Genomic DNA, 57510 nt, shown 5'->3' on the forward strand with positions numbered 1-57510 from the left:
GCGGCGATGGCGTCGGCCATGACCGCCGGTGGGGCGCTGTGGTCGACCGGCGCCGGTCCCGACCCGGACTCCCCGACCGGGATGGTCGTCGGCGAGGTCGTGACCGGTCGGGTGGGCGCGCCGCTGGCGACGGCGGTGCTGCGCGAGGTCGACCGTCTCGCGCCGCGGCTGCGGCCGGAGGCGCTGCCGACGGTGACCGGTGCGTTGCTGGATCTCGGGGTGCAGTGGGGTCCGTCGGTGATGCGCCGGTTGCGGCCGCGGCTGCTGGCCGAGCACGGCCTGCCGGGCGAGCTCGACGGGCTCCAGGACCGTCTGGCCTCGGGCGCCCTGTTGTCGGCGCCGGTGGTGGAGTCCGGTGACCTGACGGAGTACCGGCTGCTGATGACCCCGGAGCAGTCGGCGGTGCTGGAGGCGGCGATCGGGCCGCTGTCCGCGCCCGCACCCGACGACGCGACGGGCCAGCGGGACCTTCGCCCGGCCGGGCAGCGCCGGGTCGAGGCCCTGACGACGGTCTGCCGCCGCTCCAGCGCCCTGGGCGCCGCCGGAGCGGACGGGGCGGCGGGGTCGGCGGCGGCGCTGCACGTGACGATGGCCCTGACCGACCTGCAGGAGCGCACCGGGTGCGCCGAGGTCCTCGGCTCGGTCGCGGCCGGCACCCTCCTGGCCCCGGGGACGGTCCGCCGGGTCGCGTGCGACGCCGACCTCGTCCCGCACGTCCTCGGCAGCGCCGGTGAGCTGCTCGACCTCGGCCGCACGGTCCGGCTGTTCACCCGCGCGCAACGACGCGCCCTGTGGCTGCGGGACCGGTGCTGCACCTATCCCGGATGCGGCGCCCCCGCAGCGTGGACCCAGGCCCACCACGTCGTGCACTGGGCCGACGGCGGCGCCTCCGACCTGGCCAACGCGGCCCTGCTCTGCCAGCGCCACCACACCCTCGTCCACACCCGCGGCCTCGTCGCCGACGTCCTTCCCGCCCCCGACGAGCACGGCCGGACCGTCGTGTGGGACCTCACCCCCGGCAGCTACGACCGACATCTCACGCGCCTGCGGGCGCGAGCAGACGACACCGACCGACGACAACGCGCCCGCCGGCTCCTCCTCGACGCCTTCGGCGACCCCCGCGACGACACCCGCCCCTACGAGCTCCCGCCCGACGACCCGAGGCCCCACGTGGCTGCCTGAGGTCTGCGTGTCTGCTCGCAGCCGGATGTCCGTCGTGTCTGCGGGCGGGCATACGGTGAGGACATGGACTTCCGATACCTCGGCAACAGCGGACTCAAGATCTCCGAGATCACCTACGGCAACTGGCTCACGCACGGCTCGCAGGTCGAGAACGACGCGGCGACCGCCTGCGTGCGCGCCGCGCTGGACGCGGGCATCAGCACCTTCGACACCGCCGACGTCTACGCCAACACCAAGGCCGAGACCGTGCTCGGCGAGGCACTCAAGGGCGAGCGGCGCCAGGACCTCGAGATCTTCACGAAGGTCTACTGGCCCACCGGCCCAGGCGGGAAGAACGACGTCGGCCTCTCCCGCAAGCACATCATGGAGTCGATCGACGGCTCGCTCTCCCGCCTCCAGACCGACTACGTCGACCTCTACCAGGCGCACCGGTACGACACCGAGACCCCGCTCGAGGAGACGATGCAGGCGTTCGCCGACGTCGTCCGCCAGGGCAAGGCCCTCTACGTCGGCGTCAGCGAGTGGACCGCCGACCAGATCCGCGCCGGCCACGCGATGGCGAAGGACCTCGGCATCCAGCTCATCTCGAGCCAGCCGCAGTACTCGATGCTGTGGCGCGTCATCGAGGACGAGGTCGTCCCCACGAGCGAGGAGCTCGGCATCAGCCAGATCGTCTGGAGCCCCATCGCCCAGGGCGTCCTCACCGGCAAGTACAAGCCGGGCGAGGCCCCGCCCGCCGGCTCGCGCGCCACCGACGAGAAGGGCGGTGCCGACATGATCAAGCGCTTCATGGACGACACCGTCCTCGAGCGCGTCCAGAAGCTGCAGCCGATCGCCGACGAGGCGGGCCTGTCGATGGCCCAGCTCGCCATCGCGTGGGTGCTGCAGAACGACAACGTCGCGGCGGCGCTCGTCGGGGCCTCCCGCCCGGAGCAGGTCCACGACAACGTCAAGGCTGCCGGCGTCCGCCTCGAGCCCTCGGCGATGCAGGCCATCGACGACGCCCTCGGTGACGTCGTCGAGCGCGACCCCGGCAAGACCGCCGAGACCGCCCCGCAGACCCGTCCGGTCTGACCCGACCGACCTCGTGCCGAACGGCCGGGCGACACCCCGGCCGTTCGGACGATGGAGGGTCGCCGTACGTCCAAGCGTGGGTAAAGGGAACGCAAAGACCCTGGGCTGCCCGAGGGTCCTGCACTAGCGTTGTCGGTGCAGGGAGAAGGCAGAGGGTCAGGTGGAATTGTCGGTCGGTCTCGTCAGCGCGACGAGCTTCAGGGTCCCGAACCCCGGCGTCGCGGACGTCTTCGGCGTGGGTCGCACGGGTCTTCCGGATCCGGCTCCAGGAGTGGACGTTCCGGCCGTCGCTGTGTCCGCCGCCCCGGGAGCCTCTCCGACTGCGACCACCGACCTCGACCCCCCGGACGAGCCCACCGCCCTGGCGACCCTCAAGGAGGAGCGCGCCCAGGCCGTCATCTCCGAGCAGGAGGCCTACACGTCCCTGCACCGCGTCGACATCGAGCCCCTCGTCCGGCCGACCGTTCCCGACGCCGACGCCATCCACCTCGCGTCCGTCACGCCGATCGCCGGTGACGGGCCGGCCGACGCCACCGCGGCGCTCGAGCCGGACGCCGAGTCGCTGCTCACCGACGACCTCGAGCGACGGCTCGACGGCTGGTGGGACGCCCTGTGCGGCAACGACCCCGAGACCCTCCTCGAGCACCTGACCCGCACCTTCGCGACGTCGCCGCTGCCCGTCGTCCCCGTCCGGGTCCGTGGCCGCGTCCTCGACCTCGCCGTCCTCACGCCCAGCCGCCACCTGCTGCCGCGCTCGACGGTCGGCCTGCAGGGCGGGACCCTCTCGATCCGCACCGCGACCGCCGGCCACAGTGCCTGGCTGCACCGCCAGGTCGTCGCCGGCCTCTCCCTCTGGGCCGCGCGTCAGGCCCTCGCCGACGCGCCGGGTGTCTCGTCGGTCCGGGTCCACGCCCTGAGCGTCGAGCACCGCGGGCACTACGACGACGTGTCGGTCCTGGGCGTCACCCAGCTCGACCGCGACGTCGTCGAGCGCGTCGACCTCGGCCTCGACGCCGAGACGCTGCTCATCCTGCACAGCCGCGAGCTGCAGTGGCAGACCGGCGGCCTCAACGCGTCCCTCCAGCCCCTGCAGCTCGCCGAGCTGCCCGCCCTCGCGCCGCTCCTGGCGCGTCTCTGTCGCACCACCACCGCCGCACTGGCCTGACCGCGGCGGTCCGGTGTCCGCCGGACCCACCGGTCGCGCCCGACGATCCCTGTCGAGCAGATCGTCGTGTGACGCGACCGGACGAAGCGGACCGGGGGTGGCGTGGAACGGGAGCCGCCCCTGTGCTCCGGCCCACGTCACCCCCGGGTGGGGGTCCTCGGGCTCAGGCGGGGCTGGCCGCGCGCAGTGCTGCGACGGCCGCCCGCACGACGTCCTCCATCGCCTCGGGGCGGCGACCGATGAGCCGCTCGAGGTCCGCGGTCGGCACCTCGAGGTCCCCGCGCGCGATGCCCTCGTCGGAGTCCGCGAGCATGGACGCCACGGGCGCCGGGAGCCCCGCCCCCTCGAGCACGGAGGTGAGCTCGGCCGGCGGCAGGTCGCGGTACACGACCTGCGAGCCGGAGGCGTCGGCGACCGTGGCGGCGAGGTCGGCGAGGGTGAACGCCGGTCCACCCAGCTCGTGGACCGTGCCGGGGGTCACGTCGTCGGCGAGCAGGACCGCGGCCGCCGCGTCGGCGTAGTCGGACCGCGTCGCCCCGCTGACCTTCCCGTCCCCGGCGGCCCCGACGACGGCGCCGGTCTCGAGGTAGGTCGGGATCTGCGGCGTGTAGTTCTCCAGGTACCAGCCGTTGCGCAGGAAGACCCACGGCAGGCCCGCGTCACGGACGAGCTGCTCGGTGGCCCGGTGCTCCTGGGCGAGCTGCATCGGGGAGGAGTCGGCGTGCGTGATGCTCGTGTACACGAGGAGGCCGACGCCGGCGTCGCGGGCTGCCTCGACGGCCGTCGTGTGCTGGGGGACCCGCTGACCGACCTCGCTGCCCGAGACGAGCAGGACGCGGTCCGCGCCCTCGAGGACGGCGCGCATCCGCGCCGCGTCGGAGTAGTCGGCCTGCTCCACACGCACCCCGCGCTGCTCGAGGTCGGCGGCCTTGGTGACGTCGCGCCCCGTGGCGACGACGTCCTGCGGGTCCGCGCCGCGACGCAGGAGGTGCTCGACGACGAGGTGGCCCAGCTGGCCGGTGGCTCCGGTGACGACGATGGTCATGGTGTGTTCCTCTCGGAGGTGGACGGTGGTGTCGTCCGGCGCAACGAGAGGTCGTCCGCGGTGCTTCCCGAGGGAGAGTACGCACTTTCGAGTAAGGTCCTGACGTGACGGTGAGTGACGAGGTCGGACCGGTTCTGGCGCAGTACCCGGACGGCGTCATCCCCGCTGGATGCCCGTCGCGGGCGGTCCTCGACCACGTGACGAGCAAGTGGGGGCTGCTCGTCCTCGTGTCCCTCGTCGACGGCCCGCACCGCTGGAGCGAGCTGCGGCGACGCGCGCAGGGCGTGAGCGAGAAGATGCTGGCGCAGACGCTCCGGACGCTCGAGTCGGACGGGTTCGTGCACCGCGAGGCGTTCCCCGTCATCCCGCCGCGCGTCGAGTACAGCCTGACGCCGCTGGGGGAGGGGCTGGCCCGCCACCTCGTCCCGCTCGTGGAGTTCGTCGCGGACCACGCCGAGGAGGTCGTCCGGCGGCGGTCCTGACCTGCGGCGACGTTTCCCGGCCGGGAGACGGTGGCGTGGCCTGTGGATGCTCGGGGTGCGGGGCCGCCGGATCCCGCTACCGTGGTGGGCAGTTCGGGGGCCGCCAGGGGGTGGTCGGGAAGGTGTCGTGATGGTGCGCGCGATGCGTGGGGCCGGTGTGGCACTCGGGGTGACGGGGCTGCTCCTCGTCGGTGGGTGCTCCGAGCCGGAGGGGACGGATCCCTCGCCGTCGGCGTCGCCGAGTGCGAGTCCGACGGCCAGCGAGTCGCCGAGTGACAGTCCGTCGCCGTCTCCGAGTCCGAGCGAGACCTCGGACGTGCCCGCGGCCGCACGCGAACAGACCCCCGAAGGCGCCGAAGCGTTCGCTAGTTACTACATGGACGTGCTGAACCAGGCCATGACTTCGGCCGAGCCAGATGGCCCGGAAGCCCTATCGGCGGATTCTTGCCGGTTTTGCGGCAGGGCGCTTGAGACTGTCCGGCAATTGTCCTCCGATAACCAGGTGTACGAAGAAGCGCCTGCCCGCCTCGAGAATCTGAGGCCCGGAGGCGACGCACCACAGGATCAAGTGTTCATCCGCGCCCGCTTGGTACAGGTAGGTGCCAACGTCCTTGATGACGACGGTGAAGTAGTCAGTACTGATCAGTCGGGCACTGCCGAGGTACTCGTTGGTGTCGGGTGGACGGACGATGGGTGGCGGCTACTGGACGTTGAATCCGCATCATGAACAGAGTTGCGGGAGTTCTGGTAGCGGGGTCGCTGCTTATGGTCTTGGGGAACGGTGCGAGGGCGGCAGAGGGTGACCCAGGCAATGACAATCTCTTGGGCGACGTGACCGATGCAGGTACAAGCTTGACGATTCTCGATCGCACCTCGACTCGCGGCGTAGTCGAAAGGGCTCAAACTGTTGCCGGCGAGGGTCCGTACTTCGAACTTGGGACAGCCTCAGTGTGCGGCGATGCACCCGATGAGCCGTCGTTTGACAACTCCTGCGGAGCGTTCAGTGCCTGTAACGGCAACACGCCGGAAGAGGGAATGGGTCCGCCGATCGCGCTGTGGCTCAGGGAGGTGAACGCCGCCGGAAATCCACTACCGGGCGCGACATGGAACTGGCAAGGGAACACCTGCTATCCGCAGCTGGTGCCGGGCGCGCCGGCGCTCACGATGGACATGATCGAGGACGCGTTCCACGAGACCGACTTCGCCGTCCCGAGCGTGAACATCCAGCCCGAGAACGACGTCACCCTCGTCAACCTCCCGACGTTCTTCGAGGTCAACATGCCGGACGAGGGCTTCGGCCCGGACGAGGTCGACCGTCCCGACCCCGCTTCCTTACTCGGCTACGACGTGGAGGTCCGGCCGCGGCTGAAGGAGGTCACCTACCACCTCGGCGAGACGACGATCGCTCCGACGGACGACTTCGGCGGCCCGTACCCGGACGGCACGATCACCCACACCTACGCGCAGCCCGGCGAGCACCAGGTCCGCGTCGACATCGTCTACACCGGCCAGTTCCGGGTCGGGGGCTCGGGCTGGATCGACATCCCGGGCGAGGTCGCCCTCGACGGTGACCCGGTGACGCTCACCGTCCGCGAGGCCCGGGCCCGCCTCTACGGCGGCTGACCCGCACGCGCCGAGGGCGCCGGCCGTCGTGGCGACGACTGGCGCCCTCGAGCGTGACGCAGCTCAGCCGAAGAGGTTGGCCGCCGTGAGCAGCGTCTGGCTCACGCCGTACGCCAGCAGGGCGACCATGAGGCCCCACGACGCGTAGACGCGCACGGTGCTGCCGCTGCCGCCCGAACCCTCCGCGGCGTCGGCCGCCTCGGCCGCCTTCTTGTCCCGGGCAGCCGCGGCGTCGACGGTCTGCTTGTCCTCGTGGAAGCGCGAGTCGACCGGCGTGATGAGCAGGTTCGCCACGAACCCGACGACGAGCACCCCGACCATCGTGAACAGCGCCGGCCGGTAGTCGGCCGCCGTCAGCTGACCGGGCGTGCCGGCGGCGTCGAGGAAGCCGTTGATGATGAGCGGTCCCGCGATGCCCGCCGCCGACCACGCGGTCAGCAGCCGGCCGTGGATCGCGCCGACCTGGAAGGTGCCGAAGAGGTCCCGCAGGTACGCCGGCACGGTCGCGAAGCCACCGCCGTAGAAGCTGATGATGATCGCCGCGAGCAGCACGAACACCGCCGTCGACGTGCTCCCCGCGAGCGCCAGCAGCACGTAGAGGACGATCCCCACGCCGAGGTAGACCATGTAGATCGGCTTGCGACCGATCTTGTCCGACGTCGACGACCACACGAACCGGCCGGCCATGTTGAACAGCGACAGCAGTCCGACGAACCCACCCGCCGCCGCGGCGGCGACCGTCGACGACCCGTCGGCGTCGCGGAAGAAGTCCTGGATCATCGGCGACGCCTGCTCGAGGATGCCGATGCCGGCCGTGACGTTGCAGAACAGCACGACCCACACGAACCAGAACTGGCGCGTCTTGATCGAGTTCGCCGCCGAGACGTGCTCGTCGGTGATGAGGCCGCTCTTCTTCGTCACCGACGGGTCGTAGCCCTCCGGCTTCCAGCCCGGCGCCGGCACCCGCACGTTCGCGACGCCGATCATCATGACGAGGAAGTAGATGACGCCGAGGCTGACGAACAGCCCGGTGAGCGCGGTCCCGTTGGCGAGCGAGCCCGGGGTCGACGGGTCGTACTCGCCGTCGAACGCCGACATGAGCTGCCGGGAGAGCGGGGAGGCGACCATCGCGCCGCCGCCGAAGCCCATGATCGCCATGCCGGTCGCGAGTCCGGGACGGTCCGGGAACCACTTGATGAGCGTCGAGACCGGCGAGATGTAGCCGATCCCGAGCCCGATGCCGCCGATGACGCCGTAGCCCAGGTACACGAGCCACAGCTGCGACGTCGCCATGCCGACGGCCCCGACGAAGAAGCCGAGGGCCCACGCGCAGGCCGCGGCGAACATCGCCATCCGCGGTCCGACGCGGTCGACCCACGTGCCGAGCACCGCGGCCGCGAGCCCGAGCATGACGATGGCGATCGAGAAGACGATGCCGACGGCCGTCAACGAGCTCTCGAAGTGGTCGACCATCGAGGCCTTGTAGACGCTCGTCGCGTAGACCTGTCCGATGCACAGGTGGATCGCGAGGGCGGCCGGCGGGATGAGCCACCGGTTGTAGTCGTGCGGGGCGACGGTGTGTCGCCGGTCGAGGAAGGCGAGCGGTCCGCTCGCGGCTTCGTCGGTGGTGGCCGTGCTCATGCAGGTCCTCCTGGTCACTCGTGCAGCGCTGCGTCGTGCGACCCGGAACGGGCCGAGATGACCCTAGGCCCGTGCGGGGGGCCAACGGCGGCAGCGGCGCACGCGAGTTCCTCGGCCGTGGAGGTCCGGGGCGAGGCCCGTCGGTGACGCGTCGCCGCAGGTCCGCCGGGGTGTCGGTGCTCGCCTCTAGGTTCGTGTCAGGTCGCAGGACGGACGTGACGGACGCGAGCAGCGGGACGGAGGTGGTCACGGTGGAGGTGCAGCGAGCCCTGGCGATGGGGCGGGCGCTGATGCACGAGCACGGTCTCGAGGACTGGCGGCTCGTCACCGACCGCGCCAAGACCCGCGCCGGGGTGTGCCGTTTCGCCCGGCGCGAGATCGGGATCAGCGAGCCTGTCACCCGGATCACCCCCGAGGACGAGGTCCGCGACACCCTGCTGCACGAGATCGCGCACGCCCTCGTCGGCCCGCAGCACGGCCATGACGAGGTGTGGCGGGCCAGGGCGGTGAGCATCGGCTGCACGGGGCAGCGCTGCTCCTCCGCCGACGCGCCACGGGTTCCGGGGGACTGGGTCGGACGGTGCGCCGCCGGTCACGAGCGGATGCGGCACCGGGCGCCGACGCGGTTGATGTCGTGCGGCAGGTGCTCGCGGCGCTTCGACTCCCGGCACCTGTTCACCTGGTCCTACCGCGGCCGGCCCGCGTCGTTGCCACCGTCCTACCTCGCCGAGCTCGCCGCCCTGCGGACCTCGGAGCATCCGGCCACGCGGGTACTGCCGCGGATCGGTGACGTCGTCCGGATCACCGGCGGCACCTGGGCGGGCCGGGTCGGCGAGGTCGAGCTCGTCGGGGCCAGCCGCCTCCAGGTCCGTGTCGACGACGACCTCGTGAGCCTGCCGCTGGAGGTCGTCGCGCCGGTGGGGGAGCGGCCCGAGGTCGCTTGAGCGAACGCTGCGGCGGGGGCGCAGACCCGTGGTCGCCCGAAGCCGAGCGCCGAGGTGAGCGCCGTCACCGGCCGCGGGTTTCCGGTCCGGGGGTTCCCGGGCTGACAATCGAAGCGTGGAGAGGATCGATCCCCGGGTGAGCGTCGACGACGGCACGGCCGGCGACGACGCCGAGCCGGACGCCGTGAGCCCCGCCGAGGCCGTCGACGAGATCGCCCCGGACACCCCGCCGGTCGGCGCCGACTTCGGCCCCTGGCAGCCGCCCGAGACCGACCTCGGCACCGCGCTCGTCCTCGCGGGCGGCGGGGTCACCGGCATCGCCTGGGAGTCCGGCATCGTCCTCGGCCTGCGCGACGAGGGCGTCGACGTGCGCGACGCCGACACGGTCATCGGCACCTCCGCCGGGGCCATGGTCGGCGCCCACCTGCGGCTCGGCACCGACGACGAGGCCTTCGCCCGGATGCGCGACAGCGGTCCGATCACCGACGTGGGTCGGCTCGGTCCCGCGGACGCCGGCCGCTACCTGCGCGCCCAGCTGACCCGCGACGCCCGCGGCGGACGCGCCCTCGTCGGACGGGCCGCCCTCACCGCGACCACGACGACCGAGGAGGCGTGGCTCGAGACGGTCGGCTTCGGCCTCGTCGGCAAGGAGTGGCCGCGACGGCGCCTCCTCATCACCGGCGTCGACGCCGAGACAGGCACCTCCGTCGTCTTCGACGGTTCGCGCGGCGTCGCCCTCGACCGGGCCGTCGCCGCCAGCTGCGCCGTCCCCGGCGTCTTCCCCGCGGTCGAGGTCGCGGGGCGCCGCTACGTCGACGGCGGGCTGCGCTCGATCGCCAACGCCGACCTCGCGGCCGGCCACGAGCGCGTCCTCGTCCTCGCGCCCTACCCCGTCGGGGCGAAGGTCGAGGAGCTGCCGCGCGTCCAGACCTGGGCCCTACGCCGCGGCGCCCGCAGCCACCTCGTCGTCCCCGACGCCCGCGACGCGTGGGCGATGGGTGCCAACCCCCTCGACACGACCCGCGCCGAGACGACGCTCGAACGCGCCCGCGAGCACGGCCGCCGCATCGCCGCCCGTGTGGGCGACCTCTGGGCTGGGTGATCCACCCGGCCCCGTGGTAGCAAGGAAGCAGTAGCCACCCCCTCCGGCGGGCGCGCCGACGCGTCCCGCCCCCGTAGCCCCGAGCAGCCCGGGCTACCCACCCGGACCGCGAAGGAGGACCGACGATGACCGACGTGACCCGTCCCGACACCGCCAGCCCGACCCCCACCCTCGACACCGCAGGCCACATCGCGATGACCGAGCGGTACGGAGCGCACAACTACCACCCGCTCCCCGTCGTCATCAGCCACGGCGAGGGCGCCTGGGTCACCGACGTCGAGGGCAAGCGCTACCTCGACTGCCTCGCCGGCTACTCGGCGCTGAACTTCGGCCACGGCAACCCGCGGCTGCTGCAGCGCGCGCACGCCCAGCTCGACCGGCTCACCCTCACGAGCCGCGCGTTCTTCAACGACACCCTCGGCCCGTTCGCGCAGGCCCTCTGCGAGCTCACCGGTCACGACGCGATCCTGCCGATGAACACCGGCGCCGAGGCCGTCGAGACGGCGCTGAAGGTCAGCCGCAAGTGGGGCTACCGCGTCAAGGGCGTCCCCGAGGACCAGGCGAACATCGTCGTCATGGAGGGCAACTTCCACGGCCGGACGACGACCATCGTCAGCTTCTCCGACGACAAGGACGCCCGCGACGAGTACGGCCCGTACACCCCCGGCTTCCGCACCGTCCGCTACGGCGACGCCGACGCCCTGCGCGCGGCCGTCGACGACTTCACCGTCGCCGTGCTCCTCGAGCCGATCCAGGGCGAGGGCGGCGTCGTCATCCCGCCCGAGGGCTACCTGCGCGAGGTCCGGTCCATCTGCGACGAGCTGGGCGTCCTCATGGTCGCCGACGAGATCCAGTCCGGCCTCGCCCGCACCGGGCGCACCTTCGCCGTCGACCACGAGGACGTCCGCCCCGACGTCTTCGTCCTCGGCAAGGCCCTCGGCGGCGGCATCTACCCCGTCTCGGCGATCACCGCGCCGACCCGCATCCTCGAGGTCATCACCCCCGGGACCCACGGCTCGACGTTCGGCGGCAACCCGCTCGCCGCGGCGATCGGCCACGAGGTCGTGACGATGCTCCAGGAGGGCGAGTTCCAGGCCCGCGCGACCCACCTCGGCGGCGTGCTCGAGGAGGGCCTGCGTCCGCTCGTCGGCAACGGCCTCGACGCCGTCCGCGTCCGCGGGCTGTGGGCCGGGCTCGACGTCTCGCCGGGCGGCCCGACCGGGCGGCAGCTGTGCGAGCGGCTCATGGAGCGCGGCATCCTGGCCAAGGACACCCACGGCTCGACGATCCGGCTCGCCCCGCCGCTCGTCGTCGCCGAGAGCGAGATCGCGCTCCTCGTCGGAGCCGTCGCCGACGCCCTCGACGCCTGAGCCGACCGGTCGCTGCGCCGGCGCGCGTCCGGGTCAGGCCCGGGCGCGCGCCGCGTTCACGGCGATCGCCTCGACCATCTCGCCGCGCCGCGACGCCGGCAGGTCGTGCCCCATGTCGGGGAAGACGAGCATCCGCGACCCCGGAACCGCCCGCGCGGTCGCGACGCCCCCGCTCGCCTCGACGAGCGGGTCGGCGAGCCCGTGGACGACGAGGGTGGGGGCGGTGACGCCCCGCAGGCCCTCGGTCCGGTCCTCGCTCGTGAGGATCGCGAGCAGGTGGCGGGCGCCGCCGTAGGGGCTCTGGCTGCGCTCGACGGCGGCGCGGACGCTGCGCTCCATGTCCTCGGCGTCGAACAGCGGACCGCCGATGACCCGCCAGCCCTCGACCCCGAGCCGGACGGCCTCCTCCGGGTCCGACGGACGCGGCGCCGACAGCGACCGGGCCATCGTCGGCAGCAGCCGTCGCGCCACGCGCCCGTTCCGCCGGTCGCCGGTGTTCGACATGATCGAGCACAGGCTGAGCACGCGCTCGGGGTGGTCGATCGTCAGCTGCTGGGCGACCATCCCGCCCATCGAGGCCCCGACGAGGTGCACCCGGCCGATCCCCAGGTGGTCCAGCAGCGCCACCGCGTCGGACGCGAGGTCGGACATGCGGTACGTCGCGCCGCGGACCGGACGTCGCGCGAACGCCCGGACGAGGTCGGCGCGGGACGGGGGAGGTCCGTCGGTGAAGGACGACAGGCCGATGTCGCGGTTGTCGACCCGGACGACGCGGAACCCGCGAGCGACGAGACCGTCCACCATGTCCTGCGGCCAGGCGACGAGCTGGGTTCCGAGCCCCATGACGAGCAGCATCGGCTCGCCGTCGTCCGGCCCGTCGACCTCGTACGCCACGTCCAGGTGCTCCAGGTGCGCGATCGGCATGTCAGCAGTCTCGCACCGCCGGAGCCCCGCTCCCGGCCCCGGGCCCGCCCGGCGACTACTGTGGAGGCGTGGTGGAGCCCCTGACGATCGCGGTCATCGGGTTGTCCGTGCTGCTCCTCGTCGTCGCCGTCGGCTACGCCGCCCGCGACCGCCTCATCGACGACTGGCTGCTCGCCGTCGCCGGCCTCCTCGAGCTCTCGCTGCTCGTCACCCTCGTCGTCGGGCTCAGCGACCTGGGGCACATCGGGGACTCCACCGAGCGGGCGACGTTCATCGCCTACCTCGTGAGTCTGCCGGTCATCCCCGTCGGCACCGCGTTCCTCGCCATCAAGGAGAAGTCGCGCTGGGCCATGGGCTCGATCGCCGTCGGCGCCTTCGCCGTCGCGGTCATGACGGCCCGCCTGCTGCAGATCTGGACCTCGCATGGCTGACCGGTCCGACCCGGCCCGCACCCTCGGCGGGCCCGGGGTGCTGCTCGTCGTCGTCTACGGCGTGCTCGCGCTCGCCGCGACGGGGCGCTCGGTGCTCCAGATCAGCGAGTACTTCGAGCGCGCCCCCGTGTCCTACGTCCTGTCGGCGGTCGCCGCGCTCGTCTACGTCCTCGCCACGTGGTGCCTCGCCCGCGGGGGGCGCTGGGTGCGCGTCGGCCTCGTCGCGTGTGCCGTCGAGCTCGTCGGCGTCGTCGCGGTGGGCATCGCCTCCTACGTCGAGCCGTCCGCGTTCCCCGACAAGACGGTGTGGTCGCACTTCGGCGAGGGCTACGGGTTCGTGCCGCTCGTCCTGCCCGTGCTCGGCCTGCTGTGGTTCCGGCGGGTGGAGCGGGCGGCGACGGCCGCCGCCGCCACGCCCCACGTGCCGCGCTGAGTCAGGAGGTCGCGGGCTCCAGGACGAACACCGGGATGAGCCGGTCGGTCTTCTCCTGGTACTCGGCGTAGGGCGGGTACGCCTCGACGCAGCGGTCCCACCACGCGGCCCGCTCCTCGCCCTCGATCTCGCGGGCGACGGCCGACCACGACTCGGTGCCGTCCTGAAGGGTGAGGTTCGGGTCGGCGAGGAGGTTGCCGTACCAGACCGGGTGCTCCGGGGCGCCGCCCTTGCTCGCGACGGCCGCGTAGACCCCGTCGTGCTCGACCCGCATGAGCGGCACCTTGCGGATGGCACCGGTCTTGCGCCCGCGCATCGTGAGGAGGACGACGGGCCGGTCCATGATGCCGACCGACCGGGTCGTGCCGGTCTCCTCGATCTTCTCGACCTGCTCGCGGACCCAGTCGCTGGGGCTCGGGATGTAGTTCTCGCTCATGTCGTCCTCAACTCACTTCTCGCTGGAGGTCTTCCACAGGTTGATGCCGGCGTCGACGGCGTGCCGGTCGATCGCGGCGAGCTCGTCGTCGGTGAACGCGAGGTTCTTCGTCGCGTCGAGGCTGTCGTCGAGCTGCTCGACGGACGAGGCGCCGACGAGCACGGAGGTCACCCGCTCGTCGCGCAGCGCCCACGCGAGGGCCATCTGGGCGAGCGACTGGCCGCGCTCCTTCGCCATCGCGTCGAGCTTCCGCACGTGGTCCAGCGCCTCGTCCGTGAGGAGCGACGGGTCGAGCGACTTGCCCTGCGACGCGCGTGAGCCCTCCGGGATGCCGCCGAGGTACTTGTCCGTCAGCATCCCCTGCGCGAGCGGGGAGAACGCGATGCAGCCGACGCCGGTCTCGCCGAGCGCGTCGAGCAGGCCCTCGGTCTCGACCCAGCGGTTGAGCATCGAGTACGACGGCTGGTGGATGAGCAGCGGCGTCCCCATCTCGCGCAGGATCCGCACCGACTCCCGGGTCTTCTCAGCCGAGTACGACGAGATGCCGACGTAGAGCGCCTTGCCGGCCCGCACGAGCGAGTCGAGCGCGCCGAGGGTCTCCTCGAGCGGGGTCGTCTCGTCGAAGCGGTGGCTGTAGAAGACATCGACGTAGTCCAGGCCCATCCGCTGCAGCGACTGGTCGCAGCTCGCGGTGACGTACTTCCGCGACCCACCGCCCTGGCCGTACGGGCCCGGCCACATGTCGTAGCCGGCCTTGGAGCTGATGACGAGCTCGTCCCGGTAGCGGGCGAGGTCGCGGGCGAAGAGGGTGCCGAAGTTGCGCTCGGCGGACCCGTAGGGCGGGCCGTAGTTGTTCGCGAGGTCGAAGTGGGTGACGCCGCGGTCGAACGCCCGGCGCAGCGTCGCCTGCTGACGCTCCAGCGGCACGTCGTCGCCGAAGTTGTGCCACAGCCCGAGCGAGATCGCGGGCAGGTCGAGGCCGGACCGGCCGACCCGGCGGTAGGGCATGCCGGCCTCGTAGCGGTCCGGCGCGGCCTGGTACTCGTCGACGTGGAAGGTCATGCCGCCATCCTGCCCGACCGACCGGTGAGACGACCGCCGACGGTCCGGGCGCGCTCGGGCTAGCCTGGGGACAGGTCATGAGTGCCAGCGCCAAGCCCCGGCTCGCTGGCCGGCAACCCTCCTCCGCGGTGGGGTGCCCCGGGTGAGGACCTGGCGAGCGACACCCGTCGCTCGCAAGCGCGGGACCCCACCGGGTACCCCCGCCGAGCACACGACCACGTGCGCCCGGCCGTCGCCGGACGCACCACCGCAGTTGGGAGCCAGAGATGACCGACACGACGAGCTGGGGCTTCGAGACCCGCCAGGTGCACGCCGGACAGCAGCCGGACAGCGCCACCGGGGCCCGGGCCCTGCCGATCTACCAGACGACGTCCTACGTGTTCGACAGCACCGACCACGCCGCGGACCTCTTCGCGCTCAAGGAGTTCGGGAACATCTACACCCGGATCATGAACCCGACCCAGGACGCCGTCGAGCAGCGGATCGCCGCGCTCGAGGGCGGGGTCGGCGCGCTCCTCGTCTCCTCGGGGCAGGCGGCGACGACGCTCGGCCTGCTCAACGTCGCGGAGGCGGGGGACCACGTCGTCTCCAGCGCCGCCCTCTACGGCGGGACCGTCAACCTCCTCAAGTACACCTTCGCCAAGCTCGGGGTCGAGGTGACCTTCGTCGCCGACCACACCGACCCGCAGGCCTGGCGCGACGCCGTCCGCCCGAACACCAAGGTCTTCTTCGGCGAGACGATCGCCAACCCCAAGGCCGAGGTGCTCGACATCGAGGCCGTCGCCGCGGTCGCCCACGAGGTCGGAGTGCCGCTCGTCGTCGACAACACGATCGCGACGCCGTACCTCATCCGCCCGCTCGAGCACGGCGCCGACGTCGTCATCCACTCCGCGACGAAGTACCTCGGCGGCCACGGCACGTCGATCGCCGGCGTCATCGTCGACGGCGGGACGTTCGACTACGCCAAGGACCCGGAGCGGTTCCCGAACTACAACACCCCCGACGAGAGCTACCACGGCCTCGTCTTCGGCCGGGACCTCGGTGTGGACGGCATCCTCGGCGCGAACCTCGCGTACGTCCTCAAGGCGCGCGTCCAGCTGCTGCGCGACCTCGGCACGGCGGTCAGCCCGTTCAACGCCTTCCTCATCGCGCAGGGGCTCGAGACGCTCAGCCTGCGCATCGAGCGGCACATCGAGAACACCCGCAAGGTCGCGGAGTACCTGCAGGCGCACCCGCAGGTCGAGGCCGTCCGCTGGGCCTCGCTCGAGGGCAGCGACGGCAAGGCGCTCGCGGACAAGTACGCCCCGAAGGGCGCCGGCGCCGTCCTCGCCTTCGAGATCGCGGGCGGCATCGAGGCGGGCAAGCGGTTCGTCGAGGGCCTCACCCTGCACAGCCACGTCGCGAACATCGGCGACGTCCGCAGCCTCGCCATCCACCCCGCGTCGACGACGCACAGCCAGGGCGGCGACGAGGACCGGCTCGCGGCGGGCGTGACGCCCGGCCTCGTCCGGCTCGCCGTGGGCATCGAGACGGTCGAGGACATCCTCGCCGACCTCGACGCCGGGTTCGCGGCCGCGCTCGGTGGCGACGGGGCGGGTGGCTCGTCGTCGGCCCCGGAGCTCGTCGGCGCCGACGCCTGAGGTCGTCCCCCGACCTCCGTCGCCTCGGGTCGAGGTGTCGCCGCGTGGGTCCCCGCGCGGCATCACCTCGACCCGGCGGGATCCGGACGGCGCCTGTGGAAAACCCCGCGGCGGCATCGGCCCGTCCGCCTAGCGTGGCCGGATGACGACGTTCCGCGTGGACCCGGAGCAGGTCCTGGCCCTCGGCGCGGGGCTCGCCGACCTCGCGGAGTCGCTCGCCCTCATGGGCGACCCGGCGCAGGACCGGTCGGCCATGGGTCCGGGGGAGGTGGGACCGGCGCTCGAGACCCTGCTCGGCGGCTGGCGGCGCGCCCGGACGGCCGTCGCCGCCGACCTCGCGCGGCTCGCCGACGCGACGGTCGACGCGGGCGGGCTCTACCTCGACACCGAGACCGGGGCGCACCGGGCCTTCGACGGAGGCCCGCGGCGGTGACCCGGGTCCTCGAGCCGGTCCCAGGGAGCGGTGAGGGCCTGCGACGGCTCGCGGACGCGCTCGGGGCGACGGGGCAGCGGCTCGCCGACACCGCGTCCGACCTCGTCCGGCTGCGGGACGCGGCGGTGTGGGACGGCCCGGCGGGGGAGGCGTTCGGCGAGCGGGTCGGGCCGGTCCCGACCGTCCTCGACCGCGCGGCCCGGCGCTTCCGCGGCGCCGTCGGTCCGCTGCACACCTACGCCGAGGAGCTCGAGATCGAGCAGCGGGTCGTCCAGCGCGCCGTCGACCGGCACGCCGAGGCGAGTGAGGAGTACCGGCTCCTCGAGGACCGCGCCTGGGCCCTCGTCTCGTCCGGGGTCGACGAGACGGACCCGTCGCTGCGGCAGGTCCGGGCGCTGCAGCAGGACCGGGCCGGGGTCATGCTCGAGGCCGAACGGGAGCACGCCGGGGGGTGGGAGCGGCTGCGCGAGGCCGACGCCCGGTGCGCGGCGACCCTGCGGGCGCTCGCCGACGACGACCTCGCCGACGGGCTCGGGTACCGCGGGCTGCACGCCGTGAGCAGCACCGGGCACGCCACGGCGACCGCGGCCGTCATGCTCGCGCGCAAGGGTGGGGGGACGGCCGCGGCCGTGGGCCTGGGCGCCGAAGGGCTGGCGCTCGGCGCCGACGGTGTGCTGCTGCTCGGCTACGGCGAGGGGGACTGGGGCGAGGTGGCGACGGGCGCCGGCCTCGCCGTCGCGGGCGGGGTGGGCCGCGCGGCCACGCAGGGCGCGCGGCTCGGTGCGTACGTGCGGGCGGACGGGACGGCGGCCCGGGTCGCGCACATCTCGACGGGGGACCGGGTCGCGCTCGGGCTGTCGATGGAGGCGCACGCCCGCGTCGACCGGGCCCGGGCCGCGCTCCGGCTCCAGGCGCCGCCCCGTCCCGCTCGGCCGGGCGGGACGGCCGAGGCGCCGGCGGGGACACGGCCGGCCGCCGCGCCCGCCGGGACGGTCGTCGGGAAGGGGCTGGCGGCGGCGCGGGCCAGGGTCGACGACACCGTCCGGCGCGGGCGGCAGGACTGGGCCCTCGCCTCCGTCGGTGGCGTCCCGACCCAGCGGCTCTACGCGGCCGGGATGACGCTGCGGGCGGGGTCCTGGACCGCCGGCAAGGTCCCGGACGCGCCGGCGCCGCGCCCGGTGCCGTTCGCCGCCCCCGCCCCGGGACGCCCGACGACGGGAGGGGGCGAGGCCACCCGCTGACGCCCACCTATCCTGAGAGCCATGCCCGCTCCCGCCGACGCGCTCACCCCGGCGGACCTGCGCTACCCCGAGCACCTGCCGGTCGTCGAGCGGCGCGAGGACCTGCTCGCCGCGATGCGCGAGCACCAGGTCGTCGTCGTCGCGGGGGAGACCGGGTCGGGCAAGACGACCCAGCTGCCGAAGATGCTCCTCGAGCTCGGCCTCGGCGGCGACGGCCGTCAGATCGGGCACACCCAGCCGCGCCGGATCGCCGCCCGCTCGGTCGCCGAGCGGATCGCCGAGGAGATGGAGGTCGACCTCGGCGGAACGGTCGGCTACCAGGTGCGCTTCGGCGACCACAGCAGCGACCGCACCCGGGTCAAGGTGATGACCGACGGCATCCTGCTCAGCGAGATGCAGCGCGACCGCGAGCTGCGCCGCTACGACGCGATCGTCATCGACGAGGCCCACGAGCGCAGCCTCAACATCGACTTCATCCTCGGCTACCTCAAGCAGCTCCTGCCGCGCCGCCCGGACCTCAAGGTCGTCATCACCTCGGCGACGATCGACCCCGACCGGTTCGCCCGGCACTTCGGCACCGACGAGCGCGGCGAGACCGTCCGCGAGGTCCCCGTCGTCGAGGTCTCCGGGCGCACCTTCCCCGTCGAGGTCCGCTACCGCCCGCTCGTCGAGGCCGACCCCGAGGGCACGCACGTCGTCGCCGAGAAGGACCAGACGCAGGGCGTCGTCGAGGCCGTCGAGGAGCTGTGGACCGAGGAGCCGCCGAGCCCGCACGCGACGGACATCCTCGTCTTCTTCTCCGGCGAGCGGGAGATCCGCGACGCCGCCGACGCCCTCACCGCGCTGAAGCTGCCGAACACCGAGGTGCTGCCCCTCTTCGCCCGGCTGTCGGCCGCCGAGCAGCACCGGGTGTTCCGCCGCGGCGGCGGGCGCCGGATCGTCCTCGCGACGAACGTCGCCGAGACCTCCCTCACCGTCCCCGGCATCGGCTACGTCGTCGACACCGGGACTGCCCGGATCAGCCGGTACAGCCAGCGCACGAAGGTCCAGCGGCTGCCGATCGAGCCGGTGAGCCGGGCGAGCGCCGCCCAGCGCGCCGGTCGCTGCGGCCGCGTCGCGCCGGGCGTGTGCATCCGGCTGTACTCGCAGGAGGACCACGAGTCGCGGGACGAGTTCACCGAGCCGGAGATCCAGCGGACCTCGCTCGCCTCCGTCATCCTCCAGATGACCTCCCTCGGGCTCGGCGACGTCGCCCGCTTCCCGTTCGTCGACCCGCCGGACTCCCGGCAGGTCGCCGACGGCATCCGCCTCCTCGAGGAGCTCGGCGCGTTCTCCACCGACGAGCGCGGGCCGGGGCGCCATCGCGGCCGCGGCCGCCGGCTCACCCGCACCGGTCGCACCCTCGCCCGGATGCCGCTCGACCCCCGGCTCGCGCGGATGGTCGTCGAGGCCGGCCGGCTCGGCTGCACCCGCGAGGTTCTGGTCCTCGTGGCGGCGCTGTCGATCCAGGACCCGCGGGAGCGGCCGGTCGACAAGGAGGCGCAGGCCGACCAGCAGCACGCCCGCTTCAAGGACGACCGGTCCGACTTCGCCTCCTACCTCTCCCTCTGGCGCTACCTCAAGAAGCAGCAGAAGGACCTGTCGCACAGCGCGTTCCGGCGTACCTGCAAGAACGAGTACCTCCACTACCTGCGCATCCGCGAGTGGCAGGACCTGCACGCCCAACTGCGCCGCGCCACCCGCTCCGCCCGGATCGACCCCGACCTCGCGACGGCCGCCAAGGACGCCGAGCCGGACTGGGACACCGTCCACCGGGCCCTGCTGTCCGGGCTGCTGTCGCACGTCGGCGTGCGGGACGAGAGCAAGCGCGAGTACCTCGGCGGCCGCGGCGCCCGGTTCGGCATCAGCCCCGGCTCGACGCTGTTCCGCCGCAAGCCCGACTACGTCATGGCCGGCGAGCTCGTCGAGACGAGCCGCCTCTGGGCGCGCACGGTCGCCGTCATCGAGCCCGAGTGGGCCGAGGAGGCCGGCGCCCACGTCGTCTCGCGGAGCATCTCCGAGCCACGGTGGAGCAAGAGCGCGGGCGCCGCCGTCGCCACCGAGCGGGTCACCCTCTACGGCGTCCCGCTCGTCACCGACCGGATGATCCAGTTCGCCCGCGTCGACCCGCAGGCCGCCCGCGAGATCTTCGTCCGCTCCGCGCTCGTCGAGGGCGACTGGGACCCGCGGCACGACTTCTGGCAGCGCAACCTGCGCACCCTCGCCCGGGTCGCCGAGCTCGAGGAGCAGGCGCGGCGCCGCGACATCGTCGTCGACGACGACGTCGTCTTCGCGTTCTACGACGCCCGCATCCCGCCCGACGTCGTCACCGAGCGGCACTTCGACCGCTGGTGGCGGGGCGAGCGGACGAAGCGCCCGGACCTGCTCACCCTCACCGAGGAGCTGCTCACCTCCGCCGCCGGCGGCGCGGTCTCCGCGAGCGACTACCCACGGACCTGGGTCCAGGACGACGTCGAGCTCGACGTCACGTACCAGTTCGCGCCCGGCCAGGCCGCCGACGGCGTCACCGTCCACGTCCCCGTCGCCGTCCTCAACCGGCTGCGACCCGACGGCTTCGACTGGCAGGTCCCGGGGTTGCGCGACGACCTCGCCGTCGCCCTCATCCGCTCCCTGCCGAAGGCGACCCGCCGTCACTTCGTCCCCGCGCCCGACCACGCCGCCGCGGCGCTCGCTGCCGCCGACCCGACGGCCGGGCCGATCACCGACGAGCTCGCCCGGGTCCTGCGCGAGCGGACCGGGGTGCGCATCGACCCCGCCGAGTTCGACCTCGCCCGCGTCCCGGACCACCTGCGGGTCACCTTCTCCGTCGAGCGACCGGGGCGCCGCGGGCCGCAGGTCGTCGCGACGGGCAAGGACCTCGACGCGCTGCGCGAGCGGGCCGGGGGAGCGGTCCGCGAGGGGATGTCCCGGGCCGGCCGCTCGCTCGAGCGCTCCGGCATCACGACGTGGGACGTCGGCACGGTCCCGGAGACCTTCGAGGGGCGGGCCGGCGGCCAGACCGTCGTCGGGTACCCGGCGCTCGTCGACACCGGGGACGCCGTCGCGCTGCGGGTCCTGCCCGACCCGGGGTCGGCGCAGGCGGCCCACCGGCGGGGAGTGCGCCGGCTCCTGCTCCTGAACACGTCGGCGCCGTGGAAGCGGGTCCTCGCCCGGCTCACGAACGCCCAGAAGCTCGCGCTCGCCGACAACCCGCACGGCTCGGTCCCCGCGCTGCTCCAGGACTGCCTCGACGCCGCCGTCGACGACCTCGTCGCCGAGCACGTCACCGGCCCGGTCCGGACCCCGGAGGCCTACGAGGCCGCGCTCGCGGCGGTCCGCACCTACGCCGCCGCCCGGGTCCTCACGGTCGTCGAGGCGGTCGAGCCGGTGCTCGGGCTCGCCGCCCAGGTCCGGCGCACCCTCGACGCGCTCGGGGCAGGCTCGGCGGCCCGAGCGACGGCGACGACGCGCGCCGACGTGCGGGCCCAGCTCGACGGGCTCGTCCGGCCCGGCTTCGTCGCCGCGACCGGCGCCCCCCGGCTGCGCGACCTGCAGCGCTACCTCAGGGCGATGGAGCACCGGCTCGAACGGGCGGCCTCGAACGCCCGCGAGCCCGTGCTCCAGGAGGAGGTCGACGCCGTCGAGAGCGCGTACGCCGACCTGCTCGACGGCCTGCCCGAGGCCCGGCGCGGCGCCCCCGAGGTCACCGACATCGCGTGGATGGTCGAGGAGCTGCGGGTCGGCCTCTTCGCGCAGTCCCTCGGCACGGCTTTCCCCGTGTCCGAGAAGCGGGTGCGCCGGGCCATCGCCGCGGTCGCCGCCGACGCCTGACCGCCCGCCTCCACGCCCCGCGGCCGGGGAATCCCCACGGGCGCGCCGTCGTTGACAACACTGATGACATCGCGTGAAAGGCTTGGTGCCGTGATGGACCCCTCCGACCTCTACACCCTCGAGCCCGCCGTCCAGGACGGCCCGGCCCGCCCCGGCGTGCTGCTCGTGCTGCTCGGGGGCTTCGTCGACGCCGGTCAGGTCCAGCAGACCCTCGGCGACCACCTCCTCGAGTCCGGTGAGTCCGAGGTCGTCGTGTCCTTCGACGTCGATCAGCTCCTCGACTACCGCGGCCGCCGTCCGGCGATGGTCTTCGACTCCAGCCGCTGGGTGGAGTACGACGACCCGTCGATGCTCGTGCACCGGCTCACCGACCGTGACGGCCAGACGTACTACCTCCTCACGGGTCCGGAGCCGGACTTCCAGTGGGAGCGGACCGTCGAGGCCGTGACGCAGGTGTCCGACCACCTCGGCGCGACGCTCGTCGTCAGCGCCCACGGCATCCCGATGGGTGTCCCGCACACCCGTCCCGTCGGGATGACGGCGCACGCCACCGACGACGCGCTCGTCGGGGAGGCCCGGTCCCCGTTCGGTCGGGTCCAGGTGCCGGCGTCCTTCTCCGCGCTCCTCGAGCTGCGGCTCGGCGAGTCCGGCCGGGACGCCCTCGGGTTCGCCGTCCACGTCCCGCACTACCTCGCGAACGCCGAGTGGGCCGAGGGGGCGCTCGCCGCCCTCAACGCGGTCACCGACGCCACGGGCCTCAACCTGCCGAACGACGACCTCGTCGCCAAGGCGCGCGTCAACCAGCGCGCCATCGCCGCCGAGGTCGAGAGCAGCGACGAGGCGCGCCAGGTCATCCACGCCCTCGAGCAGCAGTACGACGCCTTCGTCGAGGGCCAGGAGCGGCCGAGCCTGCTCGCGACCGAGGCGCCCGAGATCCCGTCCGCCGACGAGCTCGGCGCCGAGTTCGAGGACTTCCTGCGGCACGTCTCCGACGACGACGCCTCCTGACCGACCCGGTCGCACCACCGACGCCCCGGCCACCGCTGCCGGGGCGTCCGTGCGTCCGGGTGGGGGAGCCGGTCAGTCCTTGGCGTCGGACCAACGGGCGACGACCTGGGTGTCGGAGACGAACCGGACCGGGGCGCCGCCGGACCAGCGTCGCGCTGCGTCGTCGAGCGCGGTGTCGACCCGGCGGGCCGCCTCCTGCGCGGCGCCCTCGGGGACGTGGAGGAGCAGCTCGTCGTGGAGGCACAGGACGACCGCCGCGCCGAGGTCGGCCGTCGTGGCGCGGACCGTCGCCGCCCACACCTTGAACAGCTCGGCCGCGGACCCCTGGATGACGGCGTTGCGGGCGAACCGGCCGCGGGCGGCGTCGAGCCGGTGGTCCGTGCCCGGCGCCTGACCGGCGAGGAACCGCCCGGTCGGGACGAGCCGGCCGCCGTACGTGCGCAGGGGCTCGCCGCGTCGTCCGGTCTCGTAGGCCCGGTCGAGCAGGCCCATCGCCGTCGGGTACGCCGCCTCCAGCCCGCGCAGCGCCTCGCCCGCGGCGCCGCTGCGCTGGCCGTACATCGCCGCGAGGACCGCGACCTTCGCGACGGGACGCTCGACGCCGAGCCGAGCCGCGACGGGGGCGTAGAGGTCGTCGGCGCGGGTCGCCTCGGCGAACGCGCGGTCCTGCGCGACGACGGCGAGGACCCGTGGCTCGACCTGCCCGAGGTCGGCCCGGACGAGGACGTGGCCCGGGTGGGCGGCGACGCCCGGACGCAGGAGCGCCGGGAGGTTGTGCAGCCCGTTGTCGGCCGTCATCCGCCCCGCGGCGCCGTCGCAGGCCGCCCACGGGCCGCGGAGCCGGTCGTCCGCGCCCACGTGGGCGTCGAGCCAGCGGTAGCCGTACGTCGTCGCGATCCGCTCGTCCCGCCGCCACGTGAGGAGGGCGTCGACGACGGGGTGGACGTCGCGGTAGGCCTCGAGGACCCACTTGCGGGTCGTCGGGACGTCGACCCCGACGGACGCGAGCATCGCCTTGACGTCCGCGGGGTTGCGCAGGTCGGTGCGGGTGCCCTCGGGCAGGTGGCGCAGGACGGTGGCGTCCCGCTCGCGGCGGGCGGCGAGCTCCGCGGCCGGGTCGGCGGCGCGGGGCCCGGCGGCGGCGGCGACGAGCGCCTCGGTGCGGGCGCGGTCCAGCGGCAGCCCGTCGCGCTCGAGCTCGAGGCAGAGCAGCGCGGCGGCGGACTCGGACGCGACGGTCCCCGCCAGCCGTTGCGAGACCGCGGGGGCCGCGGCCAGCTGGGCCCGCGCCGTGTCGAGGGCGGCCCGCGCCCAGGCCCCGAGGTGCCGGGCGTCCTCGAGCCAGCGGGCGTGGTCGGCGCGCAGGTGGCCCGCCGCGTCGACGAGGACGTCGTCCGGCGGCAGGTCCGGGGCGTCGACGAGGTCGAAGAGGTCCCCCGACGGAGCCGCGGGGACGCTGTCGGCGGCCAGCCCGTGCGCGGCCGCCCAGGCGAGCGGAGGGTCGGCGGCCAGACCACCGTGGAGCAGCCGGTGCGCCTCGGCGACGTCCCACGTGCGGGCGAGGCGGACCCCGTCCTGCACGACCCGCGCGGCGTCCCGCCCCGCCGACCACCACACCCACCGCGGGCGCGCGTCGGCTTCGAGCCGCGCGACGAGCCCGGCGACGTCGTCCGCGGGCACGGTCGTGGCCCGGTCGTCGTGCAGGACGAGGTGCGGCGCGTCCGGGCCAGGGCCCGCGACGAGCACCGCGACCTCCTCCCGTGCCAGCACGAGGGGAGCGTACGACCCCGCGCCGACGGACGGCCCCGTCGACCGGCCCCGTCGACCGCGCCCCACCGCGGTCCCGTCGCCCGTGACCTGCGACGCCGTGGCAGGATGAACGAGCCGGACGACGCGCGGCCCGCACGGGCGCCGCCCCGGCCGACCGACGGAGGACGACGTGGGACTGCTCGACCGGGGCCGCCGTATGAAGGACGCGACGACCGACACCCGATCCGCCCTCGAGCGCGCCGAGGACGCCCCGGCCGACGACGGCGTGCTCGGGGCCCAGGCCGTCCGGGTCGTCGACCAGATCCTCGACGTCGGCATCGACGGCAAGGGCTGGTTCTCGCCGGCGGCGGAGATCGCCGACGCCGCCCTCCGGCGCAGCGGCGGCGACGTCGAGAAGGCCGTCGACGCGGTCGTCTCGCAGCACGTCCGGCTCGCGGCCGCCGAAGGCTTCGTCACCGGTCTCGGCGGCTTCGTCACCCTTCCCGTCGCCCTGCCCGCGAACGTCGTCGCCTTCTACGCGCTCGTCACCCGGATGACCGCGGCCATCGCCCGGCTGCGCGGTCACGACATCCACCTGCCGCAGATCCGGGCCGCCGTGCTCCTCACCCTCGTGGGCGCCGACGCCGACGACCTGCTCCGCAAGGCACGGATCGCGGCGCCCGCCGGCGGACGTCTCGTCAACCTCGCCGCGCAGCGCCTCCCCGGCCCGGCGGCGATGGTCGTGAAGAAGGGCGTCTTCTTCCGCCTCGTCGCCGGCTCCACGAAGGGGGTCCTGTCCCGATTCGGTCGCGGCGTTCCCTTCGTCGGAGGGGCCATCGGCGCCGGCATCGACGTCGTCCTGCTCCGCCGGGTCGCCGTCGACGCCAAGCGCGAGTTCCCGCCGGCGGCCGAGCTCGAGTCGGTCTGACCCCACGACGCCCGACGCCCCGGACCGGCGACACGCAACGACCCCGCGGAACTGCCGCAAGCCCTCGACCGTCCCAGCGGGGAGGACCCGCAACCCCAGGAGGAACCCATGGCCAAGTCCCGAGCCCGCACCGTCGCCTACGTCGGGGCGCTCGCCCGCGCGGCACGCCTCGCCACGAAGCCCGGCGGCCCGTCGCTCGGCGACCGTGCCGTCGCCGTGCCCCGGATGGTCAAGGCCATCCGGTCCGGGGACTACACGGGGACATCGATGGCCAAGCTCGGCCTCCTCCTGGCCGGCACCGCCTACGTCGCGTCCCCGGTCGACCTCATGCCGGAGGCGGTGCTCGGGGTGCTCGGGCTCGCCGACGACGCGATGGTCCTGGGCTGGGTCGCGACGACGCTCGTCGAGGAGACCGAGAAGTTCCTCGACTGGGAGTCCACGGTCGGCTCGGCCGGCGGCGCCGACACGGTGCCGTCCGACGTCGTCGACTGAGCGGCCCGAGCCGCCCGACCGGGACGGACCGCCCGACCGTCCCGACGCCCGCCGGGGCGCCCGACCGCGTCCGGCGGTCGGCCCCCTCGGTCGTTGTCCACAGCCGCCGGCGACGGGCCTGCGTCGTCCACAGATCCTCACCGCGCCTTCTCCCCGCCGCCCTCGCGCAGCAGCGTGGCGGCATGACCTCACCGATCCGGATCCACCACCTCGCGGACATCGTCACCGTCCTGCCCTACCGCCTCGGCTACCACCCCGACCGCAGCCTCGTGCTCCTCGCCCTCGACGGCCGGCGGCTCGGGATGACGGCCCGGGCCGACCTCACGACCGACGCCCGCGCGGCCGAGGCCACCGTCCGCGCGATGCTCGCGCCGCTGCAGCGGGTGCCGGCCCTCCGCGTCCTCCTCGTCGTCTACGAGGACGTCGAGGGTGAGTCGGACGCCGTCCTCGCGGCGGCCCTCGACGGTCTCGAGCCGGGTGGGTCACAGGTACTCGACGTCGTCGTCGTCCGGGACGGGTGCTGGAGCGTCCCGACGTGCGCAGAGGGCTGCTGCCCGGCCAGGCCGACGCCGCTGCCCGACCCCGCCGACGTCCCGGCGGTGGCCGAGCTCGTCGCCCGCGGGGTCAGCCCGCTCGCGGACCGGCGTGCCCTCGACCGGGTCGTCGAGCCCGTCGACCCGGACCTCCACCCGTGGCGGGGGCGGCCGGGCCGGCCCCGGCGCCGGACCCGCCGTCCCTCCGGGGCCCGGGCGTGGGCCGAGGTGCTCGGCACCGACCCTCCCGGACCGGGGGAGCCGCGGAGCCCGTCCCGGCCCGTGGCGCTGCGAGCCGTCGACATCCTCGCCGACGTCCGCTTCCGCGACGCCCTCGTCGGCTGGCTCGCGCCGGGGGTGCTGCCGCGGGAGGCCGTCGACGCCACCGTGCTCGCCCTGCTGGAGGAGACGCTGCCGCGGTGGGGCGGCATGGGCTCGTGGACGCCGCGGGCGGGCTCGCCGGAGGCACGGCGGGCCCTGCTCGAGACCGTCCTCGCGCTGGCCCGCCGGGTGCCCGAATCCGACGGCGAGGGAGCGGCCGCGGTCTGCAGCCTCGCGGCACAGCTCGCGTGGGCGGCCGGCGACGGGGCGCTCGCCCGGTCCGCCGTCCTGCGCGCCCGGGCGGCCGACCCGGGCTACCGGCTCGCCCTGCTCGTCGAGCGGCTGCTCGACGCGGGGGTTCCGCCGCCCGGGACCCGTGAGGAGGGGGAGGACCGTCTCGCCGCGGGCTGACGGACGCGGGTCACCCCGGATCCGACTGGCGGACGGGGACGGCGCCGGGCCACCCGTCGTGGTTACCATCGAGGCGGTCATGAGTCCCAGCGCCAAACCCCGGTTTGCTGGGCGGCAACCCTCCTCGCGGTGGGGTGCCCCGGGTGATGACCGGGCCGCGGCGTCCGTCGCGGCAAACGCGAGATCCCGAGGAGCCCTGCGATGACCGCCACCCCCGACCTGTGGGACGGCGCCACGTGGCGTCCGGGGGACCCGCCCGGGGACCGGCAGTTCCTCGACGTCGGCCCGGTCGCCCTCGAGCGTGGCGGCACCCTGCCCGCGGTCACCGTCGCCTACGAGACGTGGGGGACGCTCTCGCCCTCCGGTGACAACGCGGTCCTCGTCGAGCACGCCCTCACCGGGGACAGCCACGTCGTCGGCGACGTCGGTCCCGGCCACCCGACGCCCGGGTGGTGGCCGGGCCTCGTCGGCCCCGGGGCGCCGCTCGACACCGACCGCTTCTTCGTCGTCGCGACGAACGTCCTCGGCGGCTGCCAGGGCACGACGGGTCCGTCGTCGGACGCCCCGGACGGGCGGCCCTGGGGCGGGCGCTTCCCGTACACGACGATCCGGGACCAGGTGGCCGTCGAGGCCGCCGTCGCCGACCGGCTCGGCATCGGTCGCTGGCACACCGTCCTCGGCGGCTCGATGGGCGGGATGCGGGCGCTCGAGTGGGCCACGGGGCGACCCGACCGGGTCGAGCGGGCCCTCGTCCTCGCGGCGTCGGCGGCGGCGACGGCCGACCAGGTGGCCTGGTGCCGGCCGCAGCTGCTCGCCATCCGCTCCGACCCGAGCTACCAGGGCGGCGACTACTACGGGACCGGTCGCGCGCCGCTCGACGGGCTCGGCATCGCCCGGCGCATCGCGCACACGACCTACCGGCACGAGGCCGAGCTCGACGACCGCTTCGGCCGGCGCCCGCGGTCCGGCGAGGAGCCGATCGGCGGGGGAGGGCGGTTCGACGTCGAGAGCTACCTCGACCACCACGCCGAGAAGCTGTCCCGCCGCTTCGATGCCGGAAGCTACCTCGCCCTGTCCGAGGCGATGAACAGCCACGACGTCGGCCGCGACCGCGGTGGGGTGACCGAGGCGCTGCGGGCCTTCGACGGCCACCTCCACGTCGCGGGGGTGACGACGGACCGGCTCTACCCGTTGCGGCTGTCCGAGGAGATCGCCGACCGGCGTCCCGGGACCGCGCTGACCGTCATCGACTCGGCCCACGGGCACGACGGCTTCCTCGTCGAGACCGCCCAGGTCGGCGCGGTCATCCGCACCGTGCTCGACGCGCGCTGACCTGGACCGGGCCGGGGTGCCCGGCGCTGCGGTACGGTCGATCGGAGGAACCCGTGAGCAGGAGGACCCCATCGTGACGATCGTCGTCGGCTACGTGCCCACCAAGGAGGGCCGCGCGGCCCTCGTGCGGGCGGTCGACGAAGCGCGGACGCGGGCGCGGCGTCTCGTCGTCATCAACTCCACCCGCACCCACCGCGACACCGACGAGGACGCCGCCCGGGCCGCCGAGGCCGAGATGCGCGCGGTCCTGGACGAGATCCCGCAGGACGGGCTCGACGTCGACGTCCGCCAGCTGGAGCGGGGCAGCGAGCCGGCCGAGGGGCTCATCGCGGTCGCGGAGGAGACCGGGGCCGACCTCATCGTCATCGGCCTGCGGCGACGCACCCCGGTCGGGAAGCTCATCCTCGGCTCGAACGCGCAGCGGATCCTGCTGGACGCGCCGTGCGCGGTCCTCGCGGTCAAGGGCTGACGTCGCGAGAGGCTCTGTGCCACAACCGTTCACACGTCGGAGAGGCGCGTCCCGACCCCCTCGGGGCGGCCCCGGAATAGGCTCCGGACCTCTCAGCGATTTATAATGGAAGGGCGCACCTGGTCGTACGGCCCGCCGGACGGCCCGAGGTGCTCGCCCCGGACCCCAACGCCACCCTGGATCCTCGTGTCCCCGTGTGGTCATCCGCGACGAAAGGTAGTCGGTGTCGCCTGTGTCCACCAAGATCCCCGAGCCGAGCGCCCTGCCCCCGGAGTTCGCCCACGAGGCGCTCCAGACCCTCGTACGTCAGGGACGCACGACCGGCTCGGTGACCGGCGGACAGGTCATGGACGCCATCCAGGCGGCGCAGGTCAAGGCCTCGCGCGGACGGATCGTCCTTCGGGCCCTCGCCGACCAGGGCATCGAGGTCAAGGCCGACGACACGACCGGCGTGGCCGCCGCGGCGACGCGGACCGCGAAGAAGTCCTCCGCCACGTCCTCCGCGAAGAGCGCGAGCGGGACGAAGAAGGCGGCCTCGTCGGGGGGCACGAGCGCGAAGAAGGCTCCGGCCAAGAGCGCGTCGACCACGACCCGCAAGGCCGCGTCCGCCGCGAGCGGGACGACCGCCGCCGCGAAGAAGACGGCGGCAAAGAAGACCGCGGCGGCGAAGAAGGCCGCCGAGGGCCCGACCGAGACCACGGCTCCCGACGCGACCGACGACGGACCGGAGGAGGTCGACCTCGCGACCGAGGACGCCCCCGAGACCGGGCCCGCGAAGGGCAAGGAGGCCGAGGAGACGGCCGGCGGCTTCGTGATGAGCAACGACGAGGAGGACGCGCCGGCCCAGCAGGTCGTCACCGCCGGTGCCACCGCGGACCCCGTCAAGGACTACCTCAAGCAGATCGGCAAGGTCGCCCTCCTCAACGCCGAGCAGGAGGTCGAGCTCGCCAAGCGGATCGAGGCCGGCCTCTTCGCCGAGGAGAAGCTGAACTCGGGCGAGAAGATCGACATGAAGCTCAAGCGTGAGCTGTGGTGGATCGCCCAGGACGGCAAGAAGGCCAAGAACCACCTGCTCGAGGCCAACCTGCGCCTCGTCGTCTCGCTCGCCAAGCGGTACACCGGTCGCGGCATGCTCTTCCTCGACCTGATCCAGGAGGGCAACCTCGGCCTCATCCGCGCGGTCGAGAAGTTCGACTACACCAAGGGCTACAAGTTCTCGACGTACGCGACGTGGTGGATCCGCCAGGCGATCACCCGGGCGATGGCGGACCAGGCCCGCACCATCCGCATCCCGGTGCACATGGTCGAGGTCATCAACAAGCTCGCTCGCGTCCAGCGCCAGATGCTCCAGGACCTCGGCCGCGAGCCCACCCCGGAGGAGCTCGCCCAGGAGCTCGACATGACCCCGGAGAAGGTCGTCGAGGTCCAGAAGTACGGCCGCGAGCCCATCTCGCTGCACACCCCGCTCGGCGAGGACGGCGACAGCGAGTTCGGTGACCTCATCGAGGACTCCGAGGCCGTCGTGCCGGCCGACGCGGTGAGCTTCACCCTGCTCCAGGAGCAGCTGCACTCCGTCCTCGACACCCTCTCCGAGCGCGAGGCGGGCGTCGTCTCGATGCGGTTCGGCCTCACCGACGGCCAGCCGAAGACGCTCGACGAGATCGGCAAGGTCTACGGCGTGACCCGGGAGCGGATCCGCCAGATCGAGTCCAAGACGATGAGCAAGCTGCGTCACCCGAGCCGGAGCCAGGCGCTGCGCGACTACCTCGACTGACGGTCCCGCCACGGGGCGACCGGCGCCGGCCGGCCCCGGGCACCCGCAGCGCACGACCGAGCGCCCGCCACCGACGAGGTGGTGGGCGCTCGGTCGTGCGGGGTCGGCACCGGCGTCGGGCCCCGGTCAGCCCTCGTCGCGGCGACGCCCCACGAGCGAGCGCCAGTGCCGTCGGCCCTCCTCGGGCAGCAGGAGCGCCCGCGCCCGGTCCAGCCGGCGGCGCCGGCCGACGGCGCCGCGCCGCACGGTCCGGGCGTCCTCGGCGACCTCCGGCAGGTCGGCGCCCGGGCGGGCGTAGCGCGCCCGCTCCAGGGTGTCGACGACCCGGCCGAACGCCTCCTGCTCCTCGGGTGTGAGGTAGGCGGCCCGGGTGATCTGGCGCGAGGTCTCCCGCGGCGTGGCCCCCTCGCTCGGGACGTAGCCGACGTCGCCCAGCCCGAGGAGCAGCGACTGCCACTCCGCCTCGACGCGCTCGGCGTCGTCACGGGCGCGGCGTCGGGCCCGGCGCCGGGCCAGCCAGGCGCCGAGCGGGGTGAGCGCGGCGAGGACGAGGACCGCGGCGACCCCGGCGACCGTCGGCCAGCTGCGGGCGACGACGTCGGCGAGACCGGTGTCGACGGTCCCGACGTCGTCCGCGGTGTCCCCGGCGGGCACGTCCTCCTGCGGCCGGTCCGGCGTCGGCGCCGACGAGGTCGCAGACGGCGTGGGCACGGGCAGGGCGTTGTCGGTGGCCGGCCCCACCTCGCGGGTGTACGAGGGGGCGAGCCCGGTCCGCGCGCCGGGGGTCGGCTCGAAGCGGGTCCAGCCGAGCCGGGGGAAGTACAGCTCCGGCCACGCGTGCGCGTCCGAGGCGATGACGACGCGCTCGTCGCCGTCGACGGTGCCGGGCAGGTAGCCGACCGCCATCCGCGCGGGGATGCCCGCTGCGCGGGCCGCCATGATCATCGCGCTGGAGAACTGGACGCAGTAGCCGGTCCGGGTCTCGAGGAAGCGCACGAGCGGCTCCTCGGAGCGCTGCCCGGCGGCGGTCTCCTCGGCGAGCTCCTCCGAGTAGGAGTACGCCGTCGACCGGAGGCGGTCCTGGATGGCGACGGCGACCTCGAAGGGGGTGTCCGCGTCGGACTCCTCGACGACGTCGGCGAGGAGGGCCTCGACGGCGTCCTCGGCGTCCGGGTCGACCCGCAGGTCGCCCGCGGACCGATCGAGGTCGGAGAAGCTGCCGAACTGCTCCGGCGTCGGCTCCAGGTCGGTGTACTCCGCCGTGTACTCCGGGACGCGGGAGGTGAGCTCGGGGACCCCCGAGACGGTGAGCCGCCAGGTCCCCGTCGGGAAGGGCGAGCCGACGGCCGTCGCCGGCAGCGCGACCTGCGGCACCGCGATCCCGGAGTCGAGCACCTCGATGCGCTCGGTCGTCCGTTCCACGTCGCCGTCGGCGGCCGGTCCCGGCAGGGCGTTGTCGGGCGGGACGAAGGTCACGTCGTCGGCGGCGGACCAGCGCCCGCCCCGGTAGGTGTCGAGCAGCCCGACCCGCAGCGGCACCGGCTCGGAGGCGGAGGTGCGGTAGCGCAGCACCTCCGCGTCGGACTGGTCGGCGAGGTCCCGGGCGACGTCGATGCTCGTCGAGAGCAGGACCGGGCCCGACCCGTTGCCGCGCCCGTCGCCGCGGGCGAGCCCGTCGGCGACGAACGTCGTCGGCAGGTGAGGGACGAGGCCGGGGACGACGACCGCCGCCGCGAGGGCGACGAGGCCGACCCCGCGCGCCAGCGACCCGAAGGAGCCGGCGGGGTCGCTGCGCCCGTCGCGGGTCGGGGTGCCGCCCCACGCCCGCAGTGACGAGACGCCCTGGGTCGCGACGAGCGCGAGCCAGCACAGCGCCGGCGGGACGACGTACCACGCGGCGAGCCCGGTGCTCGTGTTCGTCGCCGAGGCGAGGAACGCGGCGAGGAGGGGGATGCCGGCGACCGCGGGGCTGCGGTAGGTGACGGCGAGACCGTCGACGACGACCGCCGTGAGCCCCACGAGCAGGCTCACCGCGACGACGACCCCGCGCTCGGACGGGGCGGGCGCCGCGTACGTCGTGACGACGGTGTAGGCCTCGCCGAGGAGGATGCCGATGGCCTCGCCGGTCTCCCGCGACGGCAGGACGCCGCCGAGCAGGTGCCCGCGTCCGTGCAGCAGCGCGCCGGAGAGGACGAGGGCGACGAGCTGGCCGAGGACGACGAGGGGGCGGGCGGTCGCGAGCGAGCGCAGCCCCACGCCGACGAGCGCGACGACGACGACGAGCAGGACGCTGGGGCGGACCCAGGCGCCGGCGGGGGCGAAGAGCCCGGACAGCGGCAGCGTCACCGCGAGCGTCGCGAGGGCCGCGAGCAGGGCGTCGAGGGGGCGCAGCCGGCTCACGACGCGGCCCCCACGGCCGAGCCACCGACGACCGTGCCCCACGCCTGCGCCGGGGAGGTGCGGGCGTCGACGACGGTCGTGAGCCAGCCGGACCCCCGCAGGGTCGCCGCGGTGGCCTCGGCCGCCGGCCCGGCGCCGTCCCGGCGCCCGAAACGGGCGGGGTCGACGACGAGGGCCACCCCGCTGGACCCCGGCTGGCGCAGAGCCGCGAGGGTGCGGGCGTCGTCGTCGCTGAGCGGTCCGCCGACGTAGACGAGCAGGCCGCCGGACGCGGTGAGCGACTGGGAGTCGTGGAGGACGCCGCGCATGACGTCGGGCCCCTCGAGCCGGACCCGGGCGAGGGCGTCGAGCGACCCCTCGACCGTGTCGTCGTGCCGCACGCCCCGGTCGCTGGCGGGGTCGGCGGTCACGAGGTGCACGGCGTGCGCCGCCCGGTCGAGGTGGGTCAGGACCGAGGCGGCGGTCGTCACCGTCCACTCCAGGGACCCGGACCGGCCGCCCCCGCCGTGCCCGACCTCGCGGGAGTCGACGAGGACGACGGCCCGGCGCTTCGCGGGCCTGTCCTCCTGGCGCACCATGAGGTCACCGGTGCGGGCCGTCGCGGGCCAGTGGATGCGGCGCAGGTCGTCGCCGTCGCGGTACTCGCGGATCGTCTGGTCGTCCTCGCCGTGGAGGGCCACCATGTGCGGGATCGTCCCCTCGCTGCCGATGCCGCTGCCGAGCGACCGCCCGGACTCGAGCGGGACGACCCGGGGGAGGACGACGACCTCGCCGTCGCCGGCGAGCGAGGCGCCGCGCAGGGTGAGGCCGAACGGGTCGCGCATCCGCAGCCGCAGCGGACCGAGCCGGTGCACTCCGCGGGTGTGCGAGCGGACGGTGTAGCCGACCTCGGTGCTCGCCCCGGGGCGCAGCGAGCCGAGGACGAACCGCGGGCGGTCGCCGAGCGCGTAGTCGAGCGCCTCCTCGGCGAGGAGCACCGGCGTGGGGGAGGACTCGACGTTACGGACCCGCACGGTGACGGTCGCCCGCTCGTCGACGGCGATCCGGGAGGGGATGACGCTGCGCTCGACGACGAGGGACAGCCCGTGCCGCCGGGCGAGGACGAGCGAGACCGCGACGAGGGCGAGGAGCAGCACCCCGGCCCGGGTCACGTCGGTCTGGCCGAGGAGGATGCCGGAGGCGACGAGGACCAGGCCGCAGCCCGCGAAGGCCGCGCCCCGGGTCGTGAGGATCCGTCGGAGCCCGCGCATCGACGGCTCAGCGGCTGGGCGCGGGGACGCGCACCCGCTGGAGGAGGTCGGTGAGGACGTCGGCCGCCGACCGGCGCGCCATCTGGGTCTCACCCGTCGGCATGAGCCGGTGCGCCAGGACGGGGACGGCCATCTGCTGGACGTCGTCGGGCAGCACGTGGTCACGGCCGGCGAGCGCGGCGTGGGCCCGCGAGGCGCGCAGGAGGTGGAGGGTGGCGCGCGGTGAGGCCCCGAGGCGCAGGGCCGAGCTCGTGCGGGTCGCGGCGGCGAGGTCGACGATGTACTGCCGCACGGCGGGGGAGGCGTGCACCTGCCGGACGGCGAGCACCATCGCCTGGACCGTCGCGGCGTCGGTGACCGGGCTGAGGTGCTCCAGCGGTGAGGCGCCCCCGTGGACGTCGAGCATCTCGAGCTCGGAGCGTGCGGACGGGTAGCCCATCGAGATCCGGGCCATGAACCGGTCGCGCTGGGCCTCGGGCAGCGGGTAGGTGCCCTCCATCTCGATGGGGTTCTGGGTCGCCATGACGATGAACGGCCGGGGGAGGACGTAGGTCGTGCCGTCGACGGTGACCTGCGCCTCCTCCATCGACTCCAGGAGCGCGCTCTGGGTCTTCGGCGAGGCGCGGTTGATCTCGTCGCCGACGACGACGTTGGCGAAGATCGCCCCGGGGCGGAACTCGAAGTCCCGGACGTCCTGGTTGTAGACCGAGACACCGGTGATGTCGCTCGGCAGCAGGTCGGGGGTGAACTGGACCCGGCGGACGGACGCGTCGATGCACCGGCCGAGGGTCTTGGCGAGGAGGGTCTTGCCGACGCCCGGCACGTCCTCGACGAGGAGGTGGCCCTCGGCGAGCAGCACGGTGATGGCGGTGCGGACGACGGGCTGCTTGCCCTCGATGACGGAGTTCATCGCGGTGGCGAGCCGGCTCGACACCTGCAGCACGTGGTCGAGGGACGCTCCCCGGTCCGTGGCGTCGGTCGTCGTCGGGTCGGGCTCGAGCTGGCTCACGCTGGGGGTCCTCTCGTCGGTCCGTGCAGCCACCCCAACGTGCGAGGTGGGCGGCGCGTGCCCTCGATCTTGCTACACGGGACGGGCCGCTGTCTGCGCCCGCTCCCCGGTTCCCGACCGCGCATCGAACCCGTCCGTCGGCGCCGTCCCCCACCTCGCCCCACCCGGGTCCCTCCACTGCACACCACCCCGGTCCCTCCACCTCGCCCCACCCGACCCACCCGACCCTCGTGCGCCATCGACCTCGCTGGGTCGGTGCGCGCTCCTTCCGTCGGTGCGCGCTCGATCCGTCGGTGCGAACTCGCCGGAGCGGTGCGCCACAGCGCACCGAGCGGGCGGGACGGCGGCGATCGAGCGGCGTCGCACCGAGCCGGCGAGGTCGCAGCAGGCCTGCGGGAGGCGCGGGATGACGCGGGGGGCCGACAGATTCCCCACTTCGCACCACCGCCTCCGACCTGCACTTTCGAAGGTTTTGAGCGCACATATCGCCCGTTTGTGCCGCACGTGGGGCATATGGTGGAGTAAAGTGGAGCAACACGGAGGGACCGGGAGCCTCCGTCAGGGTCGAGGAGGTGGGTCGATGGACGAGTTCCTCGGCACCCACACGCCCCGGCTCGACGAGAAGGGCCGGCTCTTCCTCCCCGCCCGCTTCCGCGGGGCCCTCGCCGACGGGCTCGTCGTGACGACCGGCCAGGAGGGCTGCCTGTACGTCTTCCCGACCGCCGAGTTCCGCCGGGTCTCCGCCCAGATGCAGAGCGCCTCGACCTCCTCCAAGCAGGTCCGGGACTTCGTCCGCGTCTTCCGGGCCAGCGCCCACCCCGACGTCCCGGACAAGCAGGGCCGGGTCACCGTGCCGGTCCCGCTGCGCCGGTACGCCGGGCTCGACAAGGACTGCACCGTCATCGGCAACGGCACCCGGCTCGAGGTGTGGGACACCGCCCGCTGGGAGGCCTACCTCGAGGAGGTCATGCCGGCCTACTCCGCGTACTCGGCCGGTTCCGAGGAGGTGGTCCCCGGCCTCTGACCCCGATCGACACAGACGCGCGCTCGACCACCACCGACCACCTCGACAGCCACCACCCACCCGTCGCCCGCACGACCGACCCGACCGCCGGCCTCCAGCCGACCCGTTCCCCGACGCGTCTTCCCCCGCGCCGGGCGCGGATCGGATGGGGACCCGCCGCCGGGTCGACCCGCACCAGGACCCCCCACCGCGACCCCACCGCCCGGCCGCAGCACCACCACCCCGAGAGACCGACCCCGAGAGGAGGGGAGATGACCGACCGCGGACCCGCCGACACCCGCCACGTGCCAGTGATGCGCGACCGCGTCGTCGACCTCCTCGCCCCCGCCCTCCAGGCCGAGGGCAGCGTGTGCGTCGACGCGACGCTCGGGATGGGCGGCCACGCCGAGGCGGTCCTCGAGCGGTGTCCCGCGGCCCGCGTCGTCGGCCTCGACCGCGACCCCGAGGCCCTCGCCCTCGCCCGGACCCGCCTCGCCCGCTTCGGGGACCGGTTCACCGCCGTCCACGCCGTCTACGACGAGATCGCCGACGTCCTCGCCACCGAGGCCGACGGCACCGCGGCCGGGATCCTCTTCGACCTCGGCGTCTCCTCCCTCCAGCTCGACGAGGCCGACCGCGGCTTCGCCTACCGGCACGACGCCCCCCTCGACATGCGGATGGACCAGTCCCGGGGGATGACGGCGGCCGACGTCCTCAACACCTACGAGCACGGCGACCTCGCCCGGGTGCTGCGGACCTACGGCGAGGAGCGCTTCGCCGGCCGGATCGCCTCCGCGGTGCTCGCGGCCCGCGACGAGGAGCCGTTCACGACCTCCGCCCGGCTGGTCGAGCTCGTCCGCACGGCCGTCCCCGCCGCGTCCCAGCGGACCGGGGGCCACCCGGCGAAGCGGACCTTCCAGGCGCTGCGCATCGAGGTCAACGCCGAGCTCGACGTCTGGGCCGCCGCGGTCGACGCCGCGGTCGGTGCCCTCGCCCCCGGCGGGCGGATCGCCGTCCTGTCCTACCACTCGCTCGAGGACCGCATCACGAAGCGGGCGCTCGCCGCCGGGGCCACAAGCCGCACGCCGGCCGGCATGCCCGTCGAGCTGCCCGAGCACGCCCCCTACCTGCGACTGCTCACCCGGGGCGCCGAGGTCCCGGACCCCGCCGAGCAGGACGTCAACCCCCGATCCGCCTCAGCCCGTCTCCGCGCCGCGGAGCGCCTCCCGTCGACAGGAGCTTCCCGATGAGCCAGGCCGCCGTCCGGACCGGTCCCCGGTCCGCCCCCCGCCGCTCGGCCGCGCCGCCCCGGCGCCTGCGCGTCGTCGCCCCGCAGCCGGCCGAGGGCAATGCCCTGTTCGTCGCGCTGTGCGTCGCCCTCGTCCTCGGTGGGTTCGTCGGCGTCCTGCTCCTCAACACGGCGATGGCCAAGGGCTCGTACACGATGCGTGAGCTGCAGCACCGCTCCGAGGAGCTCACCGACACCCAGGACGACCTGCGCCACGACCTCGACGCGGTGTCCGGCCCGGGACCGCTGGCGCGCGAGGCGCGGGCCCTCGGGATGGTGCCCGCCGCGACGCCCGCCTTCCTGCGCCTCTCCGACGGCGAGGTGCTCGGCGTGGCGCGGAAGGCCAACGCCGACAAGAGCTTTACCGTGGTCACCGAGGCCTCGTCGCAGGCGGGCCGCTGATGCACCAGGAGCGCCCGTGACGCCCCCGCGCACCCCCGACCCCGGTCGTCGCCGCCCCTCGGGACAGGGACGGCCCGGCACCCGGCGAGCGACCGCACCGGCCGCGACCCCGCGCCGTGACGGCAGCACCCGCACGCCCTCGACGGGCGGGCCGACCCGGCGGACACCGTCCGGTGGCACGTCGTCGACGCGTCCGCCGTCGAGGCGCGCCGCGGGCGAGGACGGCCGCGCCCAGGGACCCTCGGCGAAGAGCGCCCCGGGCAGGAGTGCGCAGAGCAAGGGCGCGCAGGGCAGGGGTGCGCAGAGCAAGGGTGGACAGAGCAGGGGCGCCTCGGCCCGGGGCGGCTCCGCCCCGCGTCGCCCGGCGACCCGTCCCAGCCGGGCCGGCGGTCCCGGCGGCCGGGGCGGCACCCCGCCGCGAGGTCCCGGCAGGCCGGCCGCCGCCGCGCGTCCCGGCCCGAGCAGCCGCCGGCGGATGCGGACCCTCCTCGTCGCGACGATGTTCGTCCTCAGCGTGTTCGCCGCCCAGCTCGTGCGGATCCAGGGCCTGGACGCCCACGCGGTCGCGAGCGAGGCCGAGGCGAAGCGGGCGACCGCGCAGATCATCCCGGCGATGCGGGGCGACATCCTGTCCGCCGACGGCACCGTGCTCGCCTCGAGCGTCGTGCGCGAGGTCGTCGTCGCCGACCAGACCGCCGTGTGCACCTACCGCACCGGCGACAACGAGTGCGACCCCGCGACCTCCGCCGAGGCGGTCCGCGAGGCCGCCGTCCGGCTCGCGCCGCTGCTCGGCACGGAGGTCGACGACCTCGTCCCCGCGCTCACGGGGGAGAGCCGTTACCGCATCCTCAGCAAGGACGTCACCCCGCTGACGTGGAACAAGATCGCGGCCCTCGGCATCCCCGGCATCGCCCGGGACCGCCGCGAGACCCGGTCCGAACGGACCTACCCGCAGGGCCAGACGACGGCGGCGCTCGTCGGCTACGTCCTCGACGACGGCAACGCCGGGGGCGGCCTCGAGCTCGTCGCCGACGAGACGCTGTCCGGCACGCCCGGCGAGGTCCGGTTCGAGCAGGGCCGCGACGGCACCGCCATCCCCGCGGGCGACTCGAGCACGACGCCCGCCGTCGACGGCCGCGACGTGACCCTCACGGTCAACTCCTCGCTCCAGTGGTATGCCCAGAACGCGCTGGCCCAGCGCATCGAGGAGACCAAGGCGCAGTCCGGGACCGTCGTCATCATGAACGCCAAGAGCGGGGACCTGCTCAGCGTCGCCTCGTACCCGACGTTCGACCCGAACACCGACGTCGGCAAGGCCGGGGTCCACCTGGACAACAAGGCGTTCACGGACGTCTTCGAGCCGGGCTCGACGGCGAAGATCATGACGATCGCGGCGGCCCTCGAGGAGGGGTCGGTGACCCCGTCGACCCCGGTCGTCATCCCGAACCGGCTGCCCCGCTACGACCAGAGCTTCAAGGACAGCCACGACCACGCCACCCTCTACCGGACCGTCGCCGGGACGCTCGCCGAGTCGAGCAACATCGGGACGATCCTCGTGAGCGAGACGCTGAAGTCGTCGACCCTGGAGTCCTACTTCCGCAAGTTCGGCCTCGGCGAGCGGTCCGGGGTGGGCTACCCCGGTGAGTCGGGCGGGCTCCTGCCGGCGTCGGACACCTGGAGCGGCACCCAGCGCGCGACGGTCGCCTTCGGGCAGGGCCTGTCGGTGACGGCCGTCCAGGCGGCGTCGGTGTTCCAGACCATCGCCAACGACGGCGTGCGGGTCACCCCGCGCCTCGTCGAGAGCACGACCGACGCCGAGGGCACGGTCCACGACGCGCCGGCGAGCGAGTCCTCGCGGGTCGTGTCGCACCAGACGGCGTCGGACGTGTCGAAGATGCTCGAGGGCGTGGTGAGCCCCGAGGGCACCGCGGACGAGGCGCAGATCCCCGGCTACCGGGTCGCGGGCAAGACGGGGACCGCGGAGTTCTACGACGACGCGAAGGGCAAGTACAGCGGCAAGACGGCGAGCTTCATCGGCTACGCGCCCGCCGACGACCCGGAGATCGTCGTCGCCGTCATCGTCCAGAAGCCGCAGTACCCGTTCTTCGGCGGCTACGTCGCCGGACCGGTGTTCAAGGACGTCACGACGTACGCGCTCCAGGAGCTCGGCATCCCGCCGACGGGGTCCAAGGCGCCGAAGGTGACCCTCGGCGTGGACCCCGAGAAGGCCCTCGAGGACCGCGCCCTCCTGCGTGACGGCGTCGACCACCCCAGACGGTAGGGTCCTGCGAGTGCTGTCACCCCGGCCGACCTCGCCGCGTCGCACTCCGCTCCGGGAGGTCGCGACGCTGCTGGGGGCACCCCTCCCGCAGGACGACGTCGAGCTCACCGGGGTGACCCTGGACTCCCGCGCCGTCCGCCCCGGCGACCTCTACGCGGCGCTCCCCGGGGCCAACGCCCACGGCGCCGACTTCGCCGCCGCCGCGGCCTCCGCGGGGGCCCGGGCGCTGCTCACCGACGCCGACGGCGCCGCGCGCGCCGAGACCGCGGGGGTCGACCTGCCGGTCGTCGTCGTCGAGCGCCCGCGGGGCGTCCTCGGCGAGGTCGCCGCCCGTGTCTACGGCACCGACGAGCGGCCGGTCCGGCTGGTCGGCATCACCGGGACGAACGGCAAGACGACGACCGCGTACCTCCTGCACTCGGCCCTCGCCGCCCTCGGGGTCGACGCCGGCCTCATCGGGACGGTCGAGACCCGGATCGGCGACGAGCGCGTCGGCAGCGTCCGCACGACCCCGGAGGCCCCCGAGCTGCACGCCCTGCTCGCCGTCATGGCCGAGCGCGGCATCGGCACGTGCGTCATGGAGGTCTCCAGCCACGCCCTGGCCCAGCACCGGGTCGACGGGGCGGTCTACGACGTCGCGCTCTTCACCAACCTCAGCCAGGACCACCTCGACTTCCACGCCGGGATGGAGGACTACTTCGCCGCGAAGGCCTCGCTGTTCACCCCGGCCCGCTCCGAGCGCGCCGTCGTCTGCGTCGACGACACGTGGGGCGTGCGCCTCGCCGACACCGCGACCGTCCCGGTCGAGACCCTCGGCTCGACCCCGGACCACCCCGCCGACTGGACGCTCGCGCCGGACGCCTCGGACCCGGCGGCCTTCGTCCTGAGCGGCCCCGACGGGGTCGACCTCGCGCTGCGCTCCCGGCTGCCGGGCGACTTCAACCGCACGAACACCGCGATGGCCGCCGCCGCCCTCGTCGCCCTCGGGGTCGACCCGGCCGACGCCGGGCGGGCCGTCCTCGCCGACCCGCACGTCCCGGGCCGGATGGAGACGGTGACCCTCGGCGACGGGGCGGACCACCCGCTCACCGTCGTCGACTACGCCCACACCCCCGACGCCATCCGGGCCGCCCTCGACGCCCTGCGCCCGGGCACCGAGGGCCGCCTCGTCGTCGTCACCGGCGCCGGGGGCGACCGGGACCGGGACAAGCGCCACGGCATGGGCGTCGCTGCCGCCCTCGGCGCCGACCTCGTCGTCGTCACCGACGACAACCCGCGCACCGAGGACCCCGCCGCGATCCGGGAGGCCGTGCTCGCCGGCGTCGAGGAGGTCCGCGCCGGCGGCCGCGACGTCGAGGTCGTCGTCGTCGGCGACCGCCGCGCCGCGATCCGCGAGGCCGTCGCCGCCGTGTGGGCCGAGGGCCCCGCCGCGACGGTCGCCGTCGTCGGCAAGGGTCACGAGACCGGTCAGGACGTCGGGGGAGAGGTGCACCCGTTCGACGACCGCGACGAGCTGCGCGCCGCCCTGCGCGCCGTCGCCGAGGAGGCCGCCCGATGATCCCGATCCCGCTCGTCGAGCTCACCGTCGTCGTCGGTGGCGGGCTCACCGGCATCACCGAGGAGGACGCGGCCGGGCTCGTCGTCGCCGGGCCCGTCGTCACCGACTCCCGCGAGGCGGGCCCCGACGGCCTGTTCGTCGCCCGGGTCGGCGAGCACGCCGACGGCCACGACCACGCCGCCGAGGCGGTGGCCGCGGGCTGCGTCGCGGCCCTGACGACCCGTCCCGTGCCGGACGTGCCCTGCGTCGTCGTCGAGGACACCCAGGAGGCGTTCGCGACGCTCGCCCGCGCCGTCGTCGACCGCTCACCCGACCTCGCCGTCGTCGGGGTCACCGGCAGCTCGGGGAAGACGAGCGTCAAGGACCTGCTCGGCACCGTGCTCTCCCACGCGGGGCCGACGGTCTCGCCGGTCGGGTCCTACAACTCCGAGGTCGGCGTCCCGCTCACGGTCTGCCGGGTCGAGGCCGACACCCGCTTCCTCGTCGTCGAGATGGGCGCCCGGGGCGTCGGGCACATCGAGTACCTCACGACGATGGCGCCGCCGCGGGTCGGTGTCGTCCTCAACGTCGGCACCGCCCACGTCGGGGAGTTCGGCTCCCGCGACGCGATCGCCCGGGCCAAGTCCGAGCTGCCGGCGGCCCTGCCCGAGGACGGGCTCGCCGTCCTCAACGCCGACGACCCGCGGGTGCGGGCGATGGCCGACGTCACGGCGGCCCGCGTCGTCCTCGTCGGCGAGGCGGACGACGCCGACGTGCGCGCCACGGACGTCGCCCTCGACGCCGCGGGACGCGCCACGTTCACCCTGCACGCCGGGGGACGGCAGGCCCGGGTGACGCTCGGCCTCGTCGGGCGGCACCACGTCGGCAACGCGCTGTCGGTGGCCGCCGTCGCCCTCGAGCTCGGCATGTCCCTCGACGACGTCGCCGCCGCCCTCGAGGCCGCCCGGCCGGTGAGCCGCTGGCGGATGGAGGTCACCGAGCGCCCGGACGGCGTCACCGTCGTCAACGACGCCTACAACGCCAACCCCGAGTCGATGCACGCCGCGCTCACCGCGCTCGCGGGGATGGGGGAGGACCGGCGCACCTGGGCGGTCCTCGGCACGATGCTCGAGCTCGGCGACGAGTCGGCCGCCCTGCACGCCGGGGTGGGCCGGGACGCCGTCGACCTCGGGGTCGACGAGCTCGTCGTCGTCGGCGACGCCGCCCGGCCGCTCGCCGACGGCGCGGAGCAGGCCCTGGCCGGTGGGGCGGCGACGCGGGTGCGCTCCGTCGCCGACGCCGACGAGGCCGAGGCGCTGCTGCGCGCGGAGCTGCGGGCGGGTGACGTGGCCCTCTTCAAGTCCAGCCGCGACGCGGGGCTACGGTGGCTGGGAGACCGCCTGGCCGAGACCCCGGAGGACCTCACGTGAAGGCCGTGCTCATCGCCGCCGTCGTGTCGCTCGTCCTCTCCCTCTTCGGCACCCCGGCCTTCATCAAGCTGCTCGTCAAGCGCGGCTACGGGCAGTTCATCCGCGACGACGGCCCCACCTCGCACCACACCAAGCGCGGCACGCCGACGATGGGCGGGGCGGTCATCGTCCTCAGCTCGCTGCTCGCCTACGGCGTCGCCCACGTCTTCACCGGCCAGCTGCCGTCGGTGAGCGGGGTCCTCGTCCTCTTCCTCATGGCCGGGATGGGGCTCGTCGGGTTCCTCGACGACTACATCAAGATCAGCAAGCAACGCAGCCTCGGCCTGCGCTCACGCCAGAAGCTCGCCGGGCAGACCTTCGTCGCCGTCGTCTTCGCCGTCGCGGCGCTCCAGTTCCCCAACGAGGCCTTCCGCACCCCGGCGTCGACGGCGGTCTCCTTCGTGCGGGACACCCCCGTCGACCTCGCCTTCCTCGGACCGGTCGTCGGGATCGTCCTGTTCGTGGTCTGGGCGAACCTCATCGTCGCGGGGACCTCGAACGGGGTGAACCTCACCGACGGCCTCGACGGTCTCGCGACCGGCGCGTCCGTCATGGTCTTCGCGGCCTACGTCCTCATCGGCATCTGGCAGTTCAACCAGAACTGCCAGTGGAACCCGGGGACGAACTGCTACGAGGTCCGCGACCCGCACGACCTCGCGATCGTCGCCGCCGCGGGGATGGGGGCCTGCTTCGGGTTCCTGTGGTGGAACGCCTCGCCGGCGAAGATCTTCATGGGCGACACCGGCTCGCTCGCGCTCGGCGGCGCCGTCGCCGGGCTCGCGATCCTCACCCGCACCGAGCTGCTCGTCGTCATCCTCGGTGGCCTCTTCGTGACGATCACCCTCTCGGTCATCATCCAGGTGCTGTCCTTCAAGACGACGGGCAAGCGGGTGTTCCGGATGGCCCCGCTCCAGCACCACTTCGAGCTGCTCGGCTGGCAGGAGGTCACGATCGTCATCCGGTTCTGGATCATCGCCGGCCTCTTCGTCGCCCTCGGCCTCGGCCTCTTCTACGCCGAGTGGGTCGTGGGCGCGGTATGACCGACGGCACCACCCACGCGACCACCCGCACCGACGGGCTCACCCACCGGGACGCGGACTGGGCCGGCCTGCGCACCCTCGTCGCCGGTCTCGGCGTCAGCGGGTTCGCCGCCGCCGACGCCCTCCTCGACCGCGGGGCCGAGGTCGTCGTCGTCGACGCCCGCGAGCCCGCCGAGGGCAGCCGGATGGCCGAGCACGCCCACATCCTCGGCATCCTCGGCGCCACCCTGCGCTTCGGCGACGACGCCGTGGCCGCGCTGCCCGAGGAGCCGGTCGACCTCGTCGTCACCTCGCCGGGCTGGCGGCCGGACCAGCCCCTGCTCGCCGCCGCGGCGCGTGCCGGCGTCCCCGTCTGGGGCGAGGTCGAGCTCGCGTGGCGGCTGCGCCCGCAGGCCGGCGCCGCCCCGTGGCTCTGCGTCACCGGGACGAACGGCAAGACGACGACCGTGCAGCTGCTGACGGCGATGCTCCGCGCCGCCGGGCTGCGCGCCCGGAGCGTCGGCAACGTCGGCACCCCGGCGCTCGAGGCCGTCATGGACCCCGAGCCGTACGACGTCCTCGCCGTCGAGCTGTCGAGCTTCCAGCTGCACTGGTCCTCCTCGCTCGCCCCCCGGGCCTCCGCGTGCCTCAACATCGCCCCGGACCACGTCGACTGGCACGGCTCGCTCGAGGAGTACGCGCGGGCCAAGGGCCGGGTCTACGAGAACACCGAGGTGGCCTGCGTCTACAACGTCGACGACCGGGCCACGATGCGCCTCGTCGAGGACGCCGACGTCCAGGAGGGCTGCCGCGCCGTCGGCTTCGGGCTCGGCAGCCCAGGCCTGTCCGAGGTCGGTCTCGTCGAGGACGTCCTCGCGGACCGGGCCTTCGTCGAGGAGCGGACGACCTCGGCCGCCGAGCTCGGCACGCTCGCCGACCTGCGGGCCGGCGACGACGCCCCGCCCCCGCCGCCGCACCTGGTCGCCAACGCCCTCGCCGCCGCGGCCCTCGCCCGGGCCCACGGCGTCCCTCCGGCCGCGGTCCGGCAGGGGATGCGCGACTTCGTCCCCGAGCCGCACCGCATCGCCGACCTCGGCGTCGTGCGGGGCGTGCGCTGGGTCGACGACTCCAAGGCGACGAACCCGCACGCCGCCGCCGCGAGCCTCGCGGCGTACGAGCACGTCGTGTGGGTCGCCGGCGGGCTGCTCAAGGGCGCCGACGTCGACGACCTCGTCGCCGGCGCCGCCGCCCGGCTGCGCGCCGTCGTCCTGCTCGGCCGGGACCGGGGGCGCATCGCCGACGCGCTCGCGCGACACGCGCCGGATGTCCCCGTCGTCGACGTCGGCCGCACCGACACTGGTGCCATGGACACGGTGGTGGAGCGCGCCCTCGAGGTCGCCCGGCAGGGCGACGTCGTCCTGCTCGCGCCCGCCGCCGCGTCGATGGACATGTTCACCGACTACGGTGCGCGCGGCGACGCCTTCTCCTCGGCGGTGCGGCGGCTCGACCCGCAGGGGTAGCCGGTGAGCAGTGCCACCGCACCGGTGCGCGACTCCGGTGCGGCCAGGACGCGCGGCTGGGCCGCCCGGCTCGACTCGCCGGTGGCCTCGTACTACCTGCTGCTGTCGCTCACCGCCGCGCTCGTCGTCTTCGGCCTCATCATGGTGCTCTCCGCGAGCGCCGTCGTCTCGCTCGACCGGTCGGGCTCGGCCTACGCGATCTTCGGCACCCAGGCGGTGTACGCGGCCATCGGCGCGCTCGCCCTGTTCGTCGCGTCCCGGATCCCGGTCCGCGGCTGGAAGCGGCTCGCGCTGCCCGTCCTCGCCGTCGGCGTCGTCCTCCAGATGCTCGTGTTCTCCCCGCTCGGCGGGGAGTTCCAGGGCAACCGCAACTGGATCTCGGTCGGGCCCGTGACGATCCAGCCGTCCGAGGCGATCAAGGTCGGGCTCGCGCTCGCCGGCGGGGCCATCCTCTCCCGCAAGCGGCGGCACATCGCCTCCTTCGGGCACGTCCTCGTGCCCTACCTCGTCCCGGTCGCCGCCCTCGCCATCGGGGCCGTCGTCCTCGGCCACGACCTCGGGACGGTGATGATCCTCGGGGCCGTCGTCGCGGGGGTGCTGTTCGCCGCCGGGGTGCCGCTGCGCTGGTTCGCCGTCGCCGCCGTCCCCTTCGCCGCGATGGCCGTCGCCTTCATCCTCACGAGCTCGAACCGGCTCGGCCGCTTCGACGTGTGGCTCGGCCGGGACACCGACCCCTTCGGCCCCGCGCGCCAGCCCATCCACGGCCGGTACGCCCTCGCCGACGGCGGCTGGTGGGGGGTCGGCCTCGGCCAGAGCCGCGAGAAGTGGGGCCTGCTCTCCGAGCCGCACAACGACTTCATCTTCGCGATCATCGGCGAGGAGCTCGGGCTGCCCGGCTCCATCGCGATCCTCCTGCTCTTCGCCGGGATCGCCCTCGCCTGCTACCGCATCGTGTCCCGGTCCGACGACTTCTTCGTCCGGGTCGTCACCGCCGGCGTCATGACGTGGATCGTCGCCCAGGCGGCCATCAACATCGGCGCCGTCATCGGCCTGCTGCCGGTCATCGGCGTCCCGCTGCCGCTCGTCTCCTCGGGCGGGTCCTCGCTCATCACGACGATGGGCGCCCTCGGCGTCCTCCTCGCCTTCGCCCGCGCCGAGCCCGGCTGCGCGGAGGCCCTGCGGGCCCGGCCGTCCTCGCTGCGTCGGTCGATGGCGGTCGTCCAGGGCGCGGTGCGTCGCGGGGGCACCCGGTGAGCGCCGGCCCCCGCTCGGTCCTGCTCGCCGGCGGCGGCACCGCCGGCCACGTCTCGCCGCTGCTGGCCCTCGCCGACTGCCTCGTCCGCCGCGACGCGGACGTCGCCGTCGCCGCGCTCGGCACCGCGGCCGGCCTCGAGGCCCGGCTCGTGCCCGCCCGGGGCTACCCGCTCCACGAGGTCCCGCGGGTGCCGTTCCCGCGGCGCCCGAACGCCGCCCTCGTCCGGCTGCCGAAGGCCCTGCGCAGCGCCGTCGCGGCGGCCGAGCGGGCCATCGACGCGACGGGTGCCGAGGTCGTCGTCGGCTTCGGTGGCTTCGTCGCCGCCCCCGCCTACCTCGCGGCCCGGCGCCGCGGCCTGCCGGTCGTCGTCCACGAGCAGAACGCCCGTCCGGGGCTCGCCAACCGGCTGGGCGCCCGGGGTGCCGCCGCCGTCGGCGTCACCTTCCCGGGCACCCCGCTGCGGGGGGCGACGCTCACCGGCATGCCGATCCGCCAGGAGATCGCCGGCCTCGACCGGACGGCGCTGCGGGCGCAGGCCCGGGAGCACTTCGGGCTCGCCGACGCCCCGACCGTCCTCGTCACCGGTGGCTCCCTCGGGGCCGCCCGGCTCAACGGCGCCTTCGAGACCGCGGGCGCGGCGCTGTCCGCCGCCGGCGTCCAGGTCCTCCACGTCACCGGCACCGGAAAGTCCGTCGACCCGGGGACCACGACCGGCGCGGCCTACCGCGTCGTCGAGTACTGCGACCGGATGGACCTCGCCTACGCCGCCGCCGACCTCGTCGTGGCCCGGGCCGGGGCGAACACCGTCTGCGAGCTCACCGCCGTCGGGCTGCCGGCGGTCTACGTCCCGCTGCCGATCGGCAACGGGGAGCAGCGGCTCAACGCGGCGACCGCCGTCGGCGCCGGGGGCGGGCTGCTCGTCGACGACGCGGACGTCGACCCGGCCTGGGTCGAGGCGAGCGTCCTGCCGCTGGCCCGCGACGCCGAGCGGCTCGCCGCGATGAGCGAGGCCGCCGCGAGCGTCGGCGAGCGCGACGGGGACGAGAAGCTCGCTGACCTCGTCCACCGGGCCGCCGGGGCGGGCTGACCGTGGGCGTCACCAACCCGCGCTTCGACCTCGCGGCGCCGGTCCCGGCGTGGGACCGCCTCGGCGCCGTGCACCTGCTCGCGATCGGCGGCGCCGGCATGTCCGCCGTCGCGCGGCTGCTCCTCTCCCGGGGTGTCACCGTGAGCGGCTCCGACGCCGCCGACGGACCGGTCCTCGAGGCGCTGCGGCAGGCGGGCGCCACCGTCCACGTCGGCCACGACCCGGCGCACCTCGGCAGCGCCGACACCGTCGTCGTCTCCTCCGCGATCCGCGAGGACAACCCCGAGCTCGCCGCGGCCCGCGCCGCCGGGCTGCTCGTCCTGCACCGCGCGCAGGCGCTGGCCGCCCTCACCGCCGGGCGCCGCGGCGTCGCCGTCGCCGGCGCCAACGGCAAGACGACGACGACGGCGATGCTCACGGTCGCCCTCGCCGCGGCCGGCGCCGACCCGTCCTTCGCGTGCGGCGGCGAGATCCCGCAGCTCGGCACGAACGCCGCCGTCGGGGACGGTCCGGCCTTCGTCGTCGAGGCCGACGAGAGCGACGGCACCTTCGTCGTCTACCGCCCGGAGATCGGCGTCGTCACGACGGTGCAGCCGGACCACCTCGACTTCTACGGCACCGCCGAGGCCGTCACCGACGCCTACCGCGAGTTCGCCGCGACGATCGCCGACGGCGGGCTGCTCGTCGCGAGCGCCGACGACCCGGGGGCCCGCTCGCTCGCCGAGCAGGAGCGGGCCCGGGGCCGCCGGGTCGTCACCTTCGGCCGTGCCGAGGACGCCGACCTCGTCGTCGTCTCGACCGCCGAGGAGGGCCTCGCGACGCGCACCGTGCTGCGGGACCGGGGCGTCCCGCGCACCCTCGACCTGGCCGTCCCCGGGGACCACAACGTCGCGAACGCCTGCGCCGCCCACCTCGTCGCCGTCGAGGGGCTCGGCCTCGACCCGGAGGCGGTGCTCGCCGGGCTCGCGGGCTTCACCGGGGTGCGCCGCCGGTTCGAGGTGCGCGGCGAGGTGGACGGGGTCACCGTCGTCGACGACTACGCCCACAACCCGGCGAAGGTCGCGGCCGTCGTCGCCGCCGCGGCCGGGGTCGTCCGCCGGGCGGGGACCGGCCGGGTGCTCGTCGTCTTCCAGCCGCACCTCTACAGCCGCACCCGGGACTTCGCCGAGGCCTTCGCCCGCGCCCTCGCCCCGGCGGACCTCGTGCTCGTCCTCGACGTCTTCGGCGCCCGGGAGGACCCGGTCCCCGGCGTCGGGCCCGACCTCGTCGCGACCCCGCTCGCCGGGCTCGCGGGGGAGCGGACCGTCGTGAGCGGCCCGTCGCGCGAGGACGCCGTCGACCGGCTCGTCGCCGCGGCCGGCCCGGGCGACCTCGTGCTCACCGTCGGGGCCGGGGACGTGACCCGCCTCGGGCCGCCGATCCTCGAGGGGCTGCGCGCCCGGACGGGAGCGACGCCGTGAGCCCCACCGCGACCCGCGCTTCGGGTGTCTCGGCGACGTCCGCCTCGCGCTTCCGGGACCGGGCCCTGGCCCGCCGCCGGCGGCCGTGGCTGCGGGCCCTCGGCGCGGTCCTCACGACCGCCCTGCTCGCGGGCGCGGGCTGGGTCGTGGGCTGGACCGACGTGCTCGGCGTCCACGACGTGCGGGTCTCGGGGGTGTCCGGGGCCGAGCGCGAGGCGGTCCGCGAGCTCGTCACCGTCCCGGAAGGCACCCCCCTCGTCCGGGTCGACCCGGCGGCGGTCGAGTCCGACGTGCGCGAGCGCGTCACCGTGGCCGAGGTGTCGGTCCGGCGCTCGTGGCCACGTGCCCTGTCCGTCGAGGTCGTCCCGCGGACCGCGGCCATCGTCGTGAAGAACCCTCGAGGTCGACTTCAGGTCGTGGACGCGACCGGGGTCGCCTTCGGCACCGTCCGGAAGGCACCGGAGGGGGTGCCCGTCGTCACGGCGACCGGTTCGGCGGCGATGACCCCCGAGGCGCTCACCACCGCTCTGACGCTGCTGCGCGAGCTGCCCGAGGACCTCGCCGGGTCGGTCTCCGCGGTCACGGTGAGCAGCGCCAACCTCGCGACCTTCACCCTTCAGGACCGCAAGGTCGTCTGGGGCGGCGCGGACGAGCCGCGGCTGAAGATCCGGGTGCTCCGCTCGCTCCTCACGACGAAGGCGTCGACGATCGACGTGAGCGCCCCGATGACCCCGGTGACGCGCTGACACCCGTGGGACTCACGTGACGGACGGGGCGGTTGGGATCGGGCCCTCCCGCCGTGGCAGGATTTCGCCCACGGGATGTCGCGACACGCCCTGCGCGTGATGTGCGTCAGCCGGGGCGCGGACGTAGCGTCGTCCCCATCGACACCGTGACCGAACTGTAACCCTCGACCTCAGGTCGAGACTCGGCGCACCACCGGTCGCCGTGACCTCCAAGGAAGGCCCCTGCCGTGGCATCACCCCAGAACTACCTCGCCGTCATCAAGGTCGTCGGCATCGGCGGCGGCGGGGTCAACGCCATCAACCGGATGATCGAGGTCGGCCTCAAGGGCGTCGAGTTCATCGCCGTCAACACCGACGCCCAGGCGCTGCTCATGAGCGACGCCGACGTCAAGCTCGACGTGGGCCGCGAGCTGACCCGAGGGCTCGGCGCCGGCGCCGACCCCGAGGTCGGCAAGAAGGCCGCCGAGGACCACGCGGAGGAGATCGAGGAGGTCCTCAAGGGGGCCGACATGGTCTTCGTCACCGCCGGCGAGGGCGGCGGCACCGGCACCGGCGGCGCGCCCGTCGTCGCCCGGATCGCCAAGGGTCTCGGCGCCCTGACGATCGGTGTCGTCACCCGCCCGTTCACCTTCGAGGGTCGTCGCCGGGCGAACCAGGCGGAGTCCGGCATCACCGACCTGCGCGACGAGGTCGACACCCTCATCGTCATCCCCAACGACCGCCTGCTGTCGATCAGCGACCGCGGCGTGTCGATGCTCGACGCCTTCCACAGCGCGGACCAGGTCCTGCTCTCCGGCGTCCAGGGCATCACCGACCTCATCACGACCCCGGGCCTGATCAACCTCGACTTCGCCGACGTCAAGTCCGTCATGCAGGGGGCGGGGTCGGCCCTCATGGGCATCGGCTCGGCCCGCGGCGAGGACCGCGCCGTCCAGGCGGCCGAGCTCGCGATCTCCAGCCCGCTGCTCGAGGCGAGCATCGACGGCGCGCACGGGGTCCTGCTGTCGATCCAGGGCGGCAGCGACCTCGGGCTCTTCGAGATCAACGAGGCCGCCCGGCTCGTCCAGGAGGCGGCCCACCCAGAGGCCAACATCATCTTCGGCGCGGTCATCGACGACGCCCTCGGCGACGAGGTGCGGGTCACCGTCATCGCGGCCGGCTTCGACGGCGGCGCCCCCCAGCGCAAGGCCGACGACCGGGCCCTCGGCACGATCCAGGGGCGCCCCGTCCCGCCGGCGGTCCCGCCGGCCCCGGGTGGTGGGGCGGCCGCGCCGTCGACGCCCGCCGCGCCGCCGAGCCCCGGCCAGGCCCCGGGCGGAGCCGTCCCGCCGCCCGCGCCCACGCAGCCCGCCACCGAGCGGCCGGCGACCGCGCAGCCCGCCCCCGCCGCGGCGCCCCCCGCGACCCCCGTCCCGCCGCGCGTGGAGCCCTCGTCCGCGCCCACCCCCGAGGAGGAGTCCCCGGTGCGGACCGAGCGCGAGTCCTCCGCCCCCGAGCCGGCGCGCACCCAGCAGCCGCCGCGCACGGTGACGTTCGACAGCGACGACGACCTCGACGTCCCCGACTTCCTCAAGTGACGTGCCGCCCCGGGGCGGGCCGGGCGACCGGTCCGCCCCGCGGCGCGTCTACGGTGGGTCCGTGATCGTCTGGGAGCGTCGAGACGCCGGCGTCCGCCGTGCCGTCACCGGCCGCGCCGGTGGGGTGAGCACGGGGGAGAAGGCCGGGCTCAACCTCGCCCGGCACGTCGGCGACGACCCCGGTGCGGTCGCCGAGAACCGCCGCCGACTCGCGGGCGCGGTCGGGGTGCCGGTCGTCTACATGGACCAGTGCCACGGCGCCGACGTCGCCGTCGTCGACCGGGTGCCCGAGACCGCCCCGTCCTGCGACGCCCTCGTCACGACCGCGGGCGACCTCGCCCTCGCGGTGCTCGTCGCCGACTGCGTCCCCGTCCTGCTGTCGGGGGACGGCGTCGTCGGCGCCGCGCACGCCGGGCGGCCCGGCCTGCTCGCGGGCGTGGTGCCCGCCGTCGTCGCCGCGATGCGCGGGGCGGGCGCACGACGCATCGACGCCGTCGTCGGACCCTCCGTGTGCGGGCGCTGCTACGAGGTCCCGGCGACGATGCGCGACGAGGTCGCGGCCGCGCACCCGGTCTCCGCGACGGTGTCGTGGACCGGGACGCCGGCGCTGGACGTCGGCGCGGGCGTCGTCGCCGCCCTGCGAGGGCTCGACGTCGAGGTCACCTGGGTGCCCGGCTGCACGCGCGAGCGGGACGACCTGCACTCGCACCGGCGCAGCCACGGCGAGGGCCGCTTCGCCGGCGTCGTCCGCCGGGAGGCGTCGTGACCGACCGCAGGGCGGAGCTCGCGGAGCGGCTCGAGCGGGTCCGTGCCCGGGTCGAGGCGGCGCGCGCCGACGCCGGGCGCGAGGACCCCGTCACGGTCGTCGCGGTGACCAAACGCTTCCCGGCCTCGGACCTCGACCTCCTCGCCGACCTCGGCGTCGTCGACGTCGGCGAGAACCGGGACCAGGAGGCCTCGGCGAAGCTTCCCGACGTCGCGCGCCGGGCCGACCTCACGGTGCACTTCGTCGGTCAGGTCCAGACCAAGAAGGCCGGGTCGGTCGTCGGCTACGCCGACGTCGTCCACTCGCTCGACCGGGCCAAGCTCGCCGGGGCGCTCGACCGGGCGGCGGAGCGGCACGGGACGGTCCTCGACGTCCTCCTCCAGGTCGGCCTCGACACCTCGGGCGAACGCGGCGGGGTCGCCCCCGACGACCTCGGCCGGCTCGCCGACGAGGTGGGCGCGCTCGCACACCTGCGGCTACGGGGACTCATGGCCGTCGCACCGCGCGAGGGGGCGCCTCGCGCGGCGTTCGCCCGCCTGCACGACCTCTCGCAGCGGCTGCGCGCGGACCACCCGGAGGCGGGGTGGATCTCGGCCGGGATGAGCGGCGACCTCGAGGACGCCGTCGCCGAGGGCGCGACACACCTGCGTGTCGGGTCCGCAATCCTCGGATCTCGTGAGTCACACCGGTAACTTCGGTCACGATCGCACGGCACCGGCAGGCGGGGCCACGAACCGAGGAGCACGTGATGTCTGGCGCGCTGAAGAAGACGATGGTGTACCTGGGCCTCGCCGAGGACCAGGGCCGCTACGACGACGAGTACTACGACTACGACGACCAGCACGAGGCGGAGGACCGCCCCGAGCACCACGCCGAGGTCACGCCCCTGCCGACCCGCCGCACGATGGCCGAGGTCGTGCGCCAGCCCGAGGCCGGCAGCGTCTCGCGGATCACGACGATCCACCCGCGGACGTACAACGAGGCCAAGACGATCGGCGAGAGCTTCCGCGGCGGGGTCCCGGTCATCATGAACCTCACCGACATGAGCGACTCCGACGCCAAGCGGCTCGTCGACTTCGCCGCCGGCCTCGTCTTCGGTCTGCACGGCAGCATCGAGCGCGTGACGTCCAAGGTCTTCCTGCTCTCGCCCGAGACCGTCGAGGTCAACGCGGAGGAGGGCGCCCCGCCCGCCGGGCGCGGCGTCTTCAACCAGAGCTGAGCCGGACCCGCCGCCCACGCCCCCGGGCGAGTAGGCGAGACTTCGTCCCATGCAGCTGATCTTCGGCCTCCTCGCCTTCGTGGTCTTCCTGTACCTCGTCGTGCTCATCGGGCGGCTGGTGTTCGACTGGATCCGGATGTTCGCCCGGGACTGGCGGCCGCGCGGGCCGGTGCTCCTCGTCGCCGAGCCCGTGTACACGCTGACCGACCCGCCGCTCAACGCGCTCCGCCGCGTCATCCCGCCGCTGCGGCTGGGCGGGATCTCGCTCGACCTGTCCTTCATCGTGCTCTTCCTCGCGGTCGTCATCCTGCGCTCGGTCTTCACCGGGCTGGCGCAGTAGGACCGGGGACCGGACCCGTCCGACCGCCTGCGGACCGGGTCACGTCCGGTCACACCTGTCACGTGGGCCCCGTCATCGTCTAGGCTGGCGTCCTTCGGTCACCCCGGACCGGTCGGAGCGCCGCGCTCGGGGACCATCGCCCGTGACCTTCGCGCCTCCAGGAGTTGCTCATGGCTCTCACGCCCGAGGACGTCCTCAACAAGACGTTCACCCAGACCCAGTTCCGCCGTGGATACGACGAGCGCGAGGTCGACGACTTCCTCGACGACATCGTCGCCGAGATGCGCCGGATGCTGAAGGACCAGGACGACCTCAAGGGGGAGATGTCCCAGGCGCGCGACGGCCGCGGCATGGCCCCCGCGTCGGGCTCCGACCCGGACGCCGCCCGCGACCTCGAGGAGCTGCGCTCCAAGAACGCGACCCTCGCCGCCCGGGTCTCCGAGCTCGAGGGCACCCGCAGCGAGCTCACCGCCCGCCTCGGCGAGTACGAGAACAAGACGGGGGACAGCGAGTCCCGTGCCGCCGAGCTCCAGGGGACCCTCGCCCAGATCGAGCAGCGCAACGCCGAGCTCGAGCGCGAGCTCGAGGCGCTGCGTGGCGCCGAGGGCGACGCCGACGGCCGGGTCGCCGAGGCCGAGCGCCGCGCCTCCGAGCTCGAGCACCACGCGACCCAGATCGAGCGTCACGCGGGCAGCCTCGAGGAGCAGGTCCGTGACCTCGAGGGACAGCTGCAGGAGGCCCGCAGCCAGGCCCAGGCCGCCGCGGGCGAGCGGGAGGAGGCCGGCGCCGCCGAGTCCGAGCGGGTCGCCACCCTCGAGGCCCGTCTCCAGGAGATGGAGCAGCGCGCCGGGGAGGACTCCGAGGCCGCGCAGCAGCGGGCCCAGGAGGCCGAGCAGCGGCTCGCCGAGGCCGAGTCCCGGGCCCAGGAGGCCGAGCAGCGCGTCGCCGACGCCGAGGCCCGCGCCCAGGACGCCGAGCAGCGCGCCACGCAGGCCGAGCAGTCCGCCGCGCAGGGCGAGGACTCCTCCGTCGGGGCGGCCGCGCTGGCCGGTACCGGTGGCGGTGCGAGCGCCGCCGGTGTCATCGCCCTCGCGCAGCGGCTCCACGACGAGCACGTCGCCGCCGGTGAGAGCAAGCGCGACGAGCTCGTCTCGACAGGTCAGGCCAAGCACGACGAGCTGCTCGGCACCGCCCAGCGGCGCCACGACGAGCTCGTGTCGACGGCGCAGGCCAAGCACGACGAGCTGGTCTCCACCGGTCAGGCCAAGCACGACGAGCTGGTCGCCACCGGCCAGGCCCAGCACGACGAGATGGTCACCTCGGGGACGAGCCAGCGGGACGAGATGATCGGGACCGCGACGACCCAGCGGGACGAGATGCTCACCGAGGCCCGGGAACGCTCGACCGGCATGGTGGCCGAGGCGCAGCAGAAGAAGGCCTCGATCCTCGAGGAGCTCGGCCGCGAGCGCGGGCTGCTCGAGCGCAAGATCGACGAGCTGCGGGGCTTCGAGCGGGACTACCGCAGCCGCCTGCACGACTACATCCAGGCCCAGCTGTCCGACCTCAAGAACGTCGGTCAGGACGAGGACGGGTCCGCCGAGGCCGGCGCCGAGGAGCCCCAGCGGGAGCACCAGAGCTGAACGGTCGGTGAACGACGAGGGGTCCGGGCACCAACCCGGGCCCCTCGTCGTTGTCCCAGCGCAGGTCACCGGCGTTTCCTGCGTTGAGGTGCCGCCCGGCACCCCGTATCCTCCACGAACCGACCGAGCCGCCAGGGCTCGGTCGACCCGCGAAAGGGTTGCACTGCATGGCTGTGAAGCGTGCCGTCGATGCGGCGAAGCGGACGACGTCCAAGGCCTCCTCGGCCACCGCGTCCGCCGCCCGGAAGACGGCTGGGTCGGCGAAGAAGACCTCCACGTCGAAGGCGTCGCCGAGCACGACCCGGGGCGCGACGTCCTCGGGGTCCACGAAGGACGAGCCGGCGAGGAAGGCGACGCCGGCGAAGAAGTCGGCGTCCGCGGCCAAGCCCGCGAAGCAGGCCAAGCCCGCCAAGCCGGCCAAGCCCGCCAAGCAGGCCAAGCCGGCGAAGCAGGCCAGGCCCGCCAAGCAGGCCAAGCCCGCGAAGGCGGCCAAGCCGGCGAGGAAGGCGAGCGTGTCGCCCGCCTCCCTGCCGGTCCGCGACGGCGAGTCCAAGTGGACCGCGGGCGAGGTCAAGGAGATCCGCAACGAGCTCGAGCACGACGTGGAGCAGCTGCGCGAGGAGCTGCAGCACGCCCGCAGCGACATCGTCGACCTCATGCGCGACTCCGGTGACGGCGCCGGCGACGACCAGGCCGACGCCGGCGCGAAGACCTACGAGCGCGAGCAGGAGATCTCGCTGGCGAACAACGCCTGGGAGATGCTCGAGCAGACCGAGCACGCCCTGGAACGCCTCGAGACCGGTACGTACGGCACCTGCGAGTCCTGCGGCAACCCCATCGGCAAGCTCCGCCTCCAGGCGGCGCCCCGGGCGACCCTGTGCATGTCGTGCAAGACGCAGCAGGAGCGCCGCTGACCTCGGCCGAGCCCTCGCCGTCCGCGTCGTCCACCTCCGTGGACGGCGGGCGGTTCGGCCCGCGTACCCTCCTGGCCGCCGTCGCCCTCGTCGTCCTCGTCCTCGACCAGGTGACGAAGGTCGCGGCGCTCGCGACGCTCACCCCCGGGGAGCCGGTCGACCTCGTCGGGTCGTGGATCCGTCTCAACATCATCCGCAACCCCGGGGCCGCGT

Annotated in this window: 51 protein-coding genes and 2 riboswitches (2 of these 53 running past the window's edge); of the genes, 42 read left to right on the forward strand and 9 right to left on the reverse strand. The window is 74.6% G+C overall.

Features of this window, described 5'->3' with window-relative positions:
* From KC207_RS13875 to KC207_RS13885, 3 genes are all read left to right on the forward strand, one after another.
* Positions 1-1182, forward strand: the 3' portion of a protein-coding gene (locus tag KC207_RS13875) for an HNH endonuclease signature motif containing protein (RefSeq protein ID WP_211603906.1). 282 nt of this gene lie to the left of the window's left edge; the window shows 1182 of its 1464 coding nt (coding positions 283-1464); its start codon lies off the left edge, out of view; its stop codon occupies positions 1180-1182.
* A 63-nt stretch (positions 1183-1245) separates the two neighbouring features.
* The gene (locus KC207_RS13880; RefSeq protein WP_211603907.1) at positions 1246-2256 is read left to right on the forward strand and encodes an aldo/keto reductase family protein; all 1011 of its coding nucleotides are present in this window, start codon (positions 1246-1248) and stop codon (positions 2254-2256) included.
* Between the two features lie 292 nt (positions 2257-2548).
* A complete protein-coding gene (locus tag KC207_RS13885; protein WP_211603908.1) occupies positions 2549-3421 on the forward strand; it encodes a hypothetical protein in 873 nt (290 codons plus the stop codon).
* A gap of 163 nt (positions 3422-3584) precedes the next feature.
* On the opposite strand, the gene KC207_RS13890 is transcribed toward KC207_RS13885, so the two are convergent.
* Complete coding sequence (locus KC207_RS13890; RefSeq protein ID WP_211603909.1) at positions 3585-4466, reverse strand: SDR family oxidoreductase; 882 nt, start codon at positions 4464-4466, stop codon at positions 3585-3587.
* 104 nt (positions 4467-4570) lie between these two features.
* Here KC207_RS13890 and KC207_RS13895 point away from each other — a divergent pair, with 104 nt between their 5' ends.
* The 3 genes from KC207_RS13895 to KC207_RS13900 all read left to right on the forward strand — a co-directional run bounded on the left by KC207_RS13895 (position 4571) and on the right by KC207_RS13900 (position 6571).
* Positions 4571-4948 carry a winged helix-turn-helix transcriptional regulator gene (locus KC207_RS13895; protein WP_211603910.1) on the forward strand — a complete coding sequence of 126 codons (378 nt, stop codon included), beginning with the start codon at positions 4571-4573 and terminating at the stop codon, positions 4946-4948.
* A 142-nt stretch (positions 4949-5090) separates the two neighbouring features.
* Positions 5091-5675, forward strand: a complete 585-nt coding sequence (locus KC207_RS17105; RefSeq protein ID WP_367616051.1) for a DUF6318 family protein — start codon at positions 5091-5093, stop codon at positions 5673-5675.
* A gap of 413 nt (positions 5676-6088) precedes the next feature.
* Complete coding sequence (locus KC207_RS13900; RefSeq protein ID WP_211603911.1) at positions 6089-6571, forward strand: hypothetical protein; 483 nt, start codon at positions 6089-6091, stop codon at positions 6569-6571.
* Between the two features lie 63 nt (positions 6572-6634).
* Here the strand turns inward: KC207_RS13900 and KC207_RS13905 are convergent, their stop codons facing one another.
* Positions 6635-8212, reverse strand: coding sequence for an OFA family MFS transporter (locus KC207_RS13905; RefSeq protein WP_211603912.1), 1578 nt, complete (start codon positions 8210-8212; stop codon positions 6635-6637).
* A 215-nt stretch (positions 8213-8427) separates the two neighbouring features.
* On the opposite strand from KC207_RS13905, the gene KC207_RS13910 reads away from it, so the two are divergent.
* The 3 genes from KC207_RS13910 (at position 8428) to rocD (ending at position 11628) form a co-directional block, all read left to right on the forward strand.
* Positions 8428-9156 carry a SprT-like domain-containing protein gene (locus KC207_RS13910; protein ID WP_249138752.1) on the forward strand — a complete coding sequence of 243 codons (729 nt, stop codon included), beginning with the start codon at positions 8428-8430 and terminating at the stop codon, positions 9154-9156.
* A 115-nt stretch (positions 9157-9271) separates the two neighbouring features.
* Entirely contained in the window at positions 9272-10258 is a 987-nt protein-coding gene (locus KC207_RS13915) for a patatin-like phospholipase family protein (protein ID WP_211603913.1), read from the forward strand.
* 125 nt (positions 10259-10383) lie between these two features.
* Positions 10384-11628 (forward strand): ornithine--oxo-acid transaminase, encoded by a 1245-nt coding sequence (rocD, locus tag KC207_RS13920; RefSeq protein WP_211603914.1) that lies wholly within the window; start codon positions 10384-10386, stop codon positions 11626-11628.
* Between the two features lie 33 nt (positions 11629-11661).
* On the opposite strand, the gene KC207_RS13925 is transcribed toward rocD, so the two are convergent.
* The gene (locus tag KC207_RS13925; RefSeq protein WP_211603915.1) at positions 11662-12552 is read right to left on the reverse strand and encodes an alpha/beta fold hydrolase; all 891 of its coding nucleotides are present in this window, start codon (positions 12550-12552) and stop codon (positions 11662-11664) included.
* A 68-nt stretch (positions 12553-12620) separates the two neighbouring features.
* Here KC207_RS13925 and KC207_RS13930 point away from each other — a divergent pair, with 68 nt between their 5' ends.
* Positions 12621-12983, forward strand: a complete 363-nt coding sequence (locus tag KC207_RS13930) for a hypothetical protein (RefSeq protein ID WP_211603916.1) — start codon at positions 12621-12623, stop codon at positions 12981-12983.
* On the forward strand, positions 12976-13416 hold the full coding sequence (locus tag KC207_RS13935; protein ID WP_211603917.1) for a hypothetical protein: 441 nt from the start codon (positions 12976-12978) through the stop codon (positions 13414-13416). The genes KC207_RS13930 and KC207_RS13935 overlap by 8 nt, the downstream gene beginning before the upstream one ends.
* Before the next feature lies 1 nt (position 13417).
* Here the strand turns inward: KC207_RS13935 and KC207_RS13940 are convergent, their stop codons facing one another.
* A complete protein-coding gene (locus KC207_RS13940; protein ID WP_211603918.1) occupies positions 13418-13852 on the reverse strand; it encodes a nitroreductase family deazaflavin-dependent oxidoreductase in 435 nt (144 codons plus the stop codon).
* A gap of 12 nt (positions 13853-13864) precedes the next feature.
* Complete coding sequence (gene mgrA, locus KC207_RS13945) at positions 13865-14914, reverse strand: L-glyceraldehyde 3-phosphate reductase (protein WP_211603919.1); 1050 nt, start codon at positions 14912-14914, stop codon at positions 13865-13867.
* 73 nt (positions 14915-14987) lie between these two features.
* A riboswitch (SAM riboswitch) is annotated at positions 14988-15100 on the forward strand.
* Between the two features lie 80 nt (positions 15101-15180).
* Here mgrA and KC207_RS13950 point away from each other — a divergent pair.
* The 5 genes from KC207_RS13950 to KC207_RS13970 all read left to right on the forward strand — a co-directional run bounded on the left by KC207_RS13950 (position 15181) and on the right by KC207_RS13970 (position 23106).
* Entirely contained in the window at positions 15181-16554 is a 1374-nt protein-coding gene (locus KC207_RS13950) for a bifunctional o-acetylhomoserine/o-acetylserine sulfhydrylase (protein WP_211603920.1), read from the forward strand.
* A 142-nt stretch (positions 16555-16696) separates the two neighbouring features.
* Positions 16697-16987 carry a hypothetical protein gene (locus tag KC207_RS13955; RefSeq protein WP_211603921.1) on the forward strand — a complete coding sequence of 97 codons (291 nt, stop codon included), beginning with the start codon at positions 16697-16699 and terminating at the stop codon, positions 16985-16987.
* Positions 16984-18228 (forward strand): putative T7SS-secreted protein, encoded by a 1245-nt coding sequence (locus KC207_RS13960; protein ID WP_211603922.1) that lies wholly within the window; start codon positions 16984-16986, stop codon positions 18226-18228. The genes KC207_RS13955 and KC207_RS13960 overlap by 4 nt, the downstream gene beginning before the upstream one ends.
* Positions 18229-18249: 21 nt before the next feature.
* Entirely contained in the window at positions 18250-22098 is a 3849-nt protein-coding gene (hrpA, locus tag KC207_RS13965; RefSeq protein ID WP_211603923.1) for an ATP-dependent RNA helicase HrpA, read from the forward strand.
* Between the two features lie 93 nt (positions 22099-22191).
* Complete coding sequence (locus KC207_RS13970; RefSeq protein WP_211603989.1) at positions 22192-23106, forward strand: proteasome assembly chaperone family protein; 915 nt, start codon at positions 22192-22194, stop codon at positions 23104-23106.
* 72 nt (positions 23107-23178) lie between these two features.
* Here the strand turns inward: KC207_RS13970 and KC207_RS13975 are convergent, their stop codons facing one another.
* Positions 23179-24876, reverse strand: coding sequence for a DNA polymerase (locus KC207_RS13975; RefSeq protein WP_211603995.1), 1698 nt, complete (start codon positions 24874-24876; stop codon positions 23179-23181).
* Positions 24877-25045: 169 nt separating this feature from the next.
* Between KC207_RS13975 and KC207_RS13980 the strand changes: the two genes are divergently transcribed.
* The 6 genes from KC207_RS13980 to KC207_RS14005 all read left to right on the forward strand — a co-directional run bounded on the left by KC207_RS13980 (position 25046) and on the right by KC207_RS14005 (position 31115).
* The gene (locus KC207_RS13980) at positions 25046-25783 is read left to right on the forward strand and encodes an EcsC family protein (RefSeq protein ID WP_249138753.1); all 738 of its coding nucleotides are present in this window, start codon (positions 25046-25048) and stop codon (positions 25781-25783) included.
* Between the two features lie 108 nt (positions 25784-25891).
* Positions 25892-26275, forward strand: a complete 384-nt coding sequence (locus KC207_RS13985; protein WP_211603925.1) for a YkvA family protein — start codon at positions 25892-25894, stop codon at positions 26273-26275.
* A gap of 182 nt (positions 26276-26457) precedes the next feature.
* The gene (locus KC207_RS13990; protein ID WP_211603926.1) at positions 26458-27540 is read left to right on the forward strand and encodes a DUF4192 domain-containing protein; all 1083 of its coding nucleotides are present in this window, start codon (positions 26458-26460) and stop codon (positions 27538-27540) included.
* A gap of 75 nt (positions 27541-27615) precedes the next feature.
* Positions 27616-27725: riboswitch (SAM riboswitch) on the forward strand.
* Between the two features lie 16 nt (positions 27726-27741).
* Positions 27742-28872 carry a homoserine O-acetyltransferase MetX gene (gene metX / locus KC207_RS13995; protein WP_211603927.1) on the forward strand — a complete coding sequence of 377 codons (1131 nt, stop codon included), beginning with the start codon at positions 27742-27744 and terminating at the stop codon, positions 28870-28872.
* A 73-nt stretch (positions 28873-28945) separates the two neighbouring features.
* Complete coding sequence (locus KC207_RS14000; RefSeq protein WP_211603928.1) at positions 28946-29341, forward strand: universal stress protein; 396 nt, start codon at positions 28946-28948, stop codon at positions 29339-29341.
* Between the two features lie 346 nt (positions 29342-29687).
* Positions 29688-31115 carry an RNA polymerase sigma factor gene (locus KC207_RS14005; RefSeq protein ID WP_437179138.1) on the forward strand — a complete coding sequence of 476 codons (1428 nt, stop codon included), beginning with the start codon at positions 29688-29690 and terminating at the stop codon, positions 31113-31115.
* Between the two features lie 126 nt (positions 31116-31241).
* On the opposite strand, the gene KC207_RS14010 is transcribed toward KC207_RS14005, so the two are convergent.
* Genes KC207_RS14010 through KC207_RS14020 form a run of 3 tightly spaced genes read right to left on the reverse strand, consistent with a single transcriptional unit; the run spans position 31242 to position 35774 of the window.
* Positions 31242-33515, reverse strand: coding sequence for a transglutaminase TgpA family protein (locus KC207_RS14010; protein ID WP_211603930.1), 2274 nt, complete (start codon positions 33513-33515; stop codon positions 31242-31244).
* A complete protein-coding gene (locus KC207_RS14015) occupies positions 33512-34765 on the reverse strand; it encodes a DUF58 domain-containing protein (protein ID WP_211603931.1) in 1254 nt (417 codons plus the stop codon). Before KC207_RS14015 ends, KC207_RS14010 begins: the two co-directional genes overlap by 4 nt.
* A 7-nt stretch (positions 34766-34772) precedes the next feature.
* Positions 34773-35774 carry an AAA family ATPase gene (locus KC207_RS14020; protein ID WP_249138754.1) on the reverse strand — a complete coding sequence of 334 codons (1002 nt, stop codon included), beginning with the start codon at positions 35772-35774 and terminating at the stop codon, positions 34773-34775.
* Positions 35775-36354: 580 nt separating this feature from the next.
* Here KC207_RS14020 and mraZ point away from each other — a divergent pair.
* From mraZ to lspA, 20 genes are all read left to right on the forward strand, one after another.
* A complete protein-coding gene (gene mraZ, locus KC207_RS14025) occupies positions 36355-36798 on the forward strand; it encodes a division/cell wall cluster transcriptional repressor MraZ (protein ID WP_211603932.1) in 444 nt (147 codons plus the stop codon).
* 251 nt (positions 36799-37049) lie between these two features.
* Positions 37050-38027: a 16S rRNA (cytosine(1402)-N(4))-methyltransferase RsmH gene (gene rsmH / locus KC207_RS14030; RefSeq protein ID WP_211603933.1), complete on the forward strand. Its 978-nt coding sequence runs from the start codon at positions 37050-37052 to the stop codon at positions 38025-38027.
* The gene (ftsL, locus tag KC207_RS14035) at positions 38024-38467 is read left to right on the forward strand and encodes a cell division protein FtsL (protein WP_211603934.1); all 444 of its coding nucleotides are present in this window, start codon (positions 38024-38026) and stop codon (positions 38465-38467) included. Before rsmH ends, ftsL begins: the two co-directional genes overlap by 4 nt.
* A gap of 475 nt (positions 38468-38942) precedes the next feature.
* The gene (locus KC207_RS14040; protein ID WP_211603935.1) at positions 38943-40748 is read left to right on the forward strand and encodes a peptidoglycan D,D-transpeptidase FtsI family protein; all 1806 of its coding nucleotides are present in this window, start codon (positions 38943-38945) and stop codon (positions 40746-40748) included.
* Between the two features lie 10 nt (positions 40749-40758).
* Entirely contained in the window at positions 40759-42306 is a 1548-nt protein-coding gene (locus KC207_RS14045; protein WP_211603936.1) for a UDP-N-acetylmuramoyl-L-alanyl-D-glutamate--2,6-diaminopimelate ligase, read from the forward strand.
* Positions 42303-43715, forward strand: coding sequence for a UDP-N-acetylmuramoyl-tripeptide--D-alanyl-D-alanine ligase (locus KC207_RS14050; RefSeq protein WP_211603937.1), 1413 nt, complete (start codon positions 42303-42305; stop codon positions 43713-43715). The genes KC207_RS14045 and KC207_RS14050 overlap by 4 nt, the downstream gene beginning before the upstream one ends.
* Positions 43712-44794 carry a phospho-N-acetylmuramoyl-pentapeptide-transferase gene (mraY, locus tag KC207_RS14055; protein WP_211603938.1) on the forward strand — a complete coding sequence of 361 codons (1083 nt, stop codon included), beginning with the start codon at positions 43712-43714 and terminating at the stop codon, positions 44792-44794. Before KC207_RS14050 ends, mraY begins: the two co-directional genes overlap by 4 nt.
* Positions 44791-46293 carry a UDP-N-acetylmuramoyl-L-alanine--D-glutamate ligase gene (gene murD / locus KC207_RS14060; RefSeq protein ID WP_211603939.1) on the forward strand — a complete coding sequence of 501 codons (1503 nt, stop codon included), beginning with the start codon at positions 44791-44793 and terminating at the stop codon, positions 46291-46293. Before mraY ends, murD begins: the two co-directional genes overlap by 4 nt.
* 3 nt (positions 46294-46296) lie before the next feature.
* The gene (ftsW, locus tag KC207_RS14065) at positions 46297-47547 is read left to right on the forward strand and encodes a putative lipid II flippase FtsW (protein WP_211603940.1); all 1251 of its coding nucleotides are present in this window, start codon (positions 46297-46299) and stop codon (positions 47545-47547) included.
* The gene (gene murG / locus KC207_RS14070) at positions 47544-48635 is read left to right on the forward strand and encodes an undecaprenyldiphospho-muramoylpentapeptide beta-N-acetylglucosaminyltransferase (protein ID WP_211603941.1); all 1092 of its coding nucleotides are present in this window, start codon (positions 47544-47546) and stop codon (positions 48633-48635) included. The genes ftsW and murG overlap by 4 nt, the downstream gene beginning before the upstream one ends.
* 2 nt (positions 48636-48637) lie before the next feature.
* Positions 48638-50095, forward strand: a complete 1458-nt coding sequence (gene murC / locus KC207_RS14075) for a UDP-N-acetylmuramate--L-alanine ligase (RefSeq protein WP_249138755.1) — start codon at positions 48638-48640, stop codon at positions 50093-50095.
* Positions 50092-50841 carry a cell division protein FtsQ/DivIB gene (locus tag KC207_RS14080; protein ID WP_211603942.1) on the forward strand — a complete coding sequence of 250 codons (750 nt, stop codon included), beginning with the start codon at positions 50092-50094 and terminating at the stop codon, positions 50839-50841. Before murC ends, KC207_RS14080 begins: the two co-directional genes overlap by 4 nt.
* Before the next feature lie 227 nt (positions 50842-51068).
* Positions 51069-52418, forward strand: coding sequence for a cell division protein FtsZ (ftsZ, locus tag KC207_RS14085; RefSeq protein ID WP_211603943.1), 1350 nt, complete (start codon positions 51069-51071; stop codon positions 52416-52418).
* 61 nt (positions 52419-52479) lie between these two features.
* The gene (locus tag KC207_RS14090) at positions 52480-53184 is read left to right on the forward strand and encodes a purine nucleoside phosphorylase YfiH/LACC1 family protein (protein WP_211603944.1); all 705 of its coding nucleotides are present in this window, start codon (positions 52480-52482) and stop codon (positions 53182-53184) included.
* Positions 53181-53876 carry a YggS family pyridoxal phosphate-dependent enzyme gene (locus KC207_RS14095; RefSeq protein WP_211603945.1) on the forward strand — a complete coding sequence of 232 codons (696 nt, stop codon included), beginning with the start codon at positions 53181-53183 and terminating at the stop codon, positions 53874-53876. Before KC207_RS14090 ends, KC207_RS14095 begins: the two co-directional genes overlap by 4 nt.
* A 56-nt stretch (positions 53877-53932) precedes the next feature.
* Positions 53933-54403 carry a cell division protein SepF gene (locus KC207_RS14100; RefSeq protein WP_211603946.1) on the forward strand — a complete coding sequence of 157 codons (471 nt, stop codon included), beginning with the start codon at positions 53933-53935 and terminating at the stop codon, positions 54401-54403.
* A gap of 49 nt (positions 54404-54452) precedes the next feature.
* Positions 54453-54743: a YggT family protein gene (locus KC207_RS14105; protein ID WP_211603947.1), complete on the forward strand. Its 291-nt coding sequence runs from the start codon at positions 54453-54455 to the stop codon at positions 54741-54743.
* Positions 54744-54913: 170 nt separating this feature from the next.
* On the forward strand, positions 54914-56383 hold the full coding sequence (locus KC207_RS14110) for a DivIVA domain-containing protein (protein WP_211603948.1): 1470 nt from the start codon (positions 54914-54916) through the stop codon (positions 56381-56383).
* 167 nt (positions 56384-56550) lie between these two features.
* Entirely contained in the window at positions 56551-57297 is a 747-nt protein-coding gene (locus KC207_RS14115) for a TraR/DksA family transcriptional regulator (RefSeq protein ID WP_211603949.1), read from the forward strand.
* Positions 57270-57510 carry the 5' end (the start) of a signal peptidase II gene (lspA, locus tag KC207_RS14120; RefSeq protein WP_211603950.1) on the forward strand. 341 nt of this gene lie beyond the right edge of the window, so only the first 241 of its 582 coding nucleotides appear in the window; it begins with the start codon at positions 57270-57272; its stop codon lies off the right edge, out of view. Before KC207_RS14115 ends, lspA begins: the two co-directional genes overlap by 28 nt.

Origin of the sequence: Phycicoccus avicenniae (assembly GCF_018139485.1) — a bacterium.
In the GTDB taxonomy this organism is placed as follows: Bacteria; Actinomycetota; Actinomycetes; order Actinomycetales; family Dermatophilaceae; genus Phycicoccus; species Phycicoccus avicenniae.

What these genes read in the sequence shown, in the direction of transcription:
- KC207_RS13940 (WP_211603918.1), bottom strand. Translation starts at nt 13,852, where the DNA reads ATGAGCGAGAACTACATCCCGAGCCCCAGCGACTGGGTCCGCGAGCAG.
- KC207_RS17105 (WP_367616051.1), top strand. Translation starts at nt 5,091, where the DNA reads ATGCGTGGGGCCGGTGTGGCACTCGGGGTGACGGGGCTGCTCCTCGTC.
- KC207_RS14050 (WP_211603937.1), top strand. Translation starts at nt 42,303, where the DNA reads ATGATCCCGATCCCGCTCGTCGAGCTCACCGTCGTCGTCGGTGGCGGG.
- KC207_RS13880 (WP_211603907.1), top strand. Translation starts at nt 1,246, where the DNA reads ATGGACTTCCGATACCTCGGCAACAGCGGACTCAAGATCTCCGAGATC.
- hrpA (WP_211603923.1), top strand. Translation starts at nt 18,250, where the DNA reads ATGCCCGCTCCCGCCGACGCGCTCACCCCGGCGGACCTGCGCTACCCC.
- rsmH (WP_211603933.1), top strand. Translation starts at nt 37,050, where the DNA reads ATGACCGACCGCGGACCCGCCGACACCCGCCACGTGCCAGTGATGCGC.
- KC207_RS13990 (WP_211603926.1), top strand. Translation starts at nt 26,458, where the DNA reads ATGACCTCACCGATCCGGATCCACCACCTCGCGGACATCGTCACCGTC.
- KC207_RS14040 (WP_211603935.1), top strand. Translation starts at nt 38,943, where the DNA reads ATGCGGACCCTCCTCGTCGCGACGATGTTCGTCCTCAGCGTGTTCGCC.
- metX (WP_211603927.1), top strand. Translation starts at nt 27,742, where the DNA reads ATGACCGCCACCCCCGACCTGTGGGACGGCGCCACGTGGCGTCCGGGG.
- KC207_RS13985 (WP_211603925.1), top strand. Translation starts at nt 25,892, where the DNA reads ATGGCCAAGTCCCGAGCCCGCACCGTCGCCTACGTCGGGGCGCTCGCC.
- murD (WP_211603939.1), top strand. Translation starts at nt 44,791, where the DNA reads ATGACCGACGGCACCACCCACGCGACCACCCGCACCGACGGGCTCACC.
- KC207_RS14005 (WP_437179138.1), top strand. Translation starts at nt 29,688, where the DNA reads ATGGACGCCATCCAGGCGGCGCAGGTCAAGGCCTCGCGCGGACGGATC.
- KC207_RS13970 (WP_211603989.1), top strand. Translation starts at nt 22,192, where the DNA reads ATGGACCCCTCCGACCTCTACACCCTCGAGCCCGCCGTCCAGGACGGC.
- KC207_RS13950 (WP_211603920.1), top strand. Translation starts at nt 15,181, where the DNA reads ATGACCGACACGACGAGCTGGGGCTTCGAGACCCGCCAGGTGCACGCC.
- KC207_RS14015 (WP_211603931.1), bottom strand. Translation starts at nt 34,765, where the DNA reads ATGCGCGGGCTCCGACGGATCCTCACGACCCGGGGCGCGGCCTTCGCG.
- ftsL (WP_211603934.1), top strand. Translation starts at nt 38,024, where the DNA reads ATGAGCCAGGCCGCCGTCCGGACCGGTCCCCGGTCCGCCCCCCGCCGC.
- rocD (WP_211603914.1), top strand. Translation starts at nt 10,384, where the DNA reads ATGACCGACGTGACCCGTCCCGACACCGCCAGCCCGACCCCCACCCTC.
- KC207_RS13890 (WP_211603909.1), bottom strand. Translation starts at nt 4,466, where the DNA reads ATGACCATCGTCGTCACCGGAGCCACCGGCCAGCTGGGCCACCTCGTC.
- KC207_RS13935 (WP_211603917.1), top strand. Translation starts at nt 12,976, where the DNA reads ATGGCTGACCGGTCCGACCCGGCCCGCACCCTCGGCGGGCCCGGGGTG.
- KC207_RS14100 (WP_211603946.1), top strand. Translation starts at nt 53,933, where the DNA reads ATGTCTGGCGCGCTGAAGAAGACGATGGTGTACCTGGGCCTCGCCGAG.
- KC207_RS13955 (WP_211603921.1), top strand. Translation starts at nt 16,697, where the DNA reads ATGACGACGTTCCGCGTGGACCCGGAGCAGGTCCTGGCCCTCGGCGCG.
- KC207_RS13925 (WP_211603915.1), bottom strand. Translation starts at nt 12,552, where the DNA reads ATGCCGATCGCGCACCTGGAGCACCTGGACGTGGCGTACGAGGTCGAC.
- KC207_RS14115 (WP_211603949.1), top strand. Translation starts at nt 56,551, where the DNA reads ATGGCTGTGAAGCGTGCCGTCGATGCGGCGAAGCGGACGACGTCCAAG.
- mgrA (WP_211603919.1), bottom strand. Translation starts at nt 14,914, where the DNA reads ATGACCTTCCACGTCGACGAGTACCAGGCCGCGCCGGACCGCTACGAG.
- KC207_RS13905 (WP_211603912.1), bottom strand. Translation starts at nt 8,212, where the DNA reads ATGAGCACGGCCACCACCGACGAAGCCGCGAGCGGACCGCTCGCCTTC.
- mraZ (WP_211603932.1), top strand. Translation starts at nt 36,355, where the DNA reads ATGGACGAGTTCCTCGGCACCCACACGCCCCGGCTCGACGAGAAGGGC.
- KC207_RS14105 (WP_211603947.1), top strand. Translation starts at nt 54,453, where the DNA reads ATGCAGCTGATCTTCGGCCTCCTCGCCTTCGTGGTCTTCCTGTACCTC.
- KC207_RS14110 (WP_211603948.1), top strand. Translation starts at nt 54,914, where the DNA reads ATGGCTCTCACGCCCGAGGACGTCCTCAACAAGACGTTCACCCAGACC.